Here is a 48,396-nt window from a genome sequence, read left to right on the forward strand (position 1 = left end):
CTATACGTAGGTATCCTAGCTACGAAGGTGGCTTGGTCCCTCCTTCGGTCGGACTTACACCAACTAGATGATGCGTGCCTCTGGGCACGCAAGACCAAAAAAAGAGGGGATCATCTCCCCTCCTTCCTTTTACACATGCACCGCATAACCTAGCGTATGTAAGTGCTGCTTTGCTCGCTTCATTTGTTCTTCGTTACGGAACGATAAACGCATAATACCCGGTACATCCTCACGACTTTCAATAATTTGAATATTGCTAAGGTTAATTTGCTTGTCCCCTAGCTCTGTCGTAATTTGTCCTATAATCCCTGGATGATCCGGTACATCAATATAAATATCGAATAGAGAGGTAATAACCCCTTTACGTCGTTCAGGTAATTCATTACGGAATACATTCGCTTCCCCAAAAGCGGCTTCAATCCCTTGTCCATCCTCTTGCTGAAGCAAGGCAACAAAATGCTCAATTTCCTTGTTCCAATCCTGTAACAAGGTCAACAACACGTCACGATTACTAAGCAAGATGTCACGCCATACAATGGGATCGCTAGACGCGATTCTTGTAATATCTCTAAACCCACCCGCCGCCAAACGTTGATATAAGTCTTGCTTTTCGTTATAACCACGAATCTGATTCACTAAAGCAACGGCAATAATATGTGGAAGGTGACTAATTGCACCCACAATTTCATCATGAAGCTCCGGATCAACGCGTACAATTTGCGCTTTTGTATGCTGGAGCAGGTTTTCTAAGCGTGTATACATTTCCTCAGGCACATCCGTAGAAGGTGTCAGTACATAATACGCATTTTCAAACAGCAAAGAAGAGGCTGCTTCCACACCTGAGCGCTCCGAGCCAGCCATTGGGTGTCCCCCAATAAAATAAATGCCTGGCTTCGCACATTTGGCAGCAGATTTTGCTACACCTGCTTTGGTGCTCCCTACATCGGTAATAATACAATTTTGTTTTAAAGGGAGTGCTGTTAGCTTCTCAAGGTACTCATCTAGTTTCCCGACTGGGACACATAAAAATATAAAATCAGCGTCACATGCCGCCTCTTCCATAGACAGTGTTGCAACATCAACAACATCACGCTCTTTAATTTTCGCTAATGACTCGGGTCGATGACTATGTCCGATTACAGTGATTCCAGGTTTTCCTTTTAGCGTAAGTGCTAAGGAGCCGCCAATCAAACCAACCCCAAAAATTGCAACTTTGATTGTCATAAACATTCACCAATTTCTATTTATTCATTATTGCGCAAGTGCATGTTTTAATGCAGTTATAAATTTTTCGTTTTGCTCAGGTGTTCCTACACTCACTCGAATATAATTCGGATATTTGCCGAAGCCTGCACGAATAATGATGCCTTGCTTAAGCAAGCTTTGAAACATATCCAGACCAGAGGATTTAATATTGACAAAAATGAAGTTACCATTTGCAGGATAATATTCCAACCCTAGCTCATCAAATTGCCCATACAAGTACTCAATACCTTGCTGGTTTTTAGTTCTACAGCTTTCAACAAAATCATAGTCAGTTAATGCGGCTTTTGCAGCTGCTTGAGCAATACGTGAAGTATTAAACGGCTCACGCACCTGATTAATATAAGTAATACTTTGAGCGTTAGCCACAGCATAACCAATCCGTAATGATGCTAGTCCATATATTTTAGAAAATGTACGCAACACGACAAGGTTAGGATATTGGTTTAGCAATGATATGCCATCACTGTAATTCTCGTCTGTAACAAACTCACAATAAGCTTCATCCAAGACTACTAGTACATGCGCAGGAACTTGATTTAAGAAAGAAATGAGGTTATCATGCTCCACAATCGTTCCTGTTGGGTTGTTAGGATTACAAATCCAAATAATCTTTGTGTTATCCGTAACTGCTGCTAACATCGCATCAAGATCGTGCACGCCATCCTTCAGCGGAACCTCAATGCTAACTCCACCTTCAATATCAACATTTGATTTGTATACAGAGAAGGTTTGATCTGCCATAATGCTTTCATCCTGCGGCAAAATAAAAGCACGCGTAATTAAAGCAATAACTTCATCTGAACCACAACCAAAAATGATTTGATTGCGCTCTACACCAAGGTGCTCTGCTAATACCGTTGTCAGTTCAGCCGAGCTGCCATCGGGATACAAGCTTAACTGAGATAACTCCGCTTGAATCGCCTCTGCAACTGAGCTAGAGCTACCATATGGATTTTCATTGGAAGCAAGCTTAATCACTTCATCTAGTCCAAGTTCTCTTTTCACTTCCTCAATTGGCTTACCAGGTTGGTATACGGGTAAATCTACAATATGTGGTTTGGGTCTCATTCTCTCTCCCCCTGCGTATTTAAATTATGCTTTTAATTGTGACACAAAGTTTTTAATTTGCAACAATCCATCCGTTTTTGTATTCTCTTCCATTAGAAGCGGAATACTTTCCTCGATTTTACGTACGATTGCACTCCCTACAACAACCGCATCACACCACTGTGAAAATTGCTCTACCTGCTCCTTCGATGAAATACCAAAGCCCACTGCAACAGGAAGGGAAGTTATCACCTTCACATCATGGATAAAGCTCTGAACACCCTCAAAAAAGCTAGCTCTTTCCCCTGTAACCCCAAGTGAAGATACACAATAAATAAAACCTCTTGCACGACTTAAAATCGCAGCGATTCTTTCATTGGAGGTGGGTGCAACAAGCGGAATAAGATATACATTTGCTTGATCTGCTAAGGTCAATATTTGCTCCGATTCTTCAAATGGAAGATCTGGAATAATAAGTCCACTAATACCTGCTTCCTGGACAGCATGGAAAAATGCTGGCAACGATGCATATTGTAAGACGGGATTAAAATAAGTAAACAACACAAACGGTAATTTAACCCCTCTTGCCCGTGCTGCCTTTGCAGTCTGGATACAAGTATCGATTGTAATTTCGTGTTCAAGCGCCCTTAAAGAAGCACGCTGAATTACAGGACCATCTGCAAGAGGATCAGAGTAAGGGACACCTAGCTCGATAACATCTGCCCCCGCTTCCTCAAGTGTAGCAATAATATCAACGGTCAATTCAGGATTAGGATCGCCTACTGTAATAAAAGGGACTAATGCTGTTTTATCCGCTGCCTTTAGGGCTGCAAACGTTTCATCTATCAAATTAATTGCCACTTTATTCATGATAGGCCTCTCCTTCCGTATATTGCATAATTGATTCTACGTCCTTATCACCACGACCAGACAAGCAGATCACAATAATTTGATCTTGATTCATCGTTGGTGCAAGCTTCATCACTTGAGCAACCGCATGTGAAGATTCAAGCGCTGGGATAATGCCTTCTGTACGGCAAAGTAATTGTAATGCCTCTAAAGCCTCTTGGTCTGTAATTGGGTAATATTTCGCTCTTTTTATGTCTTTTAAATAGGAATGCTCAGGACCTACACCTGGATAATCTAATCCTGCGGAAATAGAGTGCGCTGGCAATACCTGACCAAATGCATCTTGCAACAGGTAGCTCATTGAGCCTTGGAAAACACCCTTGGAGCCTTTTGTCATTGTAGCAGCATGATAAGGTGTATCAATGCCTTGTCCCGCTGCTTCAACCCCAACAAGCTGAACTGCTTCATCCTCAATAAATGGATAAAACATCCCGATTGCATTACTACCTCCACCCACTGCTGCAACGAGCATATCAGGAAGACGGCCTTCCGCTTCTAAAATTTGACGACGCGTTTCATCGCCAATAATACGCTGGAAGTTCCGAACCATTTTCGGATATGGATGTGGACCTGTTGCTGAACCTAATATATAAAACGTGTCGTGAACATTGCTAACCCAGTAACGTAATGCCTCATTACAGGCATCCTTTAATGTTTTTGTGCCAGAAGTAACTGGAATGACCTCTGCGCCTAACAGCTTCATCCGAAACACATTGAGCTGCTGACGCTTTGTATCCTCTTCCCCCATAAACACCTTACATTCCATGCCAAGCAATGCGGCTACCGTCGCTGTTGCCACACCATGTTGACCTGCACCAGTTTCTGCGATGACCTTGTGCTTGCCCATACGTTTAGCTAGCAGGCCTTGTCCAAGCGCATTGTTAATTTTATGTGCACCTGTATGATTTAAATCCTCACGCTTTAAATAAATTTTTGCGCCACCTAGATGATTCGTTAACCGCTCTGCGTAATACAAAGGATTTTCACGTCCAGCATATTGCTTCAATAAGTAAGCAAGCTCTGCTTGAAAATCAGGCTCATCCTTCACCTGCTCATACGATTGCTCCAGCTCGATAAGGGCATTCATTAACGTTTCAGGAACATAACGTCCCCCAAAATCACCAAAACGTCCAAACTGATCTGGCATTTCCTTTACTTCACTTTTTATTTGTTCACTCGTATTCACTTTATTCATAATTCCCTCACCCTTTCAACAAATTCAGTTATTTTGGCAACATCCTTGTGACCATTTGTCTCCACACCACTTGAAACGTCAACTCCATCAGGCTGCATATGCTCTATCAGTTGCGCTACATTGTGCTGTGTTAAGCCTCCTGCAATGAATAAAGGAATATTTACTTCCTTTGCCCATATTTGATAAGGTAGGGCGGCTTCCCAAGGAAATACATGCCCAGAACCTCCAACATATTTTGGATCATAACTGTCTAACAAAAGACCATCTATTACACCTTCATATCGACTTAATTCAGCACTTAAATCTCTAGCTGAGCCATCCTTATAAATGGATAAGGCTTTGAAGACCTTTACGCCAAATGACTTTTTGATCAGCCTGCAAAAGGCTGGACTTTCATCTCCATGCAATTGAACAATGTCTAAAGGCGCAAGCGCTAAAATATGTGTCAGTTCCTCCTGAGTTGGGTTTACAAACACACCCACACTTTGTGGAATAATGTCTGTCTGCCAACTTTTAAGTATCGGTAATAGCAATGCCGCTTGCTCCGCAGTCACCTGCCGTTTACTTTTTGCAAATACAAAACCGATTAAATTTAAGGGTAAGTGTATTATAGATTTTAGCACTTCAACGGATTGAAGTCCACAAATTTTTATGATTGTATTTGCCACAAAAACACCCTCCCTTCACACTACGAGCCCATTAATTCACGAATCGCTTCGCCAACATCAGGTTGACGCATAAACGTTTCACCGATTAAAACCCCATCTGCTCCATGTGCCTCTAAATACTCAATATCTTCCTTCGTTTTTATTCCACTTTCACTAATCAATGTGATCTCATCTGGAACCTTAGCAGCTAAAAGCTCTGTATGGCTAAGTGAGGTTTCAAAGGTATGCAAATTACGGTTATTGATGCCAATCAGCGTTGCACCACCAATTGCCAATACTCGATCTAGCTCTGCTTCGTCGTGCACCTCTAGCAAAACATCTAACGTTAATTCCTTGGCAAGCTGGATGTAATGGCGGATTTGTTCATCACTTAAAATGGCAGCTATGAGTAAAATTGCATCTGCCCCAAGCAACCTTGCCTCGTAAATTTGTAGCTCGCTAATAATAAAGTCCTTTCGCAATAAAGGGATGTTAACATGCTCTCTAATTTGACTTAAATATTGACCACTGCCTTGAAAATACGTCTCATCTGTAAGGACAGATAAGCAATCAGCCCCTGCCTGTTCATAGCTTTGTGCTAACTCTATAGGATGGAAATCTTCGCGAATTAATCCTTTAGAGGGTGATGCCTTTTTAACTTCTGCAATTAAACCTAACTTCCGCTTGCGGCCTGTCGTTAAGGCTTGGTGGAATCCCCTTGTAGGAGGTAATCCCGCTATTTTTTCTTTTGCTTCATCTATAGTTAGTTGCGCGGCTAAACGCCCAACCTCAATTTTTTTGGTTTCTACAATTTTATCAAGATACATAGCTATATTCCCCCGTCGTCTGGATAAGTCGCTGTAATTGAGCTAACGCATTGCCTGAATCAATTGCATTGGCAGCGATATGAACGCCCTCCTGAATGCTATTGGCTAGTCCAGATACATAAATACATGCACCAGAGTTAGCAAGCACAACATCACGGTAAGCACCACGCTCGCCCTGCAATACACGTGTAATAATCTCTGCATTGGTTGCTGCGTCTCCACCTAGCATATCATGTAAAGAGTACGTTTGTAGACCAAGCTCATCAGGTGTAATGTCATAGGTTGTAATGATTCCATTTCGCAGCTCTGAAACTGTCGTTGGTGCAGAAATGCTAATTTCATCTAGTCCCTCTTGACTTGAAACAACTAAAGCTCGCTTAGAGCCCAACTCCTTTAACACGGTTGCCATCGTTTCTGTTTTACTACGATCATAAATGCCTAACACTTGGCGATCTGCACCAGCAGGGTTAGTTAATGGACCAAGCATATTAAATACCGTTCTAATTCCTAACTCCTTGCGTGGGGCTGCGGCATGTTTCATAGAAGGGTGATAGAGCTGAGCAAAAAGGAAACAGATGTTAATGTCCTCAAGACATTGTGCTGCCTGCTCTGCAGAGAGATGAATATTGACGCCTAACGCTTCTAATACGTCAGCACTGCCTGCACGGCCTGATGCAGAACGATTGCCATGCTTAGCAACACGCACCGATACAGAGGATGACACTAATGCTGCTGTTGTTGAAATGTTAAATTTATGAATACCTGAACCCCCTGTGCCACAGGTGTCGAGCAACTGAGTAGATTCTGTATGCATTTTACCTGCGAACTGACGCATCACTTCCGCAAAGCCAGTAATTTCATCTACGGTTTCACCCTTAAAGCGTAATGCCATAAGTAAGCCACCAATTTGTGCGGATGTTGCTTCCCCATTCATAATCACCTGCATCATGCTTTTTGCCTCTTCACGACTCAAATGCTTACCAGCAAGCAGCCGTTCTAATCCACCTTGGATCAAGTTATGTGCTGTCGTCATTTCTATCTCTCCCTTCTAGATTTGTGGTGTATAGGAATACAAGTAGTCTTGATTTATGATTGGTTTATCTTTAGATGCCTGCGGAAACATAAACTCAGCAATCCGAATTGCCTTTAGCAACGCCTTAGCCTTGTTCACTGATTCCTCAAACTCATTTTCTGGGATTGAATCCCATACGATACCGCCTCCTGCTTGCACATAGGCATGACCATTTTTAAATACAATCGTCCGAATCGTGATGCAGGAGTCCATATTTCCCGAGAAGCCAAGATAACCAATTGCCCCACCATAAGTACCACGAGATTCACGCTCTAGTTCAGCAATAATTTCGATCGCTCTTAGCTTTGGTGCACCTGATAACGTTCCGGCTGGTAAACAGGAGATAAAGGCATCAAAGAAATCCTTATCGTCTCGAATCTCTCCAGTAACCTTGGACACTAAGTGCATCACATGGGAATATCGTTCAATTTCCATATAAGAATCACATTTTACAGTTCCGAACTTAGATACTCTACCAAGATCATTCCGTCCTAGATCCACTAACATAAGATGCTCTGCTCGTTCCTTTTCATCCTGCAATAAATCCTGTTCAAGTGCTTGATCCAACTCATAAGTCTCGCCACGTGGACGTGTACCTGCAATCGGTCTAGTCTCTACAATACCGTTGTTTACCTTCACTAATGCTTCTGGGGAAGCTCCAACAATAATTTCATCGTCTAGCTTCAAATAATACATATACGGAGAAGGATTTAATGTGCGTAACACACGATAGACATGAAGTGGATCCACTTCAGTTTCTATTTCAAAACGTTGGGATAAGACAACTTGGAAAATATCACCTGCTGCAATATATTCCTGCCCACGCTCCACATTTTCAATGAATTTCTCTTTGGAAATGTTAGAGCGAATTTCACCAAGCTCAATATCATGTGGGAATGGGCGATGATTAAAGTTTTCTAAGCTCCGCTCCTGCTCTAGTAGAGCAGACATCCCGTCTAATCTTTGCTCTGCTTGCTTATAGGCTTCGGCTATGTCTTCATCTGTAGCACCATCTTGAACATGGATATTGGCTACTAACAGTAATCTTTGCTTCACATGATCAAACACGATCACTTGGTCACAAAACATAAACTGAATATCCTTCATTTGCAGATCATCGACCTGATGAGCTGGTAAGCTCTCATAATATTGAAGTAGATCATATCCGAAATAGCCGATAGCTCCACCTGTAAATGGCGGAAAATCATTTAGCTTCGGGCTGCGATACTGACGTAAAATCGCCTTTAATGCCTCAAGTGGCTTGGTTGACGTCTTTTCAAGTTGGCCCTGACGCTCAATGATAATTTCACCCTGCTTTGCCGATACCATCATAAATGGATCTGTCCCAATAAAAGAGTAGCGAGCCCATTGAAATCCTCCCTCCACACTTTCTAATAAAAATGCCTTATCTCTTTTTGCAACTCGTCTAAAAATTGAAATTGGGGTTTCAAGGTCAGCAAGTAACGTACGTACAACTGGGATTAAATTGTACTCCTTCGCTAATGAGATGGCTTCAGACAAAGTTGGGGTTATCATATGGCTCACTTCCTGTTCTATGGATTTTATATAACAAAAAAACCTCTACGTATCGTAGAGGTTGGTTAAATTCACAGATCATATATAGAAATATAAACGTAGCCTCAATAAAACAAGGTTACACCCATAGTTCTGTATGAATTAAGCATAGCATCCTATAATAAACGCTGTGCTTATCTCTAAATAAGGTGATGTTTTCAAACTGCAACATGCCTATATTTAGACTCTGCTCATCTCTTCTCAACTAAACTCTACTCAACTCTTTTACTCGGCTTTACTCTTTTACTCTGCTAAGCCTGCTCGGCTCCAGAATCTCAATCTCAAACATTCTCATTCTAATAAAGATCTCTTCACTACACTATAAAACTTATCAATACTATATCGAAAAGTGTGTGTTTTCGCAACCCCTAAATTTAAGATTTACTCAAATCAGGGCGCAGCTTTCTAGCTTCATTTAAATACACATGATTAATTTCACTTTGGCTTTTGGTTGTATTCACATGTAACAATAAACGAATACATTTAGGCAAAGCACCTTGTACGGGAATTTCCGTTGCACACATTAGAGGGACTAAATCCCATCCATCAAAGGCACGGATTGCACGCGCAGGAAATGCAGCATCCAAATCAGGAGTGACTGTAATCCATACACTTGTGACATCCTCAGCATTTAAATTATTTTCAGCAATAATTTGCTCTAGTAATTTTTCCGTTCCATTTAAAATGTCAGCTTCCTCATTCGCTAACACTGTAGTTGCACCACGTATTCCTCGATTAAGCATAAGGTTATACCTCCTTTAACTCCGAAATGACTTGGCGCACCTGCTCCACAGTGACATCTGAAACGATCTCAACCTTCCCGATCTCCGTTGGCAAAATAAACACCAATTTGTTTTCCTTAAATTTCTTATCATGCATCATGGCGGCTAAAATACTTTCCTCGGACATATCCGCTGGAATAATGACGGGTAAATCAAAGCTCCGTAATTTTGTGACAGTATCCTCATATAAAGTGCTAGAGGCCCCACGATACCCGGCTAGCTTGGCTGCTGCTGCCATTCCGATCGCGATCGCTTCACCATGCAACAACTGTCCATATCCCGCTGTAGCTTCAAATGCATGTCCTAATGTATGACCTAAATTTAAAATTGCACGCAAGCCTTGCTCTGTTTCGTCACTTCCTACAATCTGTGCTTTAATCTCACAGCCTCTTGTTAATCCGTATTGGATAACATCTGGCTTAAGCTGCAACAGCGCACCACTATGTTCCTCGCACCAGTCTGCAAAGGCTTTATCCCAGATCAAGCCGTGCTTGATCATTTCAGATAATCCTGCCTTAATTTCTCTAGGCGGCAATGTCATTAATGTATCAATGTCATACAGCACCATCGCAGGCTGATGAAATACACCAATCATATTTTTAGCCAAAGGATGGTTTACTGCGACCTTGCCACCTACACTACTATCATGGGCCAAAATCGTAGTAGGCATTTGAACAAAGGTAACTCCCCGCATATAGGAAGCAGCAACAAAACCTGCTAAGTCACCAATGACTCCGCCGCCCAACGCAACTACAGCGGACTTTCGATCTAATCCACCTTCAATTGCCGCTGTCATCACATCCTCAAACACGGATAGTGATTTTGATTGCTCCCCTGCTGGCACAACCTTTGTTACCACTGTGTAGCCTTGCTTCTCTAAAGACCTCACAACGACGTCTAAATAAAGCGGGGCTACATTGTCATCACTAACGATAAGTACAGGACTTTTTTTGCCCAACTGGTGTTGTTCAAAATAGCTCCCTGCCTGCGCCAGCAATCCACGTTCAATATAGATCGGATAAGAACGTTCTCCAAGATCAACGTGTAGTGTACCCATTAGTATTGCTCCAATTGAGATAAGTAGTTATTTAGGTTGTTTCTAATCTCACCAATCGAATCTCCACCAAACTTCTCAAGGAACGCTTTTGCAACCTCCCAAGCTACTACACTTTCCAAAACTACGCTAGCAGCAGGAACTGCACAAGCATCAGAACGCTCTACTTGAGCTGTAAATACTTCTTTCGTGTCAATGTCAATGCTTTGTAATGGTTTATACAACGTTGGAATAGGTTTCATCACGCCACGAACCACGATCGGCATACCGTTAGTAACACCACCTTCAAAACCACCTAAACGATTGGTTCTGCGATGGTAACCCCGTTCTTTATCATACAAAATTTCATCATGCACTTGAGAGCCTAATAGCTCACCAGCTTCAAAACCGATTCCAATCTCTACCCCTTTAAAGGCATTAATGGACATGACAGCTTGTGCGATGCGGCCATCTAGTTTGCGGTCGTATTGGACATAGCTACCTAAACCAACAGGTACACCCTCTACAATACATTCCACAACTCCACCAACTGAATCGCCATCTTTTTTAATCTGATCGATATATGCTTCCATCTTCTTTTCTGTCTCAGCATCAGCAACTCGAACAGAGGAATTTTCCGTAACTTCGCGTAGCTCATCCAAGCTTAAATCATGCGGAGGTGCTTCAATTTCACCAATCCGTTTAACTTGACCGGCAATTTTTATGCCAAATTGGGAGAGTAGCTGCTTAGCAATCGCACCAACTGCTACACGTACCGCAGTTTCGCGCGCACTAGAGCGCTCTAACACATTTCGTAGATCCTTTAGGTTATACTTAAGACCTCCGTTTAAATCTGCATGACCTGGACGAGGACGATGAACCCGTCTTTTTTCTTCATCTGTACCTTCTATTGGCTCCACATTCATAATTTTTTGCCAATGCTTCCAGTCGTTATTTTCAACCACAATCGCTACAGGAGCACCAGTTGTGATACCATGACGTACACCACCCACAATTTGTGCAGTGTCCTTTTCAATTTGCATACGGCGGCCTCTGCCATATCCTTTTTGGCGACGTGCTAATTCAAAATTCATTTCTTCAAAATCTAATTTCAAGTTACTTGGTAACCCTTCAATAATAGCAGTCAGCTGGGGACCGTGCGTCTCCCCTGCGGTTAAATAGCGTAAACTCATAAATACGTTCCCCCTTTAAACTGTTACACTGTAAAGAGCTAAAATCTCTTAGTATTTTTTCATTATATTATTAAAGGATACCTTCTGTCACGCATATATTCAAGACATACAGCTTTTAGTTTTATTTATAAATACTAATTGTTGTTTTTCTATTGTTAGAACTACTTTTTTATTTTATACTGTAATTATCATGTTTCTTCGACTACATTTTTAGAGAGGAGGTCACAAAATGTCTGATCAGAAGTTAGAACTTATTTTGCAAGCAATTAAACAGGTTCAAGTTCAAGTGGGTGGCTTGAGCGCGGAAGTAAGCATACTGAGTGAACGAATAGACTCACTTGATCAACGGATGGATAAAATCGAAGTACGTATCGATTCACTAGATCAGCGTATGGATAAGTTCGAAATACGTCTAGATAAGCTTGATCAACGTATGGATAAGTTCGAGACACGCATGGATTCGCTTGATCAACGTATGGACAAGTTCGAGACACGCATGGATAAGTTTGAAGAGGATATGACAGAGATTAAAGTATTAGTTTCTGATATTCCATTTATTAAACAAGCGGTCTTGGAAACTCAGGAGCATGTAAAAAGACTAGATGAACGTCAGCAATGCTTTGAAAAAGAAACAAAATCAACCTTAAATACACATTCTATTAGCATAGATATCCTTAATCAGAGACAATTACAACTAGAGGCAACGGTACAAGCTCTTCAAGAAGGATAATTCATTTTGTATTTGAATGGATTATTTTTTTGCAGACAAAACGAACATATGATCCTATCTCTATATATAATAAAAGCGCATCATCTTCTCCTTAGGATAGATTATGCGCCTATAATGGTAAAGCCGCTTGCCTTTCTAACACAAAAAACCTGATGCTGGCTTCTTATCTTCTATTTCTGTAGGTAGTGTGGACAAATCTATATTGTCTAGCAGCCCTTTTAATTGAATCCCTTCAAGTCCTAAAATCTGTGCACATTCTTGTGCACTTAAAAAGCCACGTTGATAAGCTTCAATCACTTTTCTTTTATCCATGAAATTTACCTCCATATCCTTTTAAAATACTATTAACAAGTATTGGAAAGTAAACTCATGAATATACCTTATCGTTTGGACTATCCTCTTTTCCGATAAAAGAATGTCTCAGTTGGCTCTAATCCGTACGTCCCAGGTGTAAATATTTGCTCAGTACTCCCTACAAATAATACGCCACCAGGCCGCAACGCCTTAGCAAATTTATGGTAAAGCAATTGCTTCGCTTCCTCCGTAAAATAAATCATTACATTACGGCAAACGATGAGGTCAAAACCATCTTCAAAGGTGTCGAGCAATAAATTTTGCTTACGGAAGTTTACTGTTTTTTGTAGTGATGGATCAATACGGAACATCTGACCTTCCGGCTTGAAATAACGCTTAGCCACATCGGCAGGCACATCCTTTAAAGAACGTTCCAAGTACAAGCCTTGCGCTGCCTTAGCTAAAGCTCCATCATCAATATCAGAAGCTAATAAATAGCTTTGTGACAATAACTTCATGTCAGATAAAATCATTGCTAACGTGTATGGCTCCTCACCAGTAGAACATGCTGCACTCCAAATTTTTAGCTTGGATTTTCCAGCTGATAATTCAGGCAACACTACATCACGTAATGTTTCCCAACGATTCGGATTACGCCAAAACTCAGACACGTTAATCGTCATTTTATCTAAAAATTCATAAAATAGCGCTTTCTCCTTCATCATCGCCACATAAAAGGTATCAAAGCTAGCAAACCCATTTTTATTACGTAATGTTGTTAATCTACGTTTCATTTGAGCTTCTTTATATTGAGCTAGATCAATACCTGTACTTTTTTTGATATTACTTATAAAACCTAAATAATCCCTGTCTGTTGTCGTGACATCATTAGCGTTTTTACTTGTGTTTATATCCATGGCTGTATGTCCTTATCATATGAAGTAAATTCATGAGGCTCAAAAAAGTTAGCAATTTCTCGCTGAGCGCTGTCAGGTCCATCTGAACCATGGATTAAGTTAAATGGATTACGTGCTGCAAAATCACCACGTATCGTGCCAGGCATAGCATCCACGGCTTTTGTTTTTCCAATCAAATTTCGAGCTAAAGTAATGGCATCTTGCCCTTCCCAGACCATTGCAAATACAGGTGCCGAGGATATAAAGTCCACAATTTCAGCAAAAAAAGGTTTTCCTTCATGCTCTATGTAGTGATTTTTTGCTTGTTCAAGGGTAGGCTGTATTAATTTTGCCGCAATAAGCTTCATCCCTTTATTTTCAAAGCGTTTTACAATTTCCCCTATTAATCCACGTTGTACACCATCAGGCTTTATCATCAAAAAAGTACGCTCCATAGCAATCCTCCGAAACAAATTAATCATGACTTGTCTTATCTCGTAGTGTATCAGAAAAACCCTTAGCGCGTAAGCCTAATAAGTGCGCTTATTTACGAAAATTGCAATTTCCTTTAATTGCGTTCGTGTTTTCATTTCTGGTAGCTGATCTAAAGCATCAAGTGCTTTATTAATAAATTGATCAGCTAATGCCTCCGCCATTTTAATACCAGGTCCATTAACAATATACTCAATCGCTTTTGAAGTATCCTTGTCCCCATCCGCTTGATGTCTTATCGTATCTATCTCCGCTAATAGTTTTTCTTTATTCGAAGAATGTTGAAGAGTATAAATAACGGGTAACGTAATGTTTCCCTGCCGCATATCGCTACCTGGTGGTTTGCCAATTGCTTTCTCCGTACCACATAAATCAAGCAAATCATCACGAATTTGAAATGCCATCCCCACGTTATAGCCATACTGGTACAATAATCGACTATGCTCCTTAGAGACACCAGCAGCGATTGCTCCCAGCTGACAGCTTATTGCAATGAGCAACGCTGTCTTACGACGAATACGTAATAAATAATTACGTACACTTTGGTTGGTATTGTAAAAATCCCGAATTTGCTCCATTTCACCAATGGACATCTGAACTAAAGCTTTAGCTAATATGCGATGAATATCTGGATTTTTAAGTTCGGTGACTAACATCAAAGCTTTGGCATAAATGTAATCACCTGTGTACATCGCAATTTTATTATCCCATTTTGACTTTACAGTTGGTTTACCACGCCGCAACGCAGCATCATCAATCACATCATCATGCACGAGTGAAGCTGAATGTATGAGTTCTAATGGGACTGCAATGTATTGCAGCTTATTAATATCGTATTCACCAAACTTTGCTCCAAGCAAAACAAAAACGGGGCGTAAACGTTTCCCCCCAGCCTTAAGCAGATGAAGCGAGGTTTCACTTAATAATGGATCGTCACCCTCAATACTTTTGTAAAGCTGGCGTTCAATAAAATCTATATCTCGTTTTAAGGTACCAAAAATATCTACTAGTTTCATCCCTTCACCTGTGTCAACGTATTATTACTCCACAACTGAATATGCACCTTGTGGTCCAGTAAGCCAAGCTCATAGGCATAATCAAAATACAACTGCAAGCCTGCTTGAATTTTATCATTAAAATCATAACATAAATTAGTAAAATAGGAATGCCAATAATGATTGGTCCCGCCAATTTCATTACAGGCTTCTGCAACAAGCGAATCTAAATGAGCTAAGCTCTGCTGTTTACTATGAACAAACGCCGCCACTAACTCACCAATGAAGTCTTGATTTTGCTCTGCAAATTTAGTATGCACCGTCCATACAGCAAAAGTCATACTATGTCCTGTCCATGCTCTCCAGATTTCCCCTAAATCGGTAATGATAAACCCATGATCTTCCCACGAGGCACGAATCGCATGATCGCCAATTAACAGAGCAGCATCATGCTCAGCCATCATAACATCTAACCTTGGTTCACATACTACGTAGCTAGGATTAGCCCCAAATTTCTTGCTCATAATAATTTTTAATAAATTGACTGAAGTTGCAGATGTATTTGTTAGTGCAATGCTGACATCCCCTAACTCTTCAATAGGCTTACGTGAAAATAGTAAAATGGATTTGACTGCACCATCACTGCTCACCGATAAATCAGGTAATACCATTAACTGCTCTGAGCCAACACCATAAGCAAAGGAAGACACTGGAGCAACATCCAGTGTCTTGTCTAATATCCCTTGATTTAATACAGATGGAACCTCTACAACTAAACGGCTTGGCTTCGTTAGCCGATCCACATCAAAGTGATGATACATCGGCCAAGCATTTGTATATCTAATTTTACCGATGAGGATATCTCTTTCATAATTTTCCATAGTGTTATCCTCCTCGTTAAGAACAATTATCGTATAAATAAATCAATCGTAGTAAATGAAAATACAACAATACTTAATACACCATTCATCCAAAAAAATGCAGTTTGCAATCTACTTAGATCACTTGGTGACACAATGTAATGTTCATAAAACAACATCAAGAAGGCTACGATCATTCCTGCGATATACCAACCACCTAGATCCGCCATAAAATAGAGAGCAACAAATCCAATTGCTGTGGCAATGTGCATCACCTTAGCAATCGTAAGTGATCTAGCTACGCCAAAACGTACTGGTATAGAGTAAAGTCCTTCCTTCGTATCAAACTCTACATCTTGACAGGAATATATAATATCAAAACCTGCCACCCAAAACGTAATCGTGAAAAAAAACACCATCGCTGTCCAGTCTACCTTGCCGGTCACTGCCGCCCAACCTCCTAATGGAGCCAGGGCAATAGTTAGACCAAGCACAACGTGGCATAGCCATGTGAAGCGTTTAGTATAGGAATAAACAACTAGCATAATTACTGCAATAGGAAGCAGCTTTATAGCAAGTGGATCAAGCTTATACGCTGCCCAAAATAACAATACAAATGAAACAATAATAAAAATAATAACTTCACCGATTTTAAGTAATCCAGCAGGAATCGCACGGTTGGCTGTACGCGGATTTTTAGCATCACTTACCCGATCTATTAAGCGATTAAGGCCCATAGCAGCACTTCTTGCCCCAAACATCGCTAGCAGCACCCAGCCAATTTGTGCCCAGGTTGGCAGATGCTGATTAAGCGCTACAGAACCTAACATGGCTCCCATAAAAGCAAAAGGTAAAGCAAACACTGTATGCTCAAATTTAATCATTTGTAAAAAAATAATAGCCTTCTTAAACATCAGTTCTTACGTCTCCTTTGTTCCAATATGCAATGCGGCAATCCCACCTGTTAAAGGATAAGCTTGAACCTGCTGCAGCCCAGTTTCTTGAAATATTTGTAACAGCTCTTCACGTCCTGGGAATTGAACTAATGAATCTGGCAACCATTTATATTGCTCGTAACGTTTCGCAAAGATTTTCCCCAGCATGGGCAATAAATTTTTGAAATAAAAATAATACAAGCCCTTAAACGGCTGCCACGTCGGTTTAGATAGCTCCAGACATACCACCATTCCACCAGGCTTGACTACTCGCTTCATTTCGCTTAGCACTTGCTTTAAATCAGGCACGTTACGTAAGCCAAAGCCAATCGTAGCATAATCAAATGTATTATCGTCAAATGGAAGTGCCATCGCATTTCCTTGAACTAATGTAATGATATCATTAAGACCTTGCTGTTGCACTTTACTTTTTCCAACGGCGAGCATATTTTCGCTAAAATCAAGGCCTGTAATTGGTCCCCTAGAAGCTTGCGCCATACTGATTGTCCAGTCACAAGTCCCACAGCATAAGTCAATTGCACTATCACCTTGTGACATATTCATCTTTTTCATCGTAAACCTACGCCAAGCCTTATGTCTCCTGAAACTTAAAATATCGTTCATCACATCATACTTATGTGCAATGCTCTCAAATACATCATGAACAAACTCTTCTTTTGGCTTGGAATCATTTTGGGGATTCATATGTTCATTTCACCTTACCCTTCCACACACAAGCGAAGCTTACTTCTAAATGAATCATTTAAAGCTTGTACTAGCTCATCTAACTGCAAATGCAGTTTTTGAGCTTCATTTTCCGTCACTAAGCTTTGAATTTGTGCTATCGTTGTTGTAAATAACGTTTTAAACTGATCAGCTATATTATATTTAGACAAAAGCCCTGTCCATTCCTCTAGTCCAACCTTAGATCTAGATAACTTTTCTTTATCCTCAGACGAACCCGTCTCCATTATTTTCAAATAAGTATAGCTCATCCGTTGTTCAGGCAATGTGCCCTCAGGATCTAGCTCCTCTAGAACAACCTCAAGCCGACTAAATTCGGCTAATAATAGCTTCCACACGTTTTGTAGCGACTTGTCCAATGAAGCAGTAAAAGAAACAAAAAGCCCCATTTTTAAAGAGACCTTATCCTTCAAATATTGTTCTGCTGTTACTGACATTGTTTTCAGCCTAGTATATAGGTCTACCTTCATCCGGTTAACCTCACAAATCGCCGCACTCATCGAAGCAATCGTTGCAATATTACCTTCTTCAGCTAATAATTCATAAAAAACACTACTAAAATAATCACCTGCTAAAACTTTAAGCTGTCTCGAACGCATCAACTCATCTTCAATTGCACCTTCATTTTGATCTATAAAATCGTGAGTATCTAATCCCAGTTGTACAAGAAAAGAGGCTAAGGCGCAGGACTGAGCTGCATTTAAAGCATGGTCTTGTTGATGAGCATTTAGAAATTTATAAAGTAAATGTACACGAGGTACCGGAAATGCTGGCAGCTTCGTGTGCTTGGAAATCATATCGTACCCCACATACTTTTGAGCAAGGTTACTTATATGTTGAAGGTTCATTCTCGCTACTCCTCAATTAATTGTCACAATCTTGTCTATTATAGCATATGTTTTAAGGCTACGCACAATAGACAATGCATATTATTTGCGTTATAATTCAATGTCTTATTTTTTAAAATGTGATTGCCATAATTTCGTTTCGGTCATACGGAACCACGTTTTCATCTCTCTTGGCAATTGTTCATCTCCAAGCTCCTGTAATTGCTGTATTATTTCCTTAGGCCATTCTCCTTTTCGTATATCTGCCGCAAGCAATAAATATTTGTTTTTTGTCCATGGGTCTTCAGCTACAACTCGTACTAATAACTGATACACATTATTGGTCTGTTCCATGGAAAAAGAAATTAACTCTGCTAGACTCTCATATACGAAAGTGGGCTTGAAATTGTCGCCTGTTAGCTTCAAATCAACCGATAAAATATTTCTACTCAAATCTACCTTGCTTAACTTAACAGACAGCTCAAGCCTACTCAGCTCATCAACAAGATTAGCTGTGCTCAGCTCAATCGACTTCCCTATATCAGCTATTACTGGTGTACTATGTACTTCTTTAGAGGCATAGGAGGACAACGAGGATAAGCTCACCAATACATATACACTAACAAATGTAAGTCCAACACAACCTGCTATCCAAAGCATTTTTCGTTTCATGAACTTCCCCCCTCTATACCCATTGTATAAATAAAAAAGGCAGGCTATGCCTGCATTCACCAATTATTCTTCCGTATCAACTACGCCATGCTTCGTCATTACAATCGCTTTGCCTCGAACCTTAACTGCAGAAGTATGATCTGTAAATTGAGCGATCAGCACTTCCCCCTTATCCAGCTTCTCTGTATGATGAAAACGTGTATCTCTACCACGAGTTAAGCCAATTACAGTGACGCCTTGCTCCTTTGCCTTAACAACAAAATAATCGTTATTAGTTGTATTTGGTGTTGCCCCATTTGCAGAATGTTGTGTCTCATCCATAATTTAAGCTAACCTCCTTAAGTTTAATATTAAAAATAATGATAGCAAATGACTTGAAAAAAAAGAACGTGAACAATATGCCCACGTCCTTTTTTAGAGAAAATATGTAGAAATCATTATTTGATTCCGTCCTTAAGCGCTTTACCTGGTTTAAATGCAGGAATTTTGCTTGCAGGGATTTCAATTTCCTCTCCAGTTTGCGGATTGCGACCTTTACGTGCAGAACGCTCACGCACTTCAAAGTTACCAAAGCCAACTAGTTGTACTTTGTCTCCGTTTTGAAGGGCAGTAGAAATTGCTTCAAATACAGCGTCTACCGCTTTAGTTGCATCCTTCTTAGACAATTCAGTACTCTCAACTACTTGAGTAATCAAGTCAGATTTATTCATCATCATTCACCTCCCTGCCTAATGTTCTATGTTACTACTATTCTGTGTTTCCGTTTTACTGCAGAATATACGTTTTATAAGCCTAATATCAAAAAAACCCTGTAAAATTCGTTATATTCATTGACCACAGGAAAAGCGGACAAATTTATAGTAATACAGCCTACCCATAATTTCAAGTTTTTTAAATTTAATTTCCTTATAAAATTTCATAATTAATACTTAAATTTACATATAAAAACAGCTGTACGCAATATTTTACGTACAGCTGTAGTTAAATTAACTATAAAATAATGGCGATCAAGCCACCTGAACCCTCATTAATAATTCTACCTAAAGTCTCTTGAAGCTTGTAGCGAGCATTGTCAGGCATCATAGCGATTTTCCCTTGAATGCCTTCTCTAACAATAGAATGCAAGGATCTGCCAAAAATATCAGACTCCCAAATTTTAATTGGATCATTTTCAAAGTCCTGCATCAGGTAGCGTACTAGCTCCTCACTTTGCTTTTCTGTTCCAATAATTGGTGAGAACTCTGATTCAACGTCGACACGAATCATATGAATGGATGGTGCTGTCGCCTTTAGACGCACTCCAAATCTTGCACCTTGGCGAATTAGTTCTGGATCATCCAAGGCCATTTCAGACAAGGTTGGCGCGGCGATACCATAGCCGGTTGTCTTCACCATCTCTAGCGCTTCAGCAAAGCGATCGTATTCTCGTTTGGCATGTGTAAAATCCTGCATTAATTGTAGCAGATGATCTTTACCTCTAATTTCAACGCCTACCACTTCCATTAAAATGCCATCATACAGCTCATCTGGCGCATACAGATCAATTTCTGCTACACCTTGCCCCATATTTAATCCGCTTAAGCCGGCACGATCGATAAAATCGTATTCCATAAAGTTACTTACGACCCTGTCCACATCACGCAAACGACGAATGTCCTTTACGGTATCTCTAACGGAGTTTTCATAGTTGCTGCGTAGCCAATGATCTTCCTCTAGCACCATCACCCAGCTTGGCAAATTAACATTTACCTCATGTACAGGGAATTCATATAATACTTCACGTAAAACACCGGTAACATCCTCCTCTGTCATCGTTGCTGCACTTAGAGTAAGCACAGGTATATCATATTTTTGTGCTAGCTCACTACGAAGCTCTAACGCATCTTGGCTATTCGGATGTGTAGAGTTAATGACGAGTACAAATGGTTTGCCAACCTCTTTTAACTCATTAATGACACGCTCCTCAGATTCTACATAAGAATAGCGTGGAATGTCAGCAATTGTCCCATCTGTAGTGATGACTACACCAAGTGTAGAATGCTCCTGAATGACTTTACGTGTGCCAATCTCTGCCGCTTCCTGAAATGGAATTGGCTCTTCAAACCAAGGTGTTGAAATCATTCTTGGTCCGTTTTCGTCCTCATACCCTTTAGCGCCTTCTACTGCATAACCCACACAATCTACTAACCTGACGTTCACCTCTAAGCCTTCATCCACATTAATTTGCACTGCATTGTTTGGTACAAATTTAGGCTCTGTCGTCATAATTGTTTTTCCTGCTGCACTTTGCGGAAGCTCATCCACTGCACGTACTCGATCCGCTTCATTCACGATGTTTGGCAACACAATTGTTTCCATAAATCGTTTAATAAATGTAGACTTGCCTGTTCGGACAGCACCTACGATTCCGAGATAAATGTCTCCTCCGGTACGTTCAGCAATGTCCTTAAAAATATCTACCTTTTCCAATACCAATGATATCCCCTCCTCAAAATGACCCGAAGGAAAAATGCCTTGAGAGCATCCGCTTCGTTTTAAATTATGAATAATTATTACCAATACTACGGCAGGAGCGGCGCTCCTAGAGCTTCGTGTCCGCCGCTAAACATCTACGTGGAGAATGACTTAAACGAAGCGGCGTTAACTCGTACATGCATTTGGACTAGTATCATCATATGTACTAGATGCGTAATTATGACAGTAGAAGCATGTTACGCCCATTTTTTTTTGCAAGTTGCTGCTTCGCCATGAAGTAAACCTACCAATACTTTACAGCAAATCATATTCTGCCTATTTAAATACTATGTATCCACTAGGATTGATAGACCAAGAGACAAAAAAAATCCTATTGCAAAGGTACAATAGGATTTCAGACAACTATTTTTTCATCATTAATTTCATAAGTGCTTCCATATTGGATGGATTCATCCCGCTTTTTTTGACAGCACCAACAATTTCATTAATGGTACTTTCTGATACAGGTACTTTTGCTACAGCAGAAACCTGCTTAATCAATTTCCGAAGCTCAGCCTCACTTTGCATTGTAGACGGCTTTACTGTACTAGCAAGCTTCTTTACTTGGTTATCAGAAATGTGCTTTCCTGCTTTTTTGTTAATCGCATTCAACGCATCCTTAGGAACTTTACTCATACTCTTCTCTTACCTCCTCTGCTGTCCTCAAGACAGTGTATGAGGGGAGAAAACGTTTGGTGAAGCCCTACTGAGCCTATATATAGCCTATGTAACCAAAGTTATAGTCTAATACATAGCACCATAAACAGTTATAATCCATTAAGTGTGCCATTGTTCATAGGTTTGCAATGAAATCATTTCCATTTCTGTCTTTCGATCTCTGCCCATTAATGCATCCACCGCAATGCTGGGATCAAGCCCTTCAAACAAAACATGATATATTTGTGCCGCGATTGGCATTTGTACATTATATTTATTTGAGATGACATGAGCTGCTTTTGTCGTTCGGATTCCCTCTACAACCATGCCCATTTGACTTAATACATCCTCTAAGGACTTCCCTTGCCCTAACATGTAACCTGCTCGCCAGTTACGACTATGCTGACTTGTCGCCGTCACTACTAAGTCCCCAATCCCAGCAAGACCTGCAAAGGTTAATGGGTTGGCCCCCATTTCTACCCCAATTCGCGTAATTTCAGCTAGACCTCGCGTAATTAGAGCAGCTTTTGCATTATCCCCATGACCTAGTCCATCAGATAGACCTGCCCCTAAAGCAATAATGTTTTTGAATGCGCCCGCAAGCTCTACTCCGATCACATCTCGGTTAGTATATACTCTGAAATAAGTATTCATGAACAAATCTTGTGCAAGCTTAGCACGTTCATCATTAAGTGAAGCCACAACAATCGTTGTAGGGCAACGCTTTACTACCTCTTCTGCATGACTTGGACCAGACAATACAACAATTTCATTTTCATCGCATTCTAGCTCCTCTGCAATGACTGTAGAAATTCGCTTCAGGCTTTCCGTTTCAAAACCTTTTGTTGCATGTATCACTGTCATTTCATTGGTCCAATACGCTTTGAGGCTATGACTTACATCTCTAACTGCGGAAGAGGGCGCAACAATAACGACTGCTTTTGCACCAGTCACTGCCTGCTCCATATCACATGTCGCAACTAGGTTTGCAGGAAGTACAGCACCAGGCAAAAAATGTTCATTGCTATGTTTATTGTTAATTTCATCACGCTGGGCTTCACTTCTCGTCCAGATCATAACATTCATGTCGTTATCTGCTAGCACACTGCCTAACGCAGTTCCCCAACTACCTGCTACGAGTACAGCTACCTTCTCACCCAACTTGCTTTCCTCCCTTAGAACCTAGCTTATTTTCTTTTCCATGCACAAGCTTCACAATATTACTGCGGTGCCGCCAAAATGCAAAGAGACAAATAATTAGACTACTCCAAAAAACAGCATTAATTGGCTGTAGCAAGCCTAAAAAGATTGGAGTTAAAAACACAAAGATCAAAGATCCCAATGAAACATATCTCGTAAATACGATGCACAAAATGGCAACAATCCCTGCGTAAAGTGCAGGCAAAAAGGACAGGGTAGCCATTACCCCAATGGTAGTGGCAATCCCTTTTCCACCACGAAAGTGAAAATATATCGGCCAATTATGACCAACAATCGCAGCAAGTCCACAAATAGCTGGAATCCATTCTGATCCATTCCCAAGCAAAACTCCAAGCCAGATGGCTATGATGCCTTTTAATATGTCCAGCACAAGCACCATAATCGCAGGCCCTTTGCCAAGTACACGTAATGTATTTGTTGCTCCTGCATTGCCACTACCATGTTGACGAATATCAATGCCTTTTAGCAGCTTGGCTAATACGACACTAAAGCTAATGGAGCCAATTAAATAGCTAAGCACGATCGCAATGATTGACCACATCACAGAACTCTCCCCTATCCTTCGTCTGACTTACGGCGAGTAAACAACCGAATTGGCGTACCCTCAAAATCAAATGCAGCACGAATTTTATTTTCTAAGTAACGTTCATAGGAGAAATGCATGATGGATGGATCATTTACGAACACCACAATGGTAGGTGGCTTTACAGCAACCTGTGTCACATAGTTAATCCGTAAACGGCGACCTTTATCCGTTGGTGGTGGATTAATGGCAATTGCATCTGACACGACATCGTTTAACAGATGAGTTTGTACCCGCTTGGAGTGCTGATCCGCGACATGCTGGACAACTGGTAATAGCTTATGCAAGCGTTGCTTTGTTTTTGCTGATAAAAATACGATGGGTGCATAGGTCATGAACAAAAAGTGATCTCTAATTTTCTGTTCAAACTGTTGCATCGTTTTATCATCTTTTTCAACAACATCCCATTTATTCACAACAAACATCGTTGCTTTTCCTGCTTCATAAGCATAACCTGCAATATGCTTGTCTTGCTCAATAATGCCTTCTTCGCCATTAACAACAACTAAAACGACGTCTGCACGTTCAATCGCCTTCATAGCGCGCATCACACTATACTTCTCCGTCGTTTCATACACCTTACCACGTTTTCGCATGCCAGCCGTGTCAATGAGGACATAACGTTGTCCATCCTTTTCAAATGGCGTATCAATCGCATCACGGGTTGTGCCAGCAATGCTACTAACGATAACACGCTCTTCTCCAAGAATCGCATTCACCAATGAGGATTTACCTACATTAGGACGTCCAATCAATGCAACACGGATAACATCATCGTCATATTCGTTATCCTCTAGCTCTGGTAAATTGTCTGTGATCGCATCAAGCAAATCACCAATCCCCGTACCATGACTTCCAGATACTCCAATTGGCTCACCAAATCCAAGGTTATAGAACTCATAAATATGATCTGCACGTTCTAAATTATCCACTTTATTTACAGCAACAATAATAGGCTTACCTGAACGGTACAAAATATTAGCAACTTCTTCATCTGAGCCAGTTACACCTGTCTTGGCATCTGTCATAAATACAATGACATCCGCCTCTTCAATCGCAAGCTCTGCTTGCACACGAATAGATTTTAAAATCGGCTCTTCATCATCCATTTCAATACCGCCTGTATCAATGATACTAAACGATTTGCCGTTCCATTCTCCTACACCATAAATACGGTCTCTTGTTATACCAGGTTTATCTTCAACAATTGCGAGTCTATCCCCAATAATACGATTAAATATCGTTGATTTCCCTACGTTAGGTCTTCCAACAATAGCAACTACTGGCCTTGCCATAGACATACCTCCTGCACTTCATTTTATATACTACTAAGCAACTTCAACACAATAAAATCGAGTGAAGCTGATATTTGATGTCCAAATCCCCATTTTTCACGCTTCTCATCATAGCAAAAAATGTGTGAAATGGGAAATCGACATGAAACAAAAAACGACGAACCACCGCCTTGGGGGTCCGCCGATTTTATGCATGCTGATATCCCGATTATTTCAATTTGCTAAGCTTATCGCCGAAACGCTCGCCAAGTGTAATGCTAAGACCTTGACCACTTAGGGATACATTAGGATTATCTCCCAAATCTTCTTTTCTTACACTATTTCCGCCACGAGCAGGCTTATCCGTTCTTAGCTCTTGCTCTGGAGCTTCTTCTGTTTCTTTAATGCTTAAGCTGATACGTTTATCAGCAACATTCACATCAAGCACCTTCACTTGCACTGTTTGGCCTTGTTTAAGAACCTCATGTGGTGTATTAATGTGCTTGTGAGAAATTTGAGAAATATGCACTAACCCTTCAACACCAGGGGCAATTTCAATGAAAGCACCAAAATCAGCAATGCGTTTAACTTCACCAGATACAACATCACCTGTTTTGAATTGCTCTGAAGCAGTTTCCCAAGGACCCGGTGTAGCTGCTTTAATACTTAAGCTGATTTTACCTTTTTCCGGCTCAACTTTAAGCACCTTCACGTTTACTTGTTGACCTTCAGCTAATACATCAGCAGGTTTATTTACATGAGACCAAGAAATTTCTGATACGTGTACTAGACCATCAACGCCACCTACGTCAACAAATGCACCAAAATCGGTTAAGCGTTGTACTGTACCTTCAAGCTCTTGTCCTACCTTTAATCCACTCATAACTTGCGCTTTATTTGCAGCAAATTCTTCGTCTAAGACATCTTTTTGGGATAAAATCACTTTATTGTTTTCACGATCAAGTTCCTTCACTTTAACACGAAGTGTACGTCCTTTATAATCAGTGAAATCCTCAACAAAATGACGTTCTACCATAGATGCAGGAATAAAACCACGTACGCCAACATCTGCAACGATACCACCTTTAACAACATCAGCTACAACAACTTCAAAAACTTCACCATTTTCAAAGCGTTGTGCTAATACGTCCCAAGCGTTTTCGCTATCGATTGCACGTTTGGATAAAACAAGACGTTCTTTTTCATCGTCAATGCTAACGATTCTTGTTTCTACCTCTTGTCCAACCTCAACGACATCACCTGCATTTTCTAAATGAAGGGATGATAACTCACGAATAGGTATAATACCGTCATATTTATATCCAATGCTTACATAAGCTTGGTTATCTTCAATTTTGATAATGGTGCCTTTGACGGTATCCCCTTTTTTCAAAGATACGATTTGCTCCAATTGATCTTGATTCACTACTTCATTCGTTTCTTGCACATTGTTTTCTTCCGACATGTCAATACCCTCCTCAATTCAAAAAAACCATTTATTTAAACCCGCACTTCGCGAGGTTCAAAACGTAAATAAAATAATAAATAATGACTGTAAGCAAATAATTCTATCTTATTATATTACAATGATTACCCAGCTAACTTCAATTCCGTAATTTTATTCATCAGCTCGGCAGTTAACAAATCAACGTTATCTGGCGAGGGATTTTCTTTATATTTTGCCAAATCAAGTGGCTCCCCATAAATAACTCTCACCTTACGGAACAATTTATAGTTACCAACAATGGCAACAGGAACAATCGCTGCATCACTTCGTAAAGCGAAGCTTGCGGCTCCTTTTTTTCCATCTCCTTGATCATGACGACTCCCCTCAGGAAAGATGCCCATGATCTTACCACTGCGTAATATATTTAATGAGTTTTTTATGGACTCTTTACTCACTCCTCCACGTTTAACAGGGAATGCACCTAGTTGAGTGATAAGCCATCCAAAACCCCAAACCTCAAACAATTCCTTTTTCGCCATAAAATGAACTTTGCGATCCAGCAAAATCCCAATCGTAGGTGGATCAAAATTGCTAATATGGTTGGAAGCAAGTATTACGCCACCTTCTTTTGGAACGTGCTCAATTCCTGTTGCCTCTAAGCGGAACAACAATTTGTATAACACTCTAAGCACTGCTACAGCAAAATTATAGATCATGCTTTGCTCTCCATCCCTTGCCTATTGCAATATGAAATAATTGCATCCACCACTTGTTCAATTGTCATAGAAGTTGTATCCAACAATATAGCATCATGCGCTTGTGTCAGTGGCGAAATCTCTCTTTGCTGGTCTAGCTGATCACGCTGCTGGATATCTTGTTTTAGCTGTTCAAGTGTAATGGATTCTTTGTCTGACATTTCATTATATCTACGTGCTGCCCGTTCTTCCACTGAAGCAGTCATATATATTTTGACTTCTGCATCAGGCAAAACGGTTGTCCCAATATCTCGGCCATCCATGACAACACCTTTGCGCGTAGCCATCTGCTGCTGTAAGGCAACTAATCTTGTTCTGAGCGCCTCCAGCTGTGAGTATTGCGACACAATATTATTTACAGCATTAGAACGAATTTCATCTGTTACATTTCTATTATTCAAAAATACTTGTTGACGCTCTTCGCCTGGCTCAAGCACAATTTGAAGCGAATTAAGTGCTTCTAGCATGTCCACAGATTGCTCTGGTGGAATACCTTTGTCAACAAAATACAAGGTAGCTGCGCGGTACATTGCCCCCGTATCTACATACACATAACCAAGCTGGTTTGCGACCATACGGGCAATCGTACTTTTACCTGCACCTGCCGGTCCATCTATGGCGATGTTAATTTTGTTATGTTGTAGTGAAACCCCATTTGCCAACAGGTTATTTCCTCCTCAAGTCTTGCTCACTAAAAAAGCAGGCATTGCCTGCGACGTGAAAATTATACCACACATCACAGGTTCATGCAAAAGACAAGTGTGATATTATAGCCTTTTTAGACTCATTTAAGGTACAATTCGCACCCCTTCTAATCTTTCCGCCGAAGATAAAATACTTCGGATTTCAGGCACACATAGTGCCCCCTGGAAAACAATAAGCAATACAAGCAATAAAATAGCAACTCTTTTTAGCCAAGGCTCAATGATATGACAAAACACGAGAAATAACCTTATGTAATTTTCCTGTTCTTGTCGTGAATCCATGCTGATTAGCCTCCTAAAAATGATGCTTTGTATTATTATCACCAGCATGTCCACTCCATAATAAAACCATTCGTAGTTTGCACATCTAAATATTTACAATTATTCCTAACGGTTTCTAAAGTCAAACTGACGTTCAAAACAATAGCGAATCAGCTTTTGCCGCTCCATATCCGAAATACTTGTAAATTTCAGAAAAATCATATGATGCCCATTGTCCAATTGCTTGGTTCTTACAATTTCAGCCTCAAAAGGGACGTGATCAATTGATCCATTTTTATAGGAAATTAAGAGCCAGCAGTAGATTTCATCACCTTGCACTAATTGACGATGCCCTTCATAACGAAAAGCTAATCCCCCGCCACCTACATCTTCTGTTAAAGCAATAAATCGACTTTGATCCTTTAGCTGTACCGCAATTTCTAGCTTGGCTGTTACTCTTAAAAAGTTCCTTCTTTGAATTTTGGTAATATTCTCTGGTTCAGGTTTACGTATTCTTATGAGATGGATGACATCATCACTAAATCCAAGTACATACGTATTAAAATAATTTTTAACCCCACCTTCTGTTAAGAAGTAAATCGAAAGCTCATCACCAGTATATAACCTTTTGACACGACCACTTCCTATTTCAATAGGGACCTCAATCAGCATAAATTCATCCTGTACATCCGCAATTCTGGATTTGCATTCTTTATCTGTGTTATTCTCCTCTGCTGACGCAACCTGGATGTACAACAAATCATTGACTTTAGGTAACAAGTCCTCACCCGCCCCTACTTATATTAGATCAATATTACTACACGATTATAGCATGTAGCTCTTCATTTTGCATGAATCACTTGACACTTTTAATACATTACGGGCTTATCACAAAAAAAAGAACTGTACTAGCATTCGCAGCATTTTAGCCACGTGCAGTACAGTTCTCTTTAAACATTTTTTGTTACTTTTTTTATTTATTTTTCACACGTTCAATGCTTTCCTCGTTGCCATTGTCCGCATTAATATAAATTCGATATTCTGTTTTATTGATTTCTCCGCCAAACTCATACGTTAATACTTCCTCAGACATATCGTTTTTAATCAACGCTAAGCGATCATATTTCACTTTAAAGTCAGGATTTAAATACTTTTTCGCTTGAGCCGCAGTTAACTTCGCTTTTGGAATATTTACGCCATTATCCTTTTCATAAACATAGTCACTTGCTTGCATCCCTGTTACTTGTCCGTTATCTAATGCAACACGTAGTGATATTTTCTCAGGGTATACAACAACACCATCTCTTGTGCTTGCATAGGTAAAATTACCCACCTCACCAAACTGATCATAGCTAACGGCAACAACATCATCATAACCTTTACTTTTCAAAAATCCATCTGCTTGTTGCTTCGCTTCACCATAGGATAGCTTAGGCTTCCCAAGTGTACGCTCATAGTTAAATGTAATTAAATGACCGCCATTACGTGTATAATCTAAAGTTGCATATTCTCCATCTTTGCTACTATCTATTTTCGCACGATAGGAAGCCCACTCTGTTCCACGTCCGTTTTCAGTAACCTTAATCGCGGAGTGATCCTTCACACCTGTAAATTGAGCTGCTTTCTTCATAATTTCGTCTTGGTTAATCGGCTTTTCCCCTATTTTCTTAACGGAACGTCTGGTGTATAGATTTGAAATCGTTGGTCCCCAATCAAGCTCTGGGTATTCCCCAACCTTTTTGTCGACCATTTTGAACCCATCTATAATTGTACTGTCTCCGCCTTGTTTTGCCGTTGCAAGGGTGGTCTCTACATCCATCCACCGTAAACGATTGCCTATAACTTTATCCTGAACGCCTTGCAAATCCTTGGCAATTTCCTCTGCACTTTTATGCAGCTGTTTTAAATTTTTCATTTCATTTTCGGTGAGTGGCGACTTAGTCAAATCTCGAAGGGAAGCCTGATAAGAAAACTTAGAGATTCGAGATAAAAACTCTTCTGTTTTATTAAATGGAAGCATCGCCACAGGTAATTGACTGATTTCATTTTGTGCTTCGCTCGTAATTCTCCACACATTTACAAGTCCCTTGCGTTGTGCGCCCACAGAAGCTGAATTTAACGTCAACGTATTGCCAAGCTCATTATGTAGACGATCTACATGAAAGGATAAATCATGAAAGGCACGTTGATAATTGTTTTCAGCTTTAATTAAAATCGCATTTTTCTCTTGGTTTTCCTGATACCCCCATACGACAGAACCGATTAATAAAAGAGTCATTACAGGAAATAATATAGCACTTAGTCGTTTATACATTATTTATACGCTCTCCTTTCTATTTCTAACTTGACGTTAGTTTGACAAGAAAAAAGAAGCTTTATTCATGTTTTTATATTTTTGGTTTTTATGGCTCATAACTTTCAATTTTAAAATGTATTTCATTATCACAAATACACTGTTTAAAACCGGTTACCAGTTCTCCATGGATATAAGTTCCGCGCAAAATGAATTTTTCATCACACGTTTTACAAGTAATTTTGATTTTAACACGCAATAAAAAACACCCCTTTGATTTTTTACATCATTAGGGTGTCCTTATTTTGGGAAATTAATCCATTCCTCTTGTCTTCATCATTCTAAAAGGAGAACGTTTATTGGCGCGATATACTTTTCCTAAGCCTCCATACCAAAAATATAACATCAAAGGAACAATGTACCATATCCAGTAGTCTAGAATGTTCTCTAAAATCCAATCATATACACCATGCCAAAACCATGGAATTAAAAGAGAATATAATAATATTCTTCGGCTTTTCCATTGTTTCGTAAATTTAGCTAGCCCTAAATAGTATCCCATCATGACCCCAAATAGGGCATGTCCAGAAACAGGCAATAAGCCTCTTAGCAACACTGTTCCGAAAAACACTTGGTTACTCATCGCATACAATACGTTTTCTACAGTAGCAAAGCCAAGTGAGATCGCAACTGCATACACAATTCCATCGTAGGGTTCATCAAATTCAGCATGATGATATATAAAATAAAATAACACAATCCACTTTAGCGTTTCCTCAATCCCGGCAGAAATGAGAAAAGCCGAAACAAAAGATCCTTCTCCAAGCCAAATCACGAGTCCTCGTTGAATAATCATGACAGGTACAACAATCAAAAAACCAAGAAAAAACATTTTAAGTACTAAATGTAATGGTTCAGAATCATACTTGTCCTTTAAATAAAAGAAAGTCAGCAAGGCAAAGCCAGGGGCTACCGCTGCAATTAATATTGAGAATAATAGCAACGATTCTCCCCCTCCCGCCTTGCTACCTATGCATTCTCACGCTTTAGTTCACTCTCTTAAAATGGCTGCAAATTACTTCAATTGCTTTCTCAGCCATAACCACCTGTCCGTATTCCTCTAAAACTGCCGAGGTGACAGAGGTTGCTTCCCCATATTCAGCCAACACAGCGATTACAGCAGGTTGTTTGCCTTCTTCTATTTCTTCAGGTTCCAATTGCAAAATCCAGCTTCGATTATACTTATAAAGTACACCTACGTCCGGAATCATATGTCGCAACACATGTGCGGCTTCAATTAGAATCTCGAAATCATCAAATGAGTACAGAATTGTATCGGTTTGCTCTAATGTGACTTCCATTTCGTAAACCTCATCCGGTATTTCATCCTCATAGGATGATCTATCATCACTATGGTGATCGTATTTTCCTCTTGTCACAATGACTACCATCCCTTGAGCTGGCAATGCAAAAACTTCAACAGCCAAAGGTCCTGTAGCATCAAAGCCAACTTCACTATAAGCTTGATCCATCATTTCAGTGAACAAGTCGTGAACTTTAGGAATCTCCTGCCACATATCCTCTTTCTGGATGCCGCGTTCGCTAAGATCATCAAATGTGAGGAAAATCCGTATCTTATCCTGACCTAATCTTTCAATTTTCATAAAACAGGACCCTCCTCTCCAAGCTTGTAATAACAGATTATGATTCCCTCTGCAATATGTGCTGGAAATGGTTCTTTGTAAGTATGTTATCATTATTTTTCATGAAATGCACGCAATAAAATAGACAAAAAAAGAATCATTTTCCGCAAGGCTAAAATCCTCGTGGAAAATGATTCAAAAGTGGTCAGTTTTTTTACAATCCTGGGATAATCGTGCCTGTTTCCTTTAGGATACCTTCCACTTCTTTACGTACCTCTGGATTACTTTTTATAAAGTTGGTGATTTGCTTTAAATTGGATTGCTTCATATGCGTCTCATCATGGAGTCCGCTTGAACTAGGGTGTACCTTTTCATGTTTGTCATCAGTATGACAAGTGGAATGGTGATGCTCCTTATCATGTGTTTTACAACTGTCACCAGATTTTAGGCTAGACCAGTTCCACATCATCCCTGCCTCTTTACCAGCGGACATGAGTGCTTTATTTCTGTTTATAAGCATTGCACTAACTGCACCCAAAAACACTCCACATAAAAATGAAGATGATTTCATATGCGAACAGCCTCCTTTAAATATTTTAAAGCCAAGCTTATTGTTCTCATCTTAATGCAAACTCATGCATGCCACACTTGTTCTTCCGTAGAATGATCATAATAAATAATTGTATTTGGCGTAATATCAAGCACTACGTAGTTAGGGTCGTCTGGTCCTTTGAACCATTGCTTGTACTCTTCCTTCCACATCGTATGTCGAAGCTGTTCATTACTTGTAATGCTACATTTCCCTTCAATTTCAACAATTTCATGCTTATCTCCTGCGTCAGCACCCAATAACAAGCTAACATTTGGATTTTGCTTCAGCTCATCCACTTTTGCACTGCGACGATCTGTAGCTAAATGAATATCTAAGCCGTCATGCTGCATTGCCATGTATCGTTGCTTTGGCTTTCCTTCCTCAACCGTTGCAAAGGATGCAATATGGTGTTGGTCCAAGGTTGAAATAATTTTTTGTTCCAACTCTGCTTTATTGTTTAGTTGATGATTGTCCATGGTGTCTAAAACACTCCTTTTGCTAAAGTAGTAATTTTGCGTACACCATAGTATTGCCCAATCCATACAAAATCAACTACCAACATGAACCTTGCCCCAAGGGGACTCACTGATTCCCCACCAAAGCAGCATAAATAAAATAACTACAAAAATAAACAAAAGGAAATTAAAAAACCATCTCGTTATTTTCAAACGCTGTGAAGGATATAACTCCCTCCGTGACGGCATATCACTTACACTGGATTCATCCTCGTCAAAATAATGACCAGATACGCCAGAATCTCCCTCTGGTTGTGTTGAGACAAATTCAGAAGATGGATTTTCCTGCTCCGTTGACAGTTTTCTCCTCCTACCGAACTTTTTTATTCTACTTAAATTTTGTTCGCTCATAATTCCCTCCGAAACTTAATCACTAAACCAGAGATACAGTCAATGAGAAAGTGACATAATATAGGTGCCCATAAGGTACCTGTCGCAATATAAATAAAACCCAAACCATAGCTACTGAGAAACACCCAACCGGTTGGAATAAAATGATTTAAATAACGCACATGAATGAGGGCAAATAAAATACTAGTCCAATAAGGACCTATTGCATATTGAATGGCTCCACGAAATAAAAGCTCCTCACATATCGCTACAACGATCGATATAACAACGATGTGCCACACAGGCCTTTTACGAAACAATAATACGTTAATTCCTCCGTCATCTAAACTTTCCTCACCGATAAATCTTGAAATAATTAAGTCAACTAAAAACATAATTAATGCTAGTCCGATGCCGTAGTACAAAAATTCGTCACTTTTAGGAAATTCCATTACAGAAAAAGGACTTCTTTTCTGAAAAAATATGAGGATGAGACCGATAAATAAAGTAAGTCCTTGAGTTAGGTATAAATTAATTAGCAACAAACGATCAGTTAACACAACAGGTTTTTTTATTTTTAGTTTTTTCATTACGTAATCTAGTCCTATTCTTTTGAATGTATTTTTACCCAAGCATACTTAAGTGGGACCCAAATTATTGGTTAGGAGCGTCTATATCACTATGATACATAAACGTAAAATTAAGGTTGAAGTTATGTTTGTAATTGGTTTTTTAAGCACACTTATTATTGCATTTGGTACGTTTTATTTAGGATTAAGAATGGGTGTAAGCCAGACTGAAGCTAAATATAGCTATCTTAAAACCTCACCACCAGAATTAGAATCCTCTTCTTCCTATGAGCAGCAAGATTTAGTTACATATTATTATGTCGTGTTTCAGCCTTATCAGCAATTCAAAGATCACTTTGATAAAATGTCTGACATCGTGAAGCAAAGTGATACATCTGCTAAATCTAAAGAAGCGTTAAAGAAAATTCGCTCCGAGGCTCAAAAGCAATATGAGCAAATTGCAGCAAACTCAATCGCTGCGGAATCACCTTTGCTAAAGGAATCGCATAATGACATTCTTAAAAGTCTTAAGCTTTTTGATCAAGGGATTGGCAACATTCTAAATGAGAACAAAAATGTAGACCAATTAAGAAATATTTTGTACGAAAACAATTTTACTTCTAAAGCAATAACTTATGGATTACAGGCTCAGAAAAAATATTATACATCAATTTTAAAGTGGACTGCAAAAAGCAATCATAACGTCGCAACAGATTACACATTTAATAACAATACTACGATTAAGCAATGGAAAGGTTTCTCCTTGTCCATTAAAAATAAAGCAGTGACAGATATTATGCTAAAGAATACACTTTACGTATCATACCTGCCACAAGATATGACAGCCAAAATAGATCAAATGATTAACAGCGGCAAAGCTGCAACCTTGAAGCTTGAAACGATCACTTCCATTGTGAAAATCCTCACAGAAACCGAGGCTGTACAGAAGAAGGAATTCGTTAAATGGAGAAACGCTTATTATGTTGGAGAGTTTCTTCCAACGTTACCGTTTTTTGTTGAGGACTAGGTTAAGGACTAATTTAGTGTAAACTACACCTATTGACAGGCTTCATAGGTCGTGGTACATTATTGAAAATTAAACTATAGCAAACACGAAGAAGGAACAAAGTTAACGAATGAGACTCCCAGAGAGCCGGTGGTGCTGTGAACCGGTAGTTGAAAGTTATACTTTAGCGCTCCTGAGTTATTACGTTGAAATTTGTAGTAGGCGTAATCGGATAAAGTCCGTTATCATTTGTTGTCTTAAGACATCACAAGGCTGGATTTGCGAAAATACAGCGAATTAGGGTGGTACCACGAATATCTCTCGTCCCTTACTAAGGAATTAGTATGCGGATTGAGAGTTTTTTTATTTTTGTTCCAAGGATTTTTGTAGAGAAACGAGACTTTATACACCCTTATCCTTTGCTCCACTGCATTAGCAAAACATTAATGCAAAGAAGCATTTACAGTAGAAGCGAATGCCCTAAGATAGATATTGATTATTTATTTTATTCTAACTTTAGCGGCAATGCTATATAAAAGCTCTAGCATTTGTCATTATGCTTGGCTCATCAAATTTTTAGGAGGATTAACATGTTAAAGGTATTAGTATCGGATCCAATTAGTGACTTAGGTATTGAGCAGTTGATTGATGCACAAGATGTAACGGTGGATAAAAAAACAGGCCTGAGTGAAGATGAATTAATTCAAATTATTGGCGATTACGATGCTTTGCTTGTACGTAGCCAGACAAAGGTAACTGAAAAAGTGATGAATGCAGCTACCAAATTAAAAGTTATTGGACGTGCAGGCGTTGGTGTTGATAACATCAATTTGGATGCAGCAACAAGCCGAGGCATTATTGTCATTAATGCGCCTGATGGAAACACCATTACAACCTGTGAACATGCCTTTGCTATGATGATGGCACTTGCTAGACATATCCCTCAAGCTTATGCCAAGACGATTACGGGCACATGGGATCGTAAATTCCTTGGTGTTGAGCTTCGTAATAAAAAGCTTGGTGTACTTGGTATGGGGCGTATCGGAAGTGAGGTTGCAAAACGTGCAAAAGCCTTTGGCATGGATATTTTAGGCTACGATCCATTCTTGACCGAGGAACGTGCTGAAAAGCTAGGTATCACACTTGCAACGGTTGATCAAGTTGTCCGTGAAGCTGATTTTATTACGGTCCATACTCCGCTAACACCAGAAACGAAGCATATGATTTCTACAGCGCAATTTAATGTAATGAAAAAAGGAATGCGGATTATTAACTGTGCACGTGGAGGCGTAGTTGACGAAGCTGCACTAGTAAAAGCGATTGATGATGGCATCGTTGCAGGCGCAGCCTTTGACGTATTTGAAAAAGAACCACCTGAAGCGGATCATCCGTTCTTAAACCATCCTAAAATTATTGTTACGCCACATTTAGGTGCATCTACAGTGGAAGCACAAGAAAATGTTGCGATTGATGTATCTGAACAAGTCTTACACATTTTGCGGAATGAGCCGTTTAGAAATGCGGTTAATATGCCACCAGTTGCACCAAGCGTCATGAATAAATTACAGCCATATTTTGAATTAGGTGAAAAACTAGGGACATTTGCTTCCCAGCTTAATCATCAAGCAGTAAAAGAAATTCATGTCGACTATGCAGGTGACTTATCTGAGGTGGATACACAACCACTTACTCGCTACATTATTAAAGGTGTATTATCCCGTCACTTTGCGGAGGATGTTAACATCGTCAACTCTATGCATTTAGCAAAAGTACGTGATATTAACGTTGTTGTGTCTAAGACGGTTGCGACTAAGGGCTTTACGAACCTAGTGACTGTTGCACTTAAAGGTGAAGATGATTCAGAACAACGAATTGCTGGTACTTTATTAAATGGGTATGGTGCACGTATTGTACAAATTAATAAATTCCCAGTTGATGTTGCACCACATGGTAACCTATTGTTTATTTCTCACAATGATAAACCGGGAATTATCGGTAAAGTAGGTACATTACTTGGCGAAAATGAAGTTAATATCGCGGCGATGCAGGTAGGTCGTAAAATAGTTGGCGGAGAAGCGATCATGGTTCTTTCCGTTGATAAAGAGCTCGATAAAAATGTCATTGATGCCTTGCTTAAAGTTACTGAAATTAATAAGGCGAAGCAAATCGAGTTTAAATAGAAGCGTAAATTAGTGGTTGTCAGCGTTTGAAGGTGGACAGCTACGATCCAGAGAGTTCTTTCGATCGTTGTTGAAACCAGATTCCTTACATTATACTCAGGCCCTATTTTTGACAACCACTAATTAAAAATGAAGAAGTAAAAGTGATAATTAAAAAACACTTTTTGTAGTAAATTAAAAAAACCTTCTTGTTAGCGAGGAAAGCTTTGAAAGACTTTCCTACTAACAGAAGGTTTTTTCAATTATAGAGCTTATTTAAGCGCTAAATTTACAAATCAGTGCTTGGCAGCCAACCTCACTTGGCGAAGAGACAGAGAGATTGTGGAGTGGCGTCTTTAAAACCAGATTCCTACCCTTAATCTCATTGTAAGGAATCTGGTTTTAACAACGGTGCGAAACAACTCTCTGGATCGTAGCCTCCTCCACAGAATTGCTATCAAGCCCTTATTTTAGTTGAGTCTTAACAAAGCTTGCAAATTGTTCCACGATGAACAAGAATAATCCCTTTCATTCAGCAAAACCTGCCTTTTGGGTTATTCCATCTATCCTTTTGATTCGACAGGGAAAAACAGATGAAACACCGTTCCTTCATTTAACTCACTTTCAACTGTAATTTCACCTTCATGTGCATCAACAATATTTTTAACGATCGACAAGCCAAGTCCAGTTCCACCAGCTACGCCTCGCACTCTAGCCTTGTCCGCTTTATAAAAACGTTCAAAAATATAGGGTACATCTTTAGGTGGAATTCCCATGCCCTGATCAGCAATAAAGGCATGTATCATCGGTTGTTGATTTCGTACTATATTCTCTGCTCCAATCGTCACGACGGTATGATCACCAGAATGACGATAGGCATTATCAAGTAGGTTCGTAAATACTTGCTCTAATCGATCTTCATTTGCTTTAGACAAAATAAGATCATCCGAGGCAAGCGCTAAATGAAGATCAAGCCCCGCCTCTTTTGCGCGTACTAAAAACTTTCGATAAACACGTTCAAGTAGCTCATGCAAATCCACCTGCGCCATCACCATTTCCGTATGCCCAGCTTCCATTCTAGCTAAATCAAGCAAATCATGGACAAGTCGCCCCATTCGAAGTGACTCGTCATGGATAACTTGAATTAGCTCTTGGCTTTCTTCTGGTGAAGTTGCCATACCATCGATTAAAGCCTCACTATAGCCTTGCATCATAGATAATGGCGTTCTAATTTCGTGGGACACATTGGCTACAAAATCTCGACGCATTTTCTCAAGATTCACCTCTTCTGTCACGTCCCTAAGCACAGCAACAGCACCACGCAGCTCATTATTGGAAAATAAAGGAGCCATGTGCACAGACCAAGTTCCTTGCTTCACATATACATGCTCACTTTGATCGTTACCTTGCTGTAGCAATTTCTCAAACATATCCTGTAATGGCTGTGGAATTGGAGAGTCAATAAGCTGCCCCCACATCGCTAAAACATCTTCACCTGGTGGATTGGTTAAAATGATGTTTCCTGTTCGATCTAATGTAATGACCGCATCGGTCATACTTTTAAGGATGCTAGCTAAATGTTCTTTTTCATGGTTTAAGCTCTGGATCGTATTTTCAAGCTCTTCTGCCATGTGGTTAAACGTATTCGCAAGCTCACCAATCTCATCGCTTGTTCGTAAGGACAGCCTTGTATCATAGTTCCCTTTGCGTACTGAGTCAGTCGCAGCAATCAACTGCTGCATTGGTTGTGTAATCTTTGTAAATAAGAACAACGCAAAAAAAGTGGTGAGGGAAAAGCCAATAATCGCCACAATCACAAATAGCTTTTTTATTGCTTCTGGATTTGTAAAATTAGTATCTATGTAGGGCAATAAAAATAAACCTAAACTTAGCATCACACAAGCGACTAAACCAATAATGGTAATCCATAGCTTGCCAACGAGTGTTCTCCAAAAGTTCACTTATTTAGCTACCTCCAGTTTGTAGCCAACCCCCCACACTGTGGTTATCATCGCAGCCGCTTCCGGGGATACCTTATTTAGCTTTTCTCTTAACCGCTTCACATGGGTATCTACTGTACGCAAATCGCCAAAAAATTCATAATTCCAAACATCTTTAAGCAGCTCCTCACGCGAAAAAACCTTATCAGGGGATATCGCCAAATAATGAAGAAGCTCATATTCTTTTGGGGTTAAACTAATTTCGTGTCCATTGGTCGTTACACGATGAGCATCATGCTCAATAATTAAATGAGGGAAAACAATATTGTTGCTTGTACCACTTTCTTTTGTCAAATAAGCAGTAGCAGATGCACGACGCATAATGGCCTTGACTCGATAAATGACTTCACGCGGGCTAAATGGCTTCACAACATAATCATCAGCACCAACCTCAAATCCTTGAACCCGATTCATTTCCTCGCCTTTTGCAGTTAACATTAGGACAGGGGTTGATTTAATTTGTCGTAAGCGACTACATACCTCAATGCCGTCTATTCCAGGCAACATTACATCAAGTAAAATCAAACCATAATCATTATTTGTCGCTTTCTTAAGCGCAATTTCACCGTCTTCCGCCTCATCAATTTCATATCCTTCTTTTTCTAGATACATTTTAAGAAGGCGGCGAATACGTTCTTCATCATCAACCACCAAAATCCGGTTTTCATGATCTGTCATAGACAACACCTCCTTCAGACACTCCCTATTTGTGAATAGGAATAAAAATATTTGTGAACATATATCGAACATTATAACTCAAATTGGTTACAGGTTACAGTATTTTTACATAACTTGTCCAGACAATATGCTCACTTTACTTTGTTTTATTCTGTGATTTTTTCCCTGCTAATCTTGCCTGTTTATATAGACCCTCAATCTCTTCTTTTGTTAGCGGACGTGAAAGCCCTCTTTTCAGGTTGCCCAAAAACAAATCACCAAATGCAATCCGTTTTAGCTTATTAACAGGATGGTTAATTGCATCAAACATACGACGAACCTGACGATTTCTACCCTCTGTGATCGTAATTGAAATCGTGGCAAATTTACCTTCAGGATCAATATCTTGATATTCAACCTCAGCAGGTGCTGTCATGCCATCCTCTAGCATAATGCCTTTTTTCAGCTTATCTAAAGCTGTTCCATGGGGTACACCCTTTACTGTCGCAATATACGTTTTAGGGACATGGTGTTTAGGATGTGTAAGCATATGCGCAAAATCTCCATCATTGGTTAACAGCAATAAACCTTCTGTATCGTAATCTAAACGACCCACAGGATAAAGACGCTCTGAGACCCCTTTTAGATAATCGTTTACGATTTTTCTACCTTGAGGATCTGAAGCGCTTGTAATTACGCCTTTAGGCTTGTTAAGCATCATATATACCTTTTTTTCGGCACCGATAGTTTTACCATTTACTTTAATGACATCAACGGAAGGGTCAACTTTTGTACCAAGTGTGGTAACCACCTCGTCATTGACTTCAACCTTCCCTTGTAATATTAATTCTTCACATTTTCGGCGAGAAGCAACTCCTGCTTGTGCCAATATTTTTTGCAATCTTTCCATGTTCGTTAAGTCACCTCTTATTCATGATACCCATCAAAGCATAAAATCACAACAGAAAAAATCGTATACGGTTTAAAAGAGCACAACAATTGCTGCAATAAATAAAGAAAACTCGATGAAAATGTTTTTCCACCGAGTTTTTTAGAGTGATTTTTAATTATAGGGCCACCCTTTATTTAAATCGATTATCTGAATTAAAGCGATCGTCCGACTGGTTAAAACGATCATCCGATTCAGACTTCGTTTCTGTTGTTGTCTCTGAGATTGCAGGCTCTTGTACGTCACTCATAACATTAGGATTGTTATCCTGTTTCTTCTTTTTACCAAATATAACTTTCCCTAACCAGGCAAAAGCGGCAATAATAAGAACAAATCCCTTTTTCAAAAATGCTAAAATCAAAGCAAGAAGTCCTGTTTTTTTAGCAACAACCGCACCTGCACCACCTAAAATAAGTCCAGTTAAGCCATAAGCCGCTGCTTTATCTGTATCTGGGTTAAAGTCAGTATATTTATTTCCATCCTTAAGTGAAAAATTTTCAATAATATCCTTTTGGACGATGGCGCTATCTTTATCAAGTGTATCAGGTGAAGAGACAAGAATCGTTGAAATTGTACCTTCACGGGTCAATATACGTGTATTGTAGTTTACAAGTTTATTGTGCTCTGCATCTTGCAACAATGTAGCCCAAGTTAAGCTATGTATACTCTCATCATAATGTGGTTCAGCGTGCCAACCCAATACATTTAAATGATATTTAGCATCTAGCTGTTTATTGGACTCCTCTGTACCTTTACGATAGCTATCTAACAGTGCACTAGCATCAATATCACTTTTCTCTTCATCCTTAATATGACCAGTATCTTCATATTCTAAGAACAATGACCATGACATATCTTCTGGAAGAATCGTACCAATTTCACGACCATTAGGAATATTTCCTGTTTCCTTTAAATATACGATCGAGTCCTTTTCATCAAGAAAATAATAACCTTTTGGTAATTTCAATTGTGCAAGAGCAGTTCCAACATCAATACTTTGCCCTTGGCCTTCAATCCAATTCAAGTTAGCTAATGGATTCTCCTGTTGAGTATTGTTTGTTGCTCCGTCTTCGTTTGTTGCAAAAGATGGTGCCGGTAACAGCGTAGTTAATAAAACAGCAATCATCAATGATAATGCCCCGAACCTAAAACGTTGTTTATTAATCACTGGTATTTCCTCCCTTTTTACTCCCTCGTTTAATCGTTAATATTTTACAAGCTGTGTAATAAGTTGTATAGCGCATTAAGGTAAAACACACAAAAAAACTACCTTAGAACTAGTTCTAAAGTAGTTGGTGTTGTATGATTTGGAAATCTTTGTACGACAAAAGTAATGATCAACTAAAAATAAGCAAGCACACTGCAATTGCGGCAATAAATCCTACTATGTCCGAAAACAAGCCTACCTTTAAAGCATATCTTCCCTTACGAATTCCTACTGCGCCAAAATAAACAGTTAACACATACAATGTCGTATCTGTACTGCCTTGAATAGTGGATGCAATTCGACCAATCATGGAATCAGGACCATATGTTTTAATGAGGTCTGTTGTAAAGGCTAAGGAGCCTGTGCCCGTAAGTGGGCGTAAAATGCCTAACGGTAATATCTCAGATGGAACCGACAGCTTACTTAGCAGTGGTGTAAACCAGCCTACAAAAAAATCAAGTGCGCCAGAGGCTCTAAACACACTAATAGCTACCATCATACCTACTAAATGAGGCATAATATTAATTGCGGTTGAGAAGCCATCCTTAGCTCCCTCTACAAATGATTCGTAGACAGCCACTTTTTTGATCCAAGCATATAGAGGAATAAAAGCAATCATAATCGGAATCGCCCAAGCAGATATTATATTAATAATCGCTAGCACAACCATCACCTCTTTTCAGACCACACTTCAAAATTTCGTTTTTCTTCGGTACCAACGATCTGCCATAATCGCTGCCATCGTCGCAATTGCAGTTGCAAGCAGTGTTGAACCTACAATCTCAGTCGGATTAGCTGAATGATAGTTAAGTCTAATTGCAATTAATGTAGTTGGTATTAACGTAATGCTTGCAGTATTTAGTGCAAGCAGTGTACACATCGCAGCAGAGGCGGTTTCTTTATCTGGATTTAGCTCCTGTAGCTCCTGCATCGCGCGGATTCCCATCGGTGTTGCTGCATTCCCCAATCCTAATAAATTGGCGCTCATATTGGATAATATGTAACCCATAGCAGGATGATTTTTAGGAACATCAGGAAATAGGAAGGACACGACAGGTCCTAGTAGCTTTGATATTTTGGATACAAGACCCGAATCTTGAGCCAGCTGCATTATACCAAGCCAAAATACTAGCACACTAATAAGTCCAAAGCATACGGTAACCCCTGTTGTCGCCCCTTCAAATGCCGCTTGTGTAACAATATTTATATCACCCTTGAGCGCTGCAAAAATAAAGCCGATTAAAATTAATGCTAACCAAATTTTATTAACCATTTTGGCTTCCCCTCTTTATACATACGTATATATCTAGCAATATCTACTTAAGCATTAGCCTAAAAACAACTTCCTGAATACGAGACGCAAGGAGGATCCAAAGCTATTGGAGTCTATGTTTGCATTTGATGGCCTTGAAGATGCTTTTGAATCGGGTATATAGCTATCTTTATCGTATACAGGTACGGTTCCAATCTTTTCATTATCTAAATACATTTCAATGTAACCACGAAAACCAAATTGGGTTTCATCATTTTGACTTTGCTTTAACACTAGCTTTCGTTTTATTTTGTCCTGCTCCCCAGGTGCTAGCGCATAACTAAAGCTATCTCCTACCTTCATATCTGGTGCAATTTGTTGGCCCTTGTGGACCAGTGAAGCAAGGGGATAATGCTCAAAGCCAAAATCAAGCAACTTACGATGATCGTTCCAATCATCTCCATCATTAATCGTTACAACAACAAGCTGTTGCCCATCTCTTGTTGCAGAGCTAACGAGACATCGCTTCGCAATTTTGGTATATCCCGTTTTAACTCCATCTGCACCTTCATATAATCGCAGCATTTTATTTTTGTTGTTCCATTTATAATCCCAAGGATCAATTGGGTTTTGCGCTCGTTTTGATTGTGTAGCTACAATTTGCTTGAACGTTTCATTATGCAAAGCATAGGCAGTCAGCTTAGCTAAATCATTTGCCGTAGAATAATGCCCTTCCTGATCTAAGCCATGTGGGTTTTGAAACTTAGTATGCTGGAGCCCAATTAAGGCCGCCGTTTCATTCATTAAATACACAAAACCTTGCTCAGATCCGCCAACATGTTCGGCAATCGCCGTAGCAGCATCATTACCTGACCTTAACATTAGACCATATAACATGTCATGTAAGCTCATCTCCTCCCCTAATCGAAGAAAAAGGGAAGACCCTTCCTTGCCAAATGCATTTGCACTTACCTTTACCTTGTCACTTAAATTACCATGCTCAATGGCAACGATCGCGGTCATAATTTTGGTTAAGCTTGCAATCGGTAGTTCCTCATCACCATGTTCGGAATATAGCAAGCGTCCAGATGTAACATCCATTAACGAAAATGATTGTGCATTTGTTTTTGGCGGGAGAGGAATGTCTTTTTCTTCTGCATGAGCATGTCCACTAAAGCCAACTCCACCTACAGCAATCGTAAGCAAAAGATACCCTATTCCAAACTTTGTAAGCCATCTCTTCTTTATTGTCATTGATTTATCCTCCGATGGATCAGGACTGTAATAATACTTGTACAAGTATATGCGGACAAGATTAAAGTATGTTACTCAAGCATAAATAAAAGCCCCTCTCCATAACTGGAAAAGGGCCTTGCATCACCATCATTATTAATGTGCAGATTCATCGGTACTAATAATAATGTTAGCATGGGGTTCATCATGATGATGATCCTTACCAAAAAATGATTGTACTTTGTCCAAAAAATGAGGGACAGCATCAATCACTTTTTCAGCTAAATGTGTTTGGTTATCAAGAGGTACAATATTTACACCATGTTTCCCAACGACTAGAAAAGCAATTGGGTTGATGGATACACCGCCCCCACTACCTCCACCAAACGGTCTTGGTTTACTTGTGGGACTATGCTCACCATTTGGGCCTGAACGTGGTTCACGTTCACGCTCCATGCCAGCAATATTAAAATCACTACCACCTGCGGCAAAACCAAAGCCAACGCGGCTGATTGGCAAAATAACACTGCCATCTGGCGTTTCTACTGCCTCGCCAACAATCGTATTTACATCAACCATATCCTTGATGTTTTCCATTGCGGTTTGCATTAGCCCTTGAATAGGATGTTCAGCCATTTTTTCATTCCTCCTTTCACTTTTAGCACGCGAAACATGAGTACTAGTACAGCATATATAGCATAACCGAAGCGAATTTTAGCTATACAATGAAATTTGGTGAAAAAAACGGGCACATTGCCAAAAACGGGCACAACATCAAGTTCAGGACTTTTACGCAAAATAAGATGATAGGAAAGGAAGCCAATAAGTGAAGACTTAATTCCCCACACTAAACCAGTTAACGTTGCGGTATGAGCAGCATCAGATAAAGCCAGATGGGTGCTCCATTCTAAATCTTTCACTGTAATTTTACTTAATGCTTGATTCATCCATTTTTTGAGACCAAAGGTTGCAAGTAGCATATTTTGTAGTTGATTGATCCAGCCTTCTACCTTTTCCTTGTCAATTTTGGTTTCTGCTTCATTTTCCTGACTTGCGTTAAAAAAGTGATTGCTTTTAATTTTCTCTAGCTTAAGGCCTTCCTTCCATTTTTGAAACCGAATACTTGGCACCTCATATTTAAACGAAACTATGCCATATAAAAAGGAAAGATGAGCAACAATATCTTCATCATGATTATGTTTTTTCATCGTGATATCACAGGTAATGTTAGAGAAAAAAATCAGCACACAAATAATAACAAGCAGTGATACAATACTACCCAATATTGCAATCCACATGGGCCAAGCCCCCTACGTTTCAATCATATCTACTTTAGTATGGCTAAGGTCTCTTAAACCCATTCAAAAGAAATGATTATTTATATGAAACGAAAAGGTCAGACTCATGAGCTTATGTTAATTATTTTTCAGAATGATCTAATTCCGCTGTAACATCCTCAAATGAGAGTTGTTTTTCTTGGTCTAGCTTCTGAAATAGCAGATCTGTTTCTTCCTCCAATTGATCCGTTCCTTCTACCTGACTTAGTTCTGGTAAATCAGCTAAGCTGTCCATGCCAAAGTAATCCAAAAACAGTTTAGTTGTGCCGTATAAAATAGGTCGTCCAATCGCCTCAGCACGTCCAACCTCTGTAATTAAATCCCGATTCGCTAGTGTATGTATAGCCCGTTCTGACTTTACACCACGAATCTCTTCAATTTCAACTCTTGTAATCGGCTGGCGATAAGCGACGATGGATAACACCTCTAACGCTGCTTGAGATAGTGACGATCTTGATGGTGAATAAGCAAATCGTTCAAAATATGGTGCATGCTCTGGCAACGTCGCAAGCTGATAAGCGCCAGCAATTTGTAAAATTTGCAGTCCTCTGCCCTCCTGCTTAAAGTTCGCACGCATTTCCTCAATTGCATCTGCGATTAATTCCTTACGTTGCTCTGTCACCTCAACAAATTGCTTCATTGTAATGCCTTCTTCACCTGCTAAAAACAATAATCCCTCAATAATCGACTTCAATTGCTGAAAATCCATTTGTTGCGCCTTCCCCTCTCCACTCCATCACAATATCCTCAAAAACTTTACTTTGATAGACCACGATTTGCTTCATTTTCATTAGTTCTAAAATAGCAAGAAATGTTACGACAATTTCGTGCCGATACATTTCAGGATGTAATAGCTTGGAAAAAAGCATACGTCCACCTTGTCCCACTGTTTCAAGTGCTTGTACAACCTGACTAATCCGATCCTTAACGGATATTTCATCTCGCTGAATCCGCGCAACAACATTTCGTTTTGCCGCTTTACGGAGTGCCTTTTGAAACATAGCAATCAAATCTCCTGCATGAATTCCCTGCAAAGGATTTTCTAAACGCTCTGGCATAAAAGGAGCTAAATCCTCGGGTTCCTTGCTAAAAATTTGGCTACGCTCCCATTCGCGTTCATGTAGCATCGTCGCAATCCCTTTATATTTTCGATATTCAATTAGCTTCCGAATCAATTCCTCACGTGGGTCTTCTTCCTCATCCATTAAATATTCAAAGTCCTCGTCAAATTCAATGACAGGAGGTCTTGGAAGAAGCTGTTTGCTTTTCATCGATAACAGTGTAGCTGCCATGACCAAAAATTCACTCGTGACATCCAGCTCTAGCTCCTGCATACTGTGCAAATAAGCCAAATATTGATCTGTAATTTCACTAACGTGTATTTCATGAATATCTATTTCTGCTTTATCGATGAGATGGAGTAACAAATCAAGTGGACCTTCAAATGTCTCCAATTTATATGATACTGTTGCCAAAACGTCTCCCCCACCAACCTACAAAAAATGTAGTACCCCTCTGTTAGGTAATAGCTTAGACACTAAATCATGTCACCCTAACAATAGGTACTACATTAAATAAGCACTATTTTATCAATTTCGTCAAGTTTGCCATTTCAATTGCAGAAATTGCAGCATCCCAGCCCTTGTTTCCTGCCTTAGTTCCTGCTCGCTCAATCGCTTGCTCAATATTTTCTGTGGTTACTACTCCGAAAATAGTAGGTACTCCTGTTTTTAAGCCAATTGCGGCAACCCCTTTTGCAACCTCATTACATACGTAGTCATAATGAGAGGTTGAGCCACGAATGACTGTCCCTAATGTAATTACAGCATCATATTTCCCACTCTCTGCCATCTTTTGGGCAACAAACGGAATTTCAAATGCCCCGGGTACCCAAGCCACATGGATTTCATCTTCTGCTACACCATGACGCTTTAAAGCATCTAATGAACCCGTTAACAGCTTACTCGTAATAAATTCATTAAACCGTGCCACCACAATTCCGTATTTTAAACCTTCTGATACTAAAGTTCCTTCATATATATGTGCCATTATTAAAACCTTCCTCTCGGTCATTTAGATTATTTAAATTAGTAGTTGACAACTAACCCAAACTAGCGAAGGGACAGAGGGATTCTGGAGAAGTGAAACGTTCGTCTCCCTCCTTATATTTCATTTTTCTTACGCTAGCTCGCTCATTCGCAGAATATCATTTGTTAGATTATCAAATGAAGGCGAAGAAGGAGGAAC

Annotated in this window: 54 protein-coding genes and 1 other annotated feature; of the genes, 3 read left to right on the forward strand and 51 right to left on the reverse strand. The window is 39.7% G+C overall.

The window, feature by feature from the left end; all coding sequences use genetic code 11:
- Positions 1-129: 129 nt before the first annotated feature.
- The 11 genes from J2Z32_RS20430 to aroC form a co-directional block, all read right to left on the reverse strand.
- Positions 130-1,224, reverse strand: a complete 1,095-nt coding sequence (locus J2Z32_RS20430; protein ID WP_210091053.1) for a prephenate dehydrogenase — start codon at positions 1,222-1,224, stop codon at positions 130-132.
- A 27-nt stretch (positions 1,225-1,251) separates the two neighbouring features.
- A complete protein-coding gene (hisC, locus tag J2Z32_RS20435; RefSeq protein ID WP_210091054.1) occupies positions 1,252-2,334 on the reverse strand; it encodes a histidinol-phosphate transaminase in 1,083 nt (360 codons plus the stop codon).
- 24 nt (positions 2,335-2,358) lie between these two features.
- Positions 2,359-3,168 (reverse strand): tryptophan synthase subunit alpha, encoded by an 810-nt coding sequence (gene trpA / locus J2Z32_RS20440; protein WP_210091104.1) that lies wholly within the window; start codon positions 3,166-3,168, stop codon positions 2,359-2,361.
- A 7-nt stretch (positions 3,169-3,175) separates the two neighbouring features.
- A complete protein-coding gene (gene trpB / locus J2Z32_RS20445) occupies positions 3,176-4,417 on the reverse strand; it encodes a tryptophan synthase subunit beta (RefSeq protein WP_210091055.1) in 1,242 nt (413 codons plus the stop codon).
- Positions 4,414-5,085, reverse strand: coding sequence for a phosphoribosylanthranilate isomerase (locus tag J2Z32_RS20450; protein ID WP_210091056.1), 672 nt, complete (start codon positions 5,083-5,085; stop codon positions 4,414-4,416). The genes trpB and J2Z32_RS20450 overlap by 4 nt, the downstream gene beginning before the upstream one ends.
- A gap of 20 nt (positions 5,086-5,105) precedes the next feature.
- Positions 5,106-5,891 carry an indole-3-glycerol phosphate synthase TrpC gene (gene trpC / locus J2Z32_RS20455; RefSeq protein ID WP_210091057.1) on the reverse strand — a complete coding sequence of 262 codons (786 nt, stop codon included), beginning with the start codon at positions 5,889-5,891 and terminating at the stop codon, positions 5,106-5,108.
- Positions 5,881-6,924 (reverse strand): anthranilate phosphoribosyltransferase, encoded by a 1,044-nt coding sequence (gene trpD, locus J2Z32_RS20460; RefSeq protein ID WP_210091058.1) that lies wholly within the window; start codon positions 6,922-6,924, stop codon positions 5,881-5,883. Before trpD ends, trpC begins: the two co-directional genes overlap by 11 nt.
- Before the next feature lie 15 nt (positions 6,925-6,939).
- Positions 6,940-8,499: an anthranilate synthase component I gene (trpE, locus tag J2Z32_RS20465; RefSeq protein ID WP_210091059.1), complete on the reverse strand. Its 1,560-nt coding sequence runs from the start codon at positions 8,497-8,499 to the stop codon at positions 6,940-6,942.
- A 413-nt stretch (positions 8,500-8,912) separates the two neighbouring features.
- Complete coding sequence (aroH, locus tag J2Z32_RS20470; RefSeq protein WP_210091060.1) at positions 8,913-9,281, reverse strand: chorismate mutase; 369 nt, start codon at positions 9,279-9,281, stop codon at positions 8,913-8,915.
- Positions 9,282-9,285: 4 nt separating this feature from the next.
- Entirely contained in the window at positions 9,286-10,377 is a 1,092-nt protein-coding gene (gene aroB / locus J2Z32_RS20475; protein WP_210091061.1) for a 3-dehydroquinate synthase, read from the reverse strand.
- The gene (aroC, locus tag J2Z32_RS20480; protein ID WP_210091062.1) at positions 10,377-11,546 is read right to left on the reverse strand and encodes a chorismate synthase; all 1,170 of its coding nucleotides are present in this window, start codon (positions 11,544-11,546) and stop codon (positions 10,377-10,379) included. The genes aroB and aroC overlap by 1 nt, the downstream gene beginning before the upstream one ends.
- Positions 11,547-11,775: 229 nt before the next feature.
- On the opposite strand from aroC, the gene J2Z32_RS20485 reads away from it, so the two are divergent.
- A complete protein-coding gene (locus tag J2Z32_RS20485) occupies positions 11,776-12,276 on the forward strand; it encodes an AAA family ATPase (RefSeq protein ID WP_210091063.1) in 501 nt (166 codons plus the stop codon).
- 135 nt (positions 12,277-12,411) lie between these two features.
- On the opposite strand, the gene J2Z32_RS20490 is transcribed toward J2Z32_RS20485, so the two are convergent.
- The 28 genes from J2Z32_RS20490 to J2Z32_RS20625 all read right to left on the reverse strand — a co-directional run bounded on the left by J2Z32_RS20490 (position 12,412) and on the right by J2Z32_RS20625 (position 34,370).
- The gene (locus J2Z32_RS20490) at positions 12,412-12,588 is read right to left on the reverse strand and encodes a hypothetical protein (RefSeq protein ID WP_210091064.1); all 177 of its coding nucleotides are present in this window, start codon (positions 12,586-12,588) and stop codon (positions 12,412-12,414) included.
- An 80-nt stretch (positions 12,589-12,668) separates the two neighbouring features.
- Positions 12,669-13,487 carry a CheR family methyltransferase gene (locus J2Z32_RS20495; RefSeq protein WP_210091065.1) on the reverse strand — a complete coding sequence of 273 codons (819 nt, stop codon included), beginning with the start codon at positions 13,485-13,487 and terminating at the stop codon, positions 12,669-12,671.
- Positions 13,478-13,921, reverse strand: a complete 444-nt coding sequence (gene ndk / locus J2Z32_RS20500; protein ID WP_210091066.1) for a nucleoside-diphosphate kinase — start codon at positions 13,919-13,921, stop codon at positions 13,478-13,480. Before ndk ends, J2Z32_RS20495 begins: the two co-directional genes overlap by 10 nt.
- 75 nt (positions 13,922-13,996) lie before the next feature.
- Positions 13,997-14,974, reverse strand: a complete 978-nt coding sequence (locus tag J2Z32_RS20505) for a polyprenyl synthetase family protein (protein ID WP_210091067.1) — start codon at positions 14,972-14,974, stop codon at positions 13,997-13,999.
- Positions 14,971-15,834, reverse strand: a complete 864-nt coding sequence (locus J2Z32_RS20510; protein ID WP_210091068.1) for a menaquinone biosynthetic enzyme MqnA/MqnD family protein — start codon at positions 15,832-15,834, stop codon at positions 14,971-14,973. The genes J2Z32_RS20505 and J2Z32_RS20510 overlap by 4 nt, the downstream gene beginning before the upstream one ends.
- Before the next feature lie 26 nt (positions 15,835-15,860).
- Positions 15,861-16,727 (reverse strand): UbiA-like polyprenyltransferase, encoded by an 867-nt coding sequence (locus J2Z32_RS20515; protein ID WP_210091069.1) that lies wholly within the window; start codon positions 16,725-16,727, stop codon positions 15,861-15,863.
- Between the two features lie 6 nt (positions 16,728-16,733).
- Positions 16,734-17,453 carry a demethylmenaquinone methyltransferase gene (locus tag J2Z32_RS20520; protein ID WP_210091070.1) on the reverse strand — a complete coding sequence of 240 codons (720 nt, stop codon included), beginning with the start codon at positions 17,451-17,453 and terminating at the stop codon, positions 16,734-16,736.
- A gap of 14 nt (positions 17,454-17,467) precedes the next feature.
- Positions 17,468-18,340, reverse strand: a complete 873-nt coding sequence (locus tag J2Z32_RS20525; RefSeq protein WP_210091071.1) for a heptaprenyl diphosphate synthase component 1 — start codon at positions 18,338-18,340, stop codon at positions 17,468-17,470.
- Between the two features lie 105 nt (positions 18,341-18,445).
- Positions 18,446-18,991: a hypothetical protein gene (locus J2Z32_RS20530; protein ID WP_210091072.1), complete on the reverse strand. Its 546-nt coding sequence runs from the start codon at positions 18,989-18,991 to the stop codon at positions 18,446-18,448.
- A gap of 63 nt (positions 18,992-19,054) precedes the next feature.
- The gene (gene mtrB, locus J2Z32_RS20535; protein WP_210091073.1) at positions 19,055-19,312 is read right to left on the reverse strand and encodes a trp RNA-binding attenuation protein MtrB; all 258 of its coding nucleotides are present in this window, start codon (positions 19,310-19,312) and stop codon (positions 19,055-19,057) included.
- 116 nt (positions 19,313-19,428) lie between these two features.
- Entirely contained in the window at positions 19,429-19,701 is a 273-nt protein-coding gene (locus J2Z32_RS20540; protein ID WP_210091074.1) for an HU family DNA-binding protein, read from the reverse strand.
- Between the two features lie 280 nt (positions 19,702-19,981).
- Complete coding sequence (gene spoIVA / locus J2Z32_RS20545) at positions 19,982-21,460, reverse strand: stage IV sporulation protein A (RefSeq protein ID WP_210091105.1); 1,479 nt, start codon at positions 21,458-21,460, stop codon at positions 19,982-19,984.
- 408 nt (positions 21,461-21,868) lie between these two features.
- Entirely contained in the window at positions 21,869-22,141 is a 273-nt protein-coding gene (locus J2Z32_RS20550; protein ID WP_210091075.1) for a stage VI sporulation protein F, read from the reverse strand.
- A gap of 141 nt (positions 22,142-22,282) precedes the next feature.
- The gene (locus tag J2Z32_RS20555; protein ID WP_210091076.1) at positions 22,283-23,323 is read right to left on the reverse strand and encodes an NAD(P)H-dependent glycerol-3-phosphate dehydrogenase; all 1,041 of its coding nucleotides are present in this window, start codon (positions 23,321-23,323) and stop codon (positions 22,283-22,285) included.
- Positions 23,316-23,924 (reverse strand): glycerol-3-phosphate 1-O-acyltransferase PlsY, encoded by a 609-nt coding sequence (gene plsY / locus J2Z32_RS20560; RefSeq protein WP_245251659.1) that lies wholly within the window; start codon positions 23,922-23,924, stop codon positions 23,316-23,318. Before plsY ends, J2Z32_RS20555 begins: the two co-directional genes overlap by 8 nt.
- A gap of 14 nt (positions 23,925-23,938) precedes the next feature.
- Positions 23,939-25,261: a ribosome biogenesis GTPase Der gene (gene der, locus J2Z32_RS20565; RefSeq protein ID WP_210091078.1), complete on the reverse strand. Its 1,323-nt coding sequence runs from the start codon at positions 25,259-25,261 to the stop codon at positions 23,939-23,941.
- Positions 25,262-25,469: 208 nt separating this feature from the next.
- Positions 25,470-26,705 carry a 30S ribosomal protein S1 gene (rpsA, locus tag J2Z32_RS20570; RefSeq protein ID WP_210091079.1) on the reverse strand — a complete coding sequence of 412 codons (1,236 nt, stop codon included), beginning with the start codon at positions 26,703-26,705 and terminating at the stop codon, positions 25,470-25,472.
- 125 nt (positions 26,706-26,830) lie between these two features.
- Positions 26,831-27,403: a lysophospholipid acyltransferase family protein gene (locus J2Z32_RS20575; protein WP_210091080.1), complete on the reverse strand. Its 573-nt coding sequence runs from the start codon at positions 27,401-27,403 to the stop codon at positions 26,831-26,833.
- Positions 27,400-28,104, reverse strand: coding sequence for a (d)CMP kinase (cmk, locus tag J2Z32_RS20580; protein WP_210091081.1), 705 nt, complete (start codon positions 28,102-28,104; stop codon positions 27,400-27,402). Before cmk ends, J2Z32_RS20575 begins: the two co-directional genes overlap by 4 nt.
- A gap of 126 nt (positions 28,105-28,230) precedes the next feature.
- Positions 28,231-28,428, reverse strand: a complete 198-nt coding sequence (locus J2Z32_RS20585) for a hypothetical protein (protein WP_210091082.1) — start codon at positions 28,426-28,428, stop codon at positions 28,231-28,233.
- A 105-nt stretch (positions 28,429-28,533) separates the two neighbouring features.
- Entirely contained in the window at positions 28,534-29,187 is a 654-nt protein-coding gene (locus J2Z32_RS20590) for a flagellar brake protein (protein ID WP_210091083.1), read from the reverse strand.
- A gap of 193 nt (positions 29,188-29,380) precedes the next feature.
- Positions 29,381-30,721: a germination protein YpeB gene (ypeB, locus tag J2Z32_RS20595; RefSeq protein ID WP_210091084.1), complete on the reverse strand. Its 1,341-nt coding sequence runs from the start codon at positions 30,719-30,721 to the stop codon at positions 29,381-29,383.
- A 292-nt stretch (positions 30,722-31,013) separates the two neighbouring features.
- Complete coding sequence (gene prsW, locus J2Z32_RS20600; RefSeq protein ID WP_210091085.1) at positions 31,014-31,703, reverse strand: glutamic-type intramembrane protease PrsW; 690 nt, start codon at positions 31,701-31,703, stop codon at positions 31,014-31,016.
- 43 nt (positions 31,704-31,746) lie between these two features.
- Entirely contained in the window at positions 31,747-32,364 is a 618-nt protein-coding gene (locus J2Z32_RS20605) for a genetic competence negative regulator (RefSeq protein WP_210091086.1), read from the reverse strand.
- Positions 32,365-32,557: 193 nt separating this feature from the next.
- The gene (locus J2Z32_RS20610) at positions 32,558-32,914 is read right to left on the reverse strand and encodes a hypothetical protein (protein ID WP_210091087.1); all 357 of its coding nucleotides are present in this window, start codon (positions 32,912-32,914) and stop codon (positions 32,558-32,560) included.
- A gap of 62 nt (positions 32,915-32,976) precedes the next feature.
- On the reverse strand, positions 32,977-33,411 hold the full coding sequence (locus J2Z32_RS20615; RefSeq protein ID WP_210091088.1) for a pyridoxamine 5'-phosphate oxidase family protein: 435 nt from the start codon (positions 33,409-33,411) through the stop codon (positions 32,977-32,979).
- 72 nt (positions 33,412-33,483) lie between these two features.
- Complete coding sequence (locus J2Z32_RS20620) at positions 33,484-33,801, reverse strand: hypothetical protein (RefSeq protein ID WP_210091089.1); 318 nt, start codon at positions 33,799-33,801, stop codon at positions 33,484-33,486.
- Positions 33,798-34,370: a CPBP family intramembrane glutamic endopeptidase gene (locus J2Z32_RS20625; protein WP_210091090.1), complete on the reverse strand. Its 573-nt coding sequence runs from the start codon at positions 34,368-34,370 to the stop codon at positions 33,798-33,800. The genes J2Z32_RS20620 and J2Z32_RS20625 overlap by 4 nt, the downstream gene beginning before the upstream one ends.
- A 91-nt stretch (positions 34,371-34,461) precedes the next feature.
- On the opposite strand from J2Z32_RS20625, the gene J2Z32_RS20630 reads away from it, so the two are divergent.
- Together J2Z32_RS20630 and serA are read left to right on the forward strand one after the other, a co-directional pair.
- The gene (locus J2Z32_RS20630) at positions 34,462-35,376 is read left to right on the forward strand and encodes a hypothetical protein (RefSeq protein ID WP_210091091.1); all 915 of its coding nucleotides are present in this window, start codon (positions 34,462-34,464) and stop codon (positions 35,374-35,376) included.
- Positions 35,377-35,455: 79 nt separating this feature from the next.
- Positions 35,456-35,687, forward strand: a binding site (T-box leader).
- Positions 35,688-35,945: 258 nt separating this feature from the next.
- Positions 35,946-37,535, forward strand: a complete 1,590-nt coding sequence (gene serA, locus J2Z32_RS20635) for a phosphoglycerate dehydrogenase (protein WP_210091092.1) — start codon at positions 35,946-35,948, stop codon at positions 37,533-37,535.
- A 542-nt stretch (positions 37,536-38,077) separates the two neighbouring features.
- On the opposite strand, the gene J2Z32_RS20640 is transcribed toward serA, so the two are convergent.
- From J2Z32_RS20640 to ribH, 12 genes are all read right to left on the reverse strand, one after another.
- Positions 38,078-39,475: an ATP-binding protein gene (locus tag J2Z32_RS20640; RefSeq protein WP_210091093.1), complete on the reverse strand. Its 1,398-nt coding sequence runs from the start codon at positions 39,473-39,475 to the stop codon at positions 38,078-38,080.
- A complete protein-coding gene (locus J2Z32_RS20645) occupies positions 39,476-40,192 on the reverse strand; it encodes a response regulator transcription factor (protein ID WP_210091094.1) in 717 nt (238 codons plus the stop codon).
- A 136-nt stretch (positions 40,193-40,328) separates the two neighbouring features.
- The gene (locus tag J2Z32_RS20650; RefSeq protein WP_210091095.1) at positions 40,329-41,081 is read right to left on the reverse strand and encodes a pseudouridine synthase; all 753 of its coding nucleotides are present in this window, start codon (positions 41,079-41,081) and stop codon (positions 40,329-40,331) included.
- 172 nt (positions 41,082-41,253) lie between these two features.
- Positions 41,254-42,288 carry a DUF2167 domain-containing protein gene (locus J2Z32_RS20655; protein WP_210091096.1) on the reverse strand — a complete coding sequence of 345 codons (1,035 nt, stop codon included), beginning with the start codon at positions 42,286-42,288 and terminating at the stop codon, positions 41,254-41,256.
- Between the two features lie 169 nt (positions 42,289-42,457).
- Entirely contained in the window at positions 42,458-42,991 is a 534-nt protein-coding gene (locus J2Z32_RS20660; protein WP_342453985.1) for a spore maturation protein, read from the reverse strand.
- Between the two features lie 27 nt (positions 42,992-43,018).
- Positions 43,019-43,600 carry a nucleoside recognition domain-containing protein gene (locus J2Z32_RS20665; RefSeq protein ID WP_210091097.1) on the reverse strand — a complete coding sequence of 194 codons (582 nt, stop codon included), beginning with the start codon at positions 43,598-43,600 and terminating at the stop codon, positions 43,019-43,021.
- Positions 43,601-43,654: 54 nt separating this feature from the next.
- The gene (locus J2Z32_RS20670; protein ID WP_210091098.1) at positions 43,655-44,833 is read right to left on the reverse strand and encodes a D-alanyl-D-alanine carboxypeptidase family protein; all 1,179 of its coding nucleotides are present in this window, start codon (positions 44,831-44,833) and stop codon (positions 43,655-43,657) included.
- Between the two features lie 135 nt (positions 44,834-44,968).
- Entirely contained in the window at positions 44,969-45,448 is a 480-nt protein-coding gene (ytfJ, locus tag J2Z32_RS20675; RefSeq protein ID WP_210091099.1) for a GerW family sporulation protein, read from the reverse strand.
- Positions 45,421-46,110, reverse strand: coding sequence for a DUF2953 domain-containing protein (locus J2Z32_RS20680; RefSeq protein ID WP_210091100.1), 690 nt, complete (start codon positions 46,108-46,110; stop codon positions 45,421-45,423). The genes ytfJ and J2Z32_RS20680 overlap by 28 nt, the downstream gene beginning before the upstream one ends.
- Positions 46,111-46,231: 121 nt before the next feature.
- Positions 46,232-46,858: an SMC-Scp complex subunit ScpB gene (gene scpB, locus J2Z32_RS20685; RefSeq protein ID WP_210091101.1), complete on the reverse strand. Its 627-nt coding sequence runs from the start codon at positions 46,856-46,858 to the stop codon at positions 46,232-46,234.
- Entirely contained in the window at positions 46,827-47,624 is a 798-nt protein-coding gene (locus J2Z32_RS20690; RefSeq protein ID WP_210091102.1) for a segregation and condensation protein A, read from the reverse strand. The genes scpB and J2Z32_RS20690 overlap by 32 nt, the downstream gene beginning before the upstream one ends.
- A 106-nt stretch (positions 47,625-47,730) precedes the next feature.
- The gene (gene ribH / locus J2Z32_RS20695; protein ID WP_210091103.1) at positions 47,731-48,198 is read right to left on the reverse strand and encodes a 6,7-dimethyl-8-ribityllumazine synthase; all 468 of its coding nucleotides are present in this window, start codon (positions 48,196-48,198) and stop codon (positions 47,731-47,733) included.
- Positions 48,199-48,396 lie beyond the last annotated feature (198 nt).

The sequence above is a fragment of the Paenibacillus turicensis genome, assembly GCF_017873435.1.
GTDB lineage: Bacteria > Bacillota > Bacilli > Paenibacillales > Paenibacillaceae > Fontibacillus > Fontibacillus turicensis.

Excerpts from the sequence above, each read along its gene's own strand:
- J2Z32_RS20430 (WP_210091053.1), bottom strand. The coding sequence starts at position 1,224 with ATGACAATCAAAGTTGCAATTTTTGGGGTTGGTTTGATTGGCGGCTCC.
- hisC (WP_210091054.1), bottom strand. The coding sequence starts at position 2,334 with ATGAGACCCAAACCACATATTGTAGATTTACCCGTATACCAACCTGGT.
- trpB (WP_210091055.1), bottom strand. The coding sequence starts at position 4,417 with ATGAATAAAGTGAATACGAGTGAACAAATAAAAAGTGAAGTAAAGGAA.
- trpC (WP_210091057.1), bottom strand. The coding sequence starts at position 5,891 with ATGTATCTTGATAAAATTGTAGAAACCAAAAAAATTGAGGTTGGGCGT.
- trpD (WP_210091058.1), bottom strand. The coding sequence starts at position 6,924 with ATGACGACAGCACATAACTTGATCCAAGGTGGATTAGAACGGCTGCTT.
- trpE (WP_210091059.1), bottom strand. The coding sequence starts at position 8,499 with ATGATAACCCCAACTTTGTCTGAAGCCATCTCATTAGCGAAGGAGTAC.
- aroH (WP_210091060.1), bottom strand. The coding sequence starts at position 9,281 with ATGCTTAATCGAGGAATACGTGGTGCAACTACAGTGTTAGCGAATGAG.
- aroB (WP_210091061.1), bottom strand. The coding sequence starts at position 10,377 with ATGGGTACACTACACGTTGATCTTGGAGAACGTTCTTATCCGATCTAT.
- aroC (WP_210091062.1), bottom strand. The coding sequence starts at position 11,546 with ATGAGTTTACGCTATTTAACCGCAGGGGAGACGCACGGTCCCCAGCTG.
- J2Z32_RS20485 (WP_210091063.1), top strand. The coding sequence starts at position 11,776 with ATGTCTGATCAGAAGTTAGAACTTATTTTGCAAGCAATTAAACAGGTT.
- J2Z32_RS20490 (WP_210091064.1), bottom strand. The coding sequence starts at position 12,588 with ATGGATAAAAGAAAAGTGATTGAAGCTTATCAACGTGGCTTTTTAAGT.
- J2Z32_RS20495 (WP_210091065.1), bottom strand. The coding sequence starts at position 13,487 with ATGGATATAAACACAAGTAAAAACGCTAATGATGTCACGACAACAGAC.
- ndk (WP_210091066.1), bottom strand. The coding sequence starts at position 13,921 with ATGGAGCGTACTTTTTTGATGATAAAGCCTGATGGTGTACAACGTGGA.
- J2Z32_RS20505 (WP_210091067.1), bottom strand. The coding sequence starts at position 14,974 with ATGAAACTAGTAGATATTTTTGGTACCTTAAAACGAGATATAGATTTT.
- J2Z32_RS20510 (WP_210091068.1), bottom strand. The coding sequence starts at position 15,834 with ATGGAAAATTATGAAAGAGATATCCTCATCGGTAAAATTAGATATACA.
- J2Z32_RS20515 (WP_210091069.1), bottom strand. The coding sequence starts at position 16,727 with ATGTTTAAGAAGGCTATTATTTTTTTACAAATGATTAAATTTGAGCAT.
- J2Z32_RS20520 (WP_210091070.1), bottom strand. The coding sequence starts at position 17,453 with ATGAATCCCCAAAATGATTCCAAGCCAAAAGAAGAGTTTGTTCATGAT.
- J2Z32_RS20525 (WP_210091071.1), bottom strand. The coding sequence starts at position 18,340 with ATGAACCTTCAACATATAAGTAACCTTGCTCAAAAGTATGTGGGGTAC.
- J2Z32_RS20530 (WP_210091072.1), bottom strand. The coding sequence starts at position 18,991 with ATGAAACGAAAAATGCTTTGGATAGCAGGTTGTGTTGGACTTACATTT.
- mtrB (WP_210091073.1), bottom strand. The coding sequence starts at position 19,312 with ATGGATGAGACACAACATTCTGCAAATGGGGCAACACCAAATACAACT.
- J2Z32_RS20540 (WP_210091074.1), bottom strand. The coding sequence starts at position 19,701 with ATGAATAAATCTGACTTGATTACTCAAGTAGTTGAGAGTACTGAATTG.
- J2Z32_RS20550 (WP_210091075.1), bottom strand. The coding sequence starts at position 22,141 with ATGAGTAAAGTTCCTAAGGATGCGTTGAATGCGATTAACAAAAAAGCA.
- plsY (WP_245251659.1), bottom strand. The coding sequence starts at position 23,924 with ATGTGGTCAATCATTGCGATCGTGCTTAGCTATTTAATTGGCTCCATT.
- der (WP_210091078.1), bottom strand. The coding sequence starts at position 25,261 with ATGGCAAGGCCAGTAGTTGCTATTGTTGGAAGACCTAACGTAGGGAAA.
- rpsA (WP_210091079.1), bottom strand. The coding sequence starts at position 26,705 with ATGTCGGAAGAAAACAATGTGCAAGAAACGAATGAAGTAGTGAATCAA.
- J2Z32_RS20575 (WP_210091080.1), bottom strand. The coding sequence starts at position 27,403 with ATGATCTATAATTTTGCTGTAGCAGTGCTTAGAGTGTTATACAAATTG.
- J2Z32_RS20585 (WP_210091082.1), bottom strand. The coding sequence starts at position 28,428 with ATGGATTCACGACAAGAACAGGAAAATTACATAAGGTTATTTCTCGTG.
- ypeB (WP_210091084.1), bottom strand. The coding sequence starts at position 30,721 with ATGTATAAACGACTAAGTGCTATATTATTTCCTGTAATGACTCTTTTA.
- J2Z32_RS20605 (WP_210091086.1), bottom strand. The coding sequence starts at position 32,364 with ATGAAAATTGAAAGATTAGGTCAGGATAAGATACGGATTTTCCTCACA.
- J2Z32_RS20610 (WP_210091087.1), bottom strand. The coding sequence starts at position 32,914 with ATGAAATCATCTTCATTTTTATGTGGAGTGTTTTTGGGTGCAGTTAGT.
- J2Z32_RS20615 (WP_210091088.1), bottom strand. The coding sequence starts at position 33,411 with ATGGACAATCATCAACTAAACAATAAAGCAGAGTTGGAACAAAAAATT.
- J2Z32_RS20620 (WP_210091089.1), bottom strand. The coding sequence starts at position 33,801 with ATGAGCGAACAAAATTTAAGTAGAATAAAAAAGTTCGGTAGGAGGAGA.
- J2Z32_RS20625 (WP_210091090.1), bottom strand. The coding sequence starts at position 34,370 with ATGAAAAAACTAAAAATAAAAAAACCTGTTGTGTTAACTGATCGTTTG.
- J2Z32_RS20630 (WP_210091091.1), top strand. The coding sequence starts at position 34,462 with ATGATACATAAACGTAAAATTAAGGTTGAAGTTATGTTTGTAATTGGT.
- serA (WP_210091092.1), top strand. The coding sequence starts at position 35,946 with ATGTTAAAGGTATTAGTATCGGATCCAATTAGTGACTTAGGTATTGAG.
- J2Z32_RS20645 (WP_210091094.1), bottom strand. The coding sequence starts at position 40,192 with ATGACAGATCATGAAAACCGGATTTTGGTGGTTGATGATGAAGAACGT.
- J2Z32_RS20650 (WP_210091095.1), bottom strand. The coding sequence starts at position 41,081 with ATGGAAAGATTGCAAAAAATATTGGCACAAGCAGGAGTTGCTTCTCGC.
- J2Z32_RS20665 (WP_210091097.1), bottom strand. The coding sequence starts at position 43,600 with ATGGTTAATAAAATTTGGTTAGCATTAATTTTAATCGGCTTTATTTTT.
- J2Z32_RS20670 (WP_210091098.1), bottom strand. The coding sequence starts at position 44,833 with ATGACAATAAAGAAGAGATGGCTTACAAAGTTTGGAATAGGGTATCTT.
- ytfJ (WP_210091099.1), bottom strand. The coding sequence starts at position 45,448 with ATGGCTGAACATCCTATTCAAGGGCTAATGCAAACCGCAATGGAAAAC.
- J2Z32_RS20680 (WP_210091100.1), bottom strand. The coding sequence starts at position 46,110 with ATGTGGATTGCAATATTGGGTAGTATTGTATCACTGCTTGTTATTATT.
- scpB (WP_210091101.1), bottom strand. The coding sequence starts at position 46,858 with ATGGATTTTCAGCAATTGAAGTCGATTATTGAGGGATTATTGTTTTTA.
- ribH (WP_210091103.1), bottom strand. The coding sequence starts at position 48,198 with ATGGCACATATATATGAAGGAACTTTAGTATCAGAAGGTTTAAAATAC.